Consider the following 54,584-nt stretch of genomic DNA (forward strand, 5'->3'; position numbering starts at 1 on the left):
GCGGTAGATGGCCTCCAGCAGGTCCCGCTGGCCGGTGAGCGACGGGAGGGAGATGCCGTTGGTTCGGCCGTCGGAATTCACGCCGATCGCGTGCAGCACGGCACGCGGGCCGGCGGCGCCGAAGCCCCCGCCAAGGCCGGACCCGGCGCGCGCCAGCACGAGCATGACCGCGCCCTCGGCGCGCACATAGCCATCGCCCTTGGCGGAGAAGGGCCGGCAGCGTCCGGTGGGGGAGAGCATGCCGGCGCGGGAGAAGCCGATGAAGGGCGCCGGCGAGGAAAGCATGTTCACGCCGCCGACCAGAGCGAGCTCGATCCGCCCCGCCTCCAGCGCCGCCGCCGCCTGGGCGAGCGCCACGATGGAGGAGGAGCAGGCGGTGTCGAGCGTGAGGCTCGGCCCCTTCAGGTCATAGGCGTAGGAAATCCGGTTGGAGACCAGGGCCAGGCTGTTGCCGGTCATGAAATGGGCGTCGAGCGCCGAGACGTCGAGCAGCGGCACATCGGCATAATCGGTGGCCGAGGCGCCGACGAAGACGCCCACCTGCCGCCCGGCGAGGCTCGCGGGCGCGATGCCGGCATCCTCCAGCGCCTCCCAGGTCACTTCCAGCAGGACGCGCTGCTGCGGGTCCATCTGCTCCGCCTCGCGGCGGGACATGCCGAAGGCCGCGGCGTCGAAGGAGAGCCCCTCCTCCAGATAGCCGCCCGCGAAGGTGTAGGCGGTGCCGCGCGCGGTGGTGTCGGTGCTGAGGAAGCGCTCGGGCCGCCAGCGATCCGCCGGCGAAATGTCCCGCACGGCCGATCCGCCCGCCTCCAGCAGCGCCCAGAGTGCGCGGAGGTCCGCCGCCCCCGGGAGCCGGGCGGCGAGGCCGAGGATGTCAAGCGGAGCAGGGAAGTTCAGGATCAACGCAGTGTCCAGGAGGGTTGGGGTGGCGAGGATCGGCGCCATGCGGGCGCCCATCCCGGGATGGTCTCGTGCGGCTGGTTCAGTCTGGGCGTATCATCCCCTGAACGTGCTGGGCTGGCGCACTGGCCGGCCCCCTCTGCTGCCCTCCTCACTCCGATGGCTTGGAACCTCTGGACACACCTTGGCAAGACGGATTGAACAAGAGTTTTCGGACCAGACTGCTCCTGGCAGGCGAATCCCGACAGGCAATAGGCAACAGGCGATTCTCAGCAGGCGCGGTGTCGCGTGCGCATTGTAACAGAGGGGCGTCGTCATTGCCTTCCCCTTACAATCGGATACGCTATTTTCATCTCTCGATTCAAGTTTCCCCAATCCCCGCTCCCGCCCATGGGGCCGCTCAGCCTGGAGGCCGGATGGTGAAGGAGGCGCGGCGCGCCCTGCCGGGAGGCACCCTCGATGACTGAGGCCGGGCCCGGCTGGGCGCTCGTCACCGGCGGTTCCAGCGGCATCGGCGAGGCCTTGGCGGCGGGGCTCCTGGCCCGGGGCCTGCGCCTGGTGCTGGTCGCGCGGGATGCCGGCCGGCTGGCGGCCGCCCAGGCGCGGCTGGCGGCGGGGCATGCGGGCGGCCCGCCGATCGAGACGCTGGCGCTGGATGTGGGGGAGGCGCCGGCGGTGGCCGCCGCCATGGACGGGCTGGTCGGGCGCCTCGGACCACCCGCCTGGGTTGTGACGAGCGCGGGCATTGCGTTGCCCGGCCGCTTCCTGGACCAGCCCCTGGCCGAGCACGAGGCCCAGTTCCGCGCCAACTACCTCGGCACCCTCAACATCCTGCATGCGCTGGCACCTTCCATGGCGCGGGCCGGGCGCGGGCAGGTGGTGCTGCTTTCCTCCGCCGCGGCGCTCGGCGGCTTCGCGGGCTATGCCGCCTATGCCCCCTCCAAATGGGCGATCCGGGGCCTGGGGGAGATCCTGGAGCTGGAGCTCGGCGCCCATGGGGTGCGGGTGCTGACCGCCTTCCCGCCCGACACCGACACGCCGCAACTGGCCGAGGAGCGCGCCCGTCGCCCGGCCTTCACGGCGCGCTTCGCGGGCGGCGGCACGGCCCTCAGCCCGGCCTTCGTGGCCGCGCGCATCCTGGGCGCGGCCGATCGCGGCGCCCGGCGGGTGGCGCCCGGCTTCGGCGCCAGCCTTCTGCTCTGGGCCGGGCGCCCCTGGGCGCGCTATCTGGAGGCGGCACAGCGCCGGCTGCTGCGCCGGCACCCCGAGGATTCCCGCTGACGTGAAGCGCCTCTCCCTCCAGCCGCCGATCATCGAGGAAGCCGGCCCGGGCTGGCTCATCCCCGCGCATCCTGAGCCCCTGGCCAAGGGTCCGGGCGGGCTGCGCCTCGCCATGATGGCGCGGCACAGCCTGATCGGCGTCTGGACCGCGGACAGCTACGCGGCGCGGGATTTCGCCTACCGCCTGCTCCGCCGCCAGGTCTGCGTCTTCAACGACCCCGCCTCCATCAAGGCGGTCTTCGTGGCGGGGGCGGACCGGTTCGAGCGCAAGGGGGCGATGATGCGCCGCGCCCTGGCGCCCCTGCTGGGCGACGGGCTCTTCATCTCCGACGGCGAGACCTGGCGCCGGCGCCGGCCGCTGGTGGCCGACATCGCGCACAAGACGCAGGTGCCCTTCTACGCGCCGATGATGACCGGCGCGGTGACCGACATGCTGGCCGGCTGGCACGAGGGCGAGGCGATCAGCCTGCTGCCCGCCATGGCGGAGCTGACGGCGCAGATCATCGCGCGATCCATCTTCGGGACGCGGCTGGGGGCGGAGGCGCTCTCCGGCATCGTGCACGGCTTCGGCCGCTACCAGGCGGGCATCGACAGCTTCAACCTGCCCTTCTTCCTGGGCGCCGCCGAGGGCTGGCCGGTCGGTCGCGGCCGCGCGCTCCGCGCCGCCATCGCCGAGGTGCATGGCGTGGTGGAGCATGTGATCACCGAGCACGTCGCCGGCCGGGGCGAGCATGGCTCCATGGTCGACATGCTGGTGCGCCGCATGCAGCGCAGCCCGGAACTCGGCCTCGACGTGCAGGCGCTGCGCAACGAGGCCGCGACCATCTTCATGGCCGGCCACGAGACCACGGCGGCGACGCTCACCTGGGCCTTCTACCTGCTCGCCAAGGCGCCCTGGGCCGAGGCGTCGCTGCATGCCGAGCTGGATGCCGTGCTGGGCGGGCGGGAGCCCACCGCCGACGACGTGGCGAACCTTCCCTATGCCCGCGCCGTGATCGAGGAGACGCTGCGCCTCTACCCGCCCGTGCCCATCCTGCCGCGCCAAGCGCGGGAGGCGACGCAGGTGGGCGACATCGCGGTGGAGAAGGATGCGCTGGTGCTGGTGGTGCCCTGGATCCTGCACCGCTCGCCCGACCTCTGGGAGCAGCCGATGCATTTCCGGCCCGAACGCTTCCTCGAAGGCCCGGCACCGGTGCCCTACAGCTACATCCCCTTCTCGGCCGGGCCGCGCATCTGCGCCGGGCTGAATTTCGGCCTGACCGAGGCGATCCTCTGCCTCGCCATGGTGGCCCGGGCCTTCCGCCTGCGCCTCGCGCCCGGCTTCACGGCCGATCCGGTCTGTCGTCTGTCGCTCAGGCCGCAACACCCGATCACGGTCCGGCTGGAGCGACGGGGTTGAACGAGACGCCGAACCAGCCCGTGCCCGACCGGCGCGCGCCCACCCTGCTGAACCGGCTGCTCGACCTGTGGGAAATCACGCTCTACCAGGTGTTCCGCCGGCTGCCGATCGACCTGGCCCCCACGCTCTCCCGCCGCAGCACCGTCCGCAACATCCGCGAGCAGCGGCCCTGGGTGGTGGAGCGCGCGCGCGCCAATCTGAAGCGCCACCGCCCGGAGGCGAGCGACGCCCAGATCGAGACCTGGGTGAACAACTTCCTGGACAATCTCGGCCGGCAAGTGGGCGAGGTGGCGACGGTGGGCCGGCAGCATGCTGCCGGGCGCATCGAATTCGTCCAGCCGGTCAGCGTTCGGGAGAGGTGGAACCGGAGGCCGATCCTCGCCATCGCCGTTCACACGGGCAATTGGGAGGTGATGGCCGAAGCCTTCACCCTGGCCGGCCTGAGCGTCGCCATCATCCCGATCGAGTGGGAAAGCCGCGGTCAGGACTGGATCCTGGCGGATCTGCGCCAGCGCAACAGCATGCGCCTCTTCCCGAAGGACCATCGCGGGCTGCGCGCCATGCTGCGGGAAATGCAGGAGGGCGGCATCTTCTCCATCTTCGTGGATGAGGTGCGCGACGGGAAACTCATGGGCCCGCTCTTCGGCCGCGCACCGCACATGGATGGTAATCTCGGCGTTGCCGCACGGCTCGCGCGCCGCTTCAACGCGCCGGTCGCCCTCTGCTACGTGACACGCACGCCGAACAACCATTTCCGCGTGTTCTTCGGGGACCCGATCGACCTGCCTCCCGACACGAAAAATCCACTGGACGATGTGCGCTTCCTGAACGACCTGATCGAGCCGGTAATCCTGGAGCGGCTTGATCAGTGGTTTTTCCTCGATGATGAATTCTGAGCCCGGAGACGTCGCCGTCGGCCCGCTGCCGCCCGGGCCGCTGGGCGATCACGTCCTGGACCTGGCGGCGACCGGCCGCGCGGGGCTGGCGGCCTTGCTGGGCGATGCGCCGCAGCGCCATGCCCTGTTCCGGCGGGGAATGCGGGCCGACCGCTTCCTGGTGGCGACGGTGAATGGCGAACTGGCCGGCTATCTCAGCCTGAAATACGCGGGCCAGGGGCCCTTCGCGCCCAGTCTCGGTGATTTCATCCGCTGCCAGGGCTGGCGCCGTGGCCCGCATGCCTGGGCGGTGTTCTCCTGGATCGAGGCGCGCACGCAACCGCGCCCGCGCGGCGCCTACGTCTACGGGATGGATGTGCTGAAGGCATGGCGCGGCCACAAGCATGGGCGGGATGTGGGCGGCGCGCTGATGGCCGCGGCGATCGAGGCGATGACGCGCCTCGGCTACACCAGCCTCGACATGGAGGTCCGCCGCCCGACCGCCCGCGCCCTGGCGCGGCGGGCGGGCGCGGTGCCTGCCGTGGCGCCGCGCCTCTCCCTCACCCGGCTGCTCATGGCCACGGCGGGAGAATACGAACGCCTGACCATCCCCCTCACGCCGGAGGCGCGCCATGGCCGGCCATGACCTGAACCTGGCCGCGCTGCATGATCCGCAGGCCTTCGCCGAGGAGCAGGCGCGGCTTGGCAGGGTGTGGACGCTGCTCGGCTTCACCACGGACCTGCCGCGGCAGAATGACTGGTTCCGCGCCGTGCTGGGCGGGCGCTCCGTCTTCATCCAGCGCTTCGCGGAGGGGCTGCGCGGCTTCGAGAACCGCTGCGCGCACCGCTCCTTCCCGCTGCGAACGACGGAGCGCGGCAACGGCCCCGTGCTCTGCGGCTTCCACCACTGGCGCTATGATTCCGAGGGCCGGGCCGCCGGCATTCCCAATTGCCAGGACGCCTTCGGCACGACGCCGCGCGAGCTCGATCGCCGCCTCGCGCCGCTCGATGTCGCCTGCTGCGGGCAGCTGATCTTCGCGCGCTTCCCGGGCGCCACCGAGACGCTGGAGGAGTTCCTCGGCCCGCTCTTCGAGGTGCTGGCCCTGCTCTGCGCCGACCTTGGGCAGCAGCGGCGCGCCACGCTGTCGGCGCGGATGAACTGGCGCATCAGCCAATGGATCAGCATTGACGACTACCACCTGGCGGCGGTGCATCCGAAGAGCCTGCCGACGGGCCGCCGCTACCTCCGCCGGACGGAGCTCGGCTATCACCGGATCGGCCGGCACAGCGCCTATTTTCACCGCCAGGATGCCGGCGACGTGGCGGACTGGCTGGACGAGCTGCGCGGCAAGCGGCCGGTGCGGACCGGCTATCGCGTGGTCCATCTCTTCCCCAATGCGGCGATCACCTACCTGCCGCGCCTCTTCGTGTTGCCGCGGGTTGCGCTGCCCTTCCCCTACCTGCTGATCCAGCGCCATGTGCCCGTCGCGGCGGATCGCACACATCTCGAGGCGACCACGGCGGCGGTGGCGGGGCTGCCGCGCCATGCTTCCTGGCTGATGCGGCTGATCGCGCCCTTCGAATGGGCCCGCCTGCCCTTCGTGCAGCGCCGCATGCTGCGCGTGCTGCGCGAGGACCAGGCGGTCTGCGAGGCGATGCAGACCGGCGCCGCGCAGATCGCGCCCGATCCGCTCTATGGCGCGGCCGAGGCCCGGATCGCCTGGTTCGACGAGGCCTATGCCGCGGCGATGCGGCCCGAGGCTTCACCGGGATGAACCAGCCCCTCGTCCTCGATGTCTCGCGCCTGCTCTGGCGCGCGGTGCGCGCCGCACCCGGCGGCATTGACCGGCTGGAGCTGGCCATGGCGCAGCATCTGCTGCGCGAGGAACCCTCGGCGCGCTTCGTCTTCACCGATGGCGGCGTGGTCCGCGTGCTCAAGCCTGCCATGGCCCGCCGCCTGGTCGAGGGCGCCTCGGCCCGCTGGTCGGGCCATCCGCGCGATGCCGCCTGCGGGCGTGTCACGGCCTATCTGGCCGGCGCGGAGGACGCCTTCCCCCCGGCCCGCGCCCGCCTGGCCGACCGGCAGGTGCCGCTGGTGGATCTGGGCCGCAACCTGCTGGCCGGGCTGCTCTACCGGCGCGGCGTGCCGCGCACGGCGGAGCCGGAGGCGCTGCAGGGCGCCACCTACCTGAACCTCTCGCACCGCAACCTGGATGACGCGAAGCTCTTCGCCGCGCTGTCCCGCGCGGGCCACCTGCTCTGCTACCTGCATGATGACATCCCGCTGCGCCGCCCGAACCTTGCCGCGCCGGGCAGCGACCAGCGCTTCCGCCGCATGCTCCGCCACCTGGGCGAGAGGCCGGTGCGGATCGTCACCAATTCCGCCGCCTCCCGCCGGCGGATCGTCGAGAGCGCGGCGGCGCATGGCCTGCGCCTCGCGCGCGTCGAGGTCATCGCGCCGCCGGTCGCGGAGCTCTTCACGCATCGCACGCCGCCTTCCGTCGCGGGGCGCCGCTTCTTCCTCGTTCCCGGGCTCGTCACCGCGCGCAAGAACCTGGCCCTGCTGGCCGAGGCCTGCCGCGCCATGGCCGGGCGGCGCGACTTCGACCTCATCCTGGCCGGCGCGCCGGGGCTGGATGCGGCGGAGGTGCTGGCCGGGCTCGGCGCCATGCCGCCCGGCATTCGGTTGCTGCGTGCCGAAGGATTGAGCGACCACGCCATGGCCCGGCTGGTGCGCGCGGCCATCGCCGTGCTGGCGCCCTCGCTCGAGGAAGGCTTCGACTACCCGGTGCATGAGGCGCTGGCCTCGGGCGTGCCCGTCATCGCCTCCGACATTCCCGCGCATCGCGAATATGTCGCGGGCTATGCGGAGTTGCTGGATGCGCGGGACGTGGCGGGCTGGGCCGCCGCGCTGGCGGATTTCGCCGCGGGCGGGCCGCGCCATGCGGCGGCCCGCGCGGCAGCCGGCCGCTTCGCGGCGCCGAGCCCCGCCCGGCTGCTGCGCGGGATGACGGAGCTGGCGCGCGCCACCTGACACGCTTGTCGCACGCCGCGAGACGCGCCATCCTGTTTTTTAAGATAGGCACAGCCTATCGAAGAATAAGAATGAGCGGATTGGTGCCGATCATGCGGCGCCGATAGGTTCCACAACACAGGACGGGATGGCCCCGAACCTGAGATCCTCACGGAGACTCGAAATGTCCAAGCGCTTCACCCTCGCCGCCCTCGCCGCCCTGCCCATCGCCTTCGCCTCGATGGGCGCCCAGGCGCAGATGGCGCAGTATTGCGAAGGCCGCATCGTGGCCAACGCCTTCTACGCCAATGTGCAGAGCAACGGCTCGCGTTCCACGGTGCCGTATTTCGTGCAGCTGCAGAACCGGTCGGGCGAGGCGATCCGCTACACCGTGCGCTTCACCGCGCCGCACATCATGGGCGCGCAGAACGGCAGCACCGTGGCGCATCTGGCGAGCTACCAGCAGGTGACGGTGCAGCTCGGCACGCAGAGCTTCAACAACCCCTCGGGCACGGGCCAGCTCAGCCAGGCGGACATGGCCCGCTATACCCAGGTGCAGTGCCCGCGCTAGGGCCTGACCGTCTTTGGTGGAAACACCCAAGACGCGACCCAGCCTCTCAGCGAATGGCCAGGCCGTGATCAACCCCTGTTGATCGCGGCCCAGGCGACTGGGAGGGCATCGCAGCAGCCCAGCCCGGATCCGGGGCTGGGTTGTTCGCGTCACGCCTTCTGCCAGCGCAGGAACAGCGCGCAGCCCATCACCAGCGCCGCGGCGAAGGTGAGCAGCGCCGCCGCCACCCCGCCCAGCGCCGCGGCCGCGCCGCTCAGCCCCTGCAGCACGGCGGCGCCGCCGAAGAAGAAGATGTTCTGCGCCGAGAGCGCGCGCCCCGCCTCCTCCGGCCGCACCAGGCTGCGGAGCAGCGCGAAGCAGAGGATCTGGAAGGAGATGGTGGCGCCGAAGCCCACCAGCAGCAGCCCATCCGCCCAGGCGGGAAAGCCCAGCGGCCCGCCCAGCACCAGCGCCACGACGCAGGCCGCCGCCGCCAGATGCCCGCCCAGCAGCAGGAGGCGCAGATGGCCGAGCCGCCCCACCAGCCAGCCCGCGAAGGCCGGGCCCGCGACGAGGGTGAAGGTGCAGAAGAGCAGCAGGTGCCCGGCCTCGATCCGGCCCATGCCCTTGATGTCCATCAGCCAGGGCCCGCCCCAGAGGCCGCGCACGCCCAGCACCGCGCCGAAGCTGACGAAGGCCAGCGCCATCAGCCCGCGCAGCCGGGGCGAGGTGGCGAATTGCATCACCTCCCGCGCATTCTGCCAGATGCTGGAGCGCGAAGCCTCGGCCGGGCGCTCATGCCGCACCGTGAGCGCGATGGCGAGCATGGCGATGAGCGCCAGCGCGCCGCAGGCCCAGAAGCCCGCGCGCCAGCCCGAGACCTCGACCAGCCAGGCGAGCGGCGAGGCGGAGAGGATCATCCCCGAATTGCCGAAGCCCTGGACCAGGCCCGCCCAGAGGCCGAACTGCGCCTGCGGCACGCCGCGCGCGGCATAGGTCATCGGGCACATCATCATGCCGGAACAGGCCACCCCGAGGACGATCTGCGCCAGCAGCAGCGTGGCGGCCGAGGGCGCCACCGCGGCCAGGGCCGAGCCCAGCACGGCGATGGCCATGAGGGTGAGGGCCACCGGCTTCACGCCATAACGGTCGAGCCCCACGCCGACCGGGATCATCGCGACCGCGAAGGCCGCGGGGAAGGCGCTGGTGATGGCGGCCAGCGTCTCCGCGCTGATCGCGAGGTCGCGCGTCAGCACATCGGTCGCGACGGCGGGCAGGGTGCGGACGGCGTTGGAAAACACATGGCCCAGCGTCAGGGCCAGCAGCGGAACGGCGATGGGATTCAATTGCGGAACATCTTGCCCGGATTGAGGATGCCCTTGGGGTCCAGCGTGGTCTTCAGGCTCCGCATCACGGCGATCGCCTCCATCCCGTGTTCCGTCTCCAGGAATTCCCGCTTGCCGAGGCCGATGCCGTGCTCGCCCGAGCAGGTGCCGCCCAGGTCGAGCGCGCGCTGCACGATCTTCCGGTCGAGCGCCCAGGCGCGCTCCATCTCATCGGCGTTGTTTTCCTCGACCAGGATGATGGTGTGGAAATTGCCGTCGCCGACATGGCCGACGATGGGCGCCTCGAAACCGCTCGCCTCGATATCGGCCTTCGCACCCAGCAGCGCCTCGGCGAGGCGGGAGATGGGGACGCAGACATCGGTGGTGATGCCGCGCTTGCCGGGGCGATAGGCGATGCCGGCCCAATAGGCGTCATGCCGCGCCTTCCAGAGCCGGTTGCGCGTCTCCGCCTCGCGCGCCCAGGCGAAGCCGGAACCGTTGTGGTCGGCGGTGATGGCCTCCACGGCGCTGGCCTGCTCGGTCACGCCCGCCTCGGTGCCGTGGAATTCGAGGAAGAGCGTGGGGACGGGCGCATAGCCCTCCAGCTTGGAATAGGCGATGCAGGCGGCCATCTGGACTTCGTCCAGCAGCTCGATCCGCGCCACGGGAATGCCGAGCTGCATGACGGTGATGACGCTGTTCACCGCGTCCGCCAGCGTCGGGAACTGGCAGACCGCCGCGCTGGTGGCTTCGGGAATGCCATGCAGGCGCAGGCGGATCCTGGTGATGACGCCGAGCGTGCCCTCGCTGCCGATGAAGAGGCGCGTCAGGTCGTAGCCATTGGCGCCCTTGCGCGTGCGCCCGCCGGTGTGGATCACGCGCCCATCGGCCAGCACGACCTCGAGGCCCAGCACGTTCTCGCGGATGGTGCCGTATCTCACGGCATTGGTGCCGCTCGCGCGCGTCGCGCACATGCCGCCGATGGTGCAGACCGAGCCCGGATCCACCGGGAAGAACAGCCCCTGGTCGCGCAGGAATTCATTGAGCTGCTGGCGCGTGACGCCCGGCTCGATGAGACAATCCATGTCCTCGGCGTTGACCTCGAGAATGCCGGTCATGTGGCTGAGGTCGAGGGTGATGCCGGCGCGCACCGGATTCACATGCCCCTCCAGCGAGGTGCCGGCGCCGAAGGGCGTCACCGGCACCTCATGCTGGTGGCAGAGCCTCAGGATCTCGCTCACCTCCGCCGTGGTCTTCGCGAAGGCGACGGCGTCGGGCAGCGTCGGCGTCGTCGTGTCCTCGCCGCGGCCATGCTGCTGACGGATGGCGTCGTTGGTGCTCAGGCGGTCGCCCAGCAGGGCGCGCAGGGCGGCGATGACGGCATCCACGGGTCCCAAGGACGAGGGGGGCGAGAACGAGTTCATGGCGTGTCCTTCCGGTAGCGCGCCATCATGCCCGCTTCGCGCCGCTTGGGCGATGGCTGCCTGGGAGGAGCAGGGTTGCATCATCGGCCGGGCCGATGGCGGTGATGGGGCGCGTGGCGTTGCCCCTGGCCGGCGCGGCGCCCATGCTCGGCCCGTTGAGAGGAGACCAGCATGTTCCGTCCCATCCTTCCGCTGCTCGCGCTCGGCCTGGCCGTCACGGCCGCGCCGGCCCAGGCGCAGCTCGCGCAGTTCTGCAACGGGCGGATCAGCCTGGTGAACATCACGCTCGATCCGCGCTCGGTCAGCGATGCGCGGCGGCCCTGGCTCTATTCCGGCAGTTTCTTGAACAGCACGGGGGCCGCGATCAACACGGTTCTGACCTTCACCGGCCCATCGGGCGTTTACAGCCTGGCCACGGCCCGCCCGCTGGCCATGCCGGGCAGCAGCCAGACCCAGGCGCCCCTGGTGCAATGGCCGAAGAGCATGTCGCAGCCCAGCCTCGGCACCATCGCCGCCGGCGTTCGGGTGGAATGCCCCTGAGGCGGCGCGAAGGTCTTACCAGCCAGCCGCTTCCGTCCTAGCCTTCCGTCCATCGCATGCAACGCAGGAGGAAAGCGATGGCGAACAAGGTCAAGGAAGCCTGGAAGGCCGGCAAGGCCGTGGTGAACGGGTGGCTCGCCATCCCCAACGCGTTCAGCGCCGAGATGTACAGCCAGTGCGGCTGGGATTCCGTCACGGTGGACATGCAGCACGGCGTGCAGGACTACCTCTCCTGCGTGTCCTGCTTCCAGGGCATCGCGGCCTCCGGCTCGGGCGCCACGCCGATGGTGCGCGTGCCGTGGAACGAGCCCGGGATCATCGGCAAGGTGCTGGATGCCGGCGCCTATGGCGTGATCTGCCCGATGGTGAACACGCCGCAGGAAGCGGCCAACCTGGTGCAGTACAGCAAGTATCCGCCGGGCGGCACGCGCTCCAACGGGCCGATCCGCGCGGGCGCCTACGGCTCCTCGGGCAACTACCAGGCGACGGCGAATGACGAGATCCTCGTCATCCCGATGATCGAGACCAAGCAGGCGATCGAGAACATCCAGGCCATCCTGGACGTGCCGGGCATCGACGGCATCTATATCGGCCCGTCGGACCTGTCCTTCAGCTACGGCCTGACGCCGAAGCTGGACGTGGAGGACCCCTTCATCCTCAACATCTACGAGATGCTGCTGAAGGAGACGTCCAAGCGCGGCATCGCGGCGGGCCTGCACAATGGCACGCCGGAATATGCGAACCGCATGATCAAGATGGGCTTCAAGCTGGTCACCATCGCGAACGAGGTCGGCCTCATGGTGGGCGCCGCCAAGGCCGCGGTGAAGGTCGCCAAGGGCTGAACGGCGCAAGGCACATCCTCTGCGTCCTGGGGACGCGGCCCGAGGCGGTGAAGATGGCCCCCGTCATCACCGCCTTGCGGCAGCGCCCCTGGGCACGGGTGAGCGTGCTCAGCACCGGCCAGCACCGCGACATGATCGCGCCCATGCTGGAAATCTTCGGCATCACGCCCGACCTTGCGCTGGACGTGATGCGGCCGGGGCAGAGCCTGGCCGAACTCACCGCGCGATTGCTCCAGGGGCTCGATCCGCTCCTGGCGCGCGAAGCGCCGGCGCTGCTGCTGGCGCAGGGCGACACCACCACCGTCCTCGCCACCGCCATGGCGGCCTTCTACCGCCGCATCCCCTTCGGCCATGTGGAAGCGGGTCTGCGCACCGGCGACATGGCCTATCCCTTCCCGGAGGAATTCAATCGCGTGACGGCGGCACGCATCGCCGCGCTGCATTTCGCGCCCAGCGCTGGGGCACGCGAGAACCTGCTGCGCGAGGGCATCCCGCCCGACCGCGTTCATGTGACGGGCAACCCGGTGATGGATGCGCTGCTGCAGGTGGCCGCGCGGCCCGACTTGCCGCCGGGCCATCCCGCGGCGCCGGGCGCGCGCATGATCCTGCTGACCATCCATCGGCGCGAGAACACGGGCGCCGCCCTGGAGGGGATCTGCCGCGCCGTGGCCGCGCTGCATGACCGCTTCGGCGATGTGGAGTTCGTCTATCCTATGCACCCGAACCCCGCGCTGCGCGCCGTGGTGCGGCCGTTGCTGGGGGCCCTGCCGCGCGTGCACCTGATCGAGGCGGTGGATTATCCGCGCATGGCGGCGCTGCTCAGGCAATGCAGCCTCGTCCTGACCGATAGCGGCGGACTGCAGGAGGAGGCGCCGGCACTCGGCAAACCGGTCTTCGTGCTGCGCGCCGAGACCGAGCGGCCCGAGCTGGTGGAAGCGGGTTTCGCGCGGCTGGTGGGGCATGCGACGCAGGCGATCCTGGACGGCGTCTCGGATTTCCTCACCGACCCGCGCCCGGGGGGCGGCTTCGCGCGTGGCGCCTCCCCCTATGGCGATGGCCAAGCCGCGACGCGCATCGCCGATCTCTGCGGGAGTTTCCTCGGCGTGGAAGCTTGCACCGCGGGCTGAGGCGGCCATGATCGGGCCCCGCAAGCTTGCCACGGTGCCCACATGACCATCTCGCCACTTTCCGCCCTCAAGGTCGTCGAATTCACCCACATGGTGATGGGCCCTACCACCGGCATGGTGCTGGCCGACCTCGGCGCCGATGTCGTGAAGGTGGAGCCAGCGCCGAAGGGGGATTCCACGCGCGCGCTGACCGGCTCGGGCACTGGCTTCTATGCCAGCTTCCAGCGCAATCGCCGCTCGCTCTGCGTGGACATGAAGGCGCCGGAAGGTCTGGCCCTGGTGAAGAAGCTGGTGGCGCAGAGCGACGTGCTGATCGAGAATTTCCGGCCGGGTGCGATGGAGAAGCTCGGCCTCGGCTATGCCGCGTTGAGCGCGGAGAATCCGCGGCTGATCTACTGCTCCTGCAAGGGCTTCCTCAACGGCCCCTACCAGCACCGAACCGCGCTGGACGAGGTGGTGCAGATGATGGGCGGCCTCGCCTACATGACCGGGCCGGAGGGGCAGCCGCTGCGCGCCGGCGCCTCGGTGATCGACATCATGGGGGGCTTGTCGGCCGCCATCGCCATCCTCTCCGTCGTCACCGAGCGGGCGCAGACCGGGCGCGGGCGCTATGTGGAGGCCGCGCTGTTCGAGACGGTGGCGCTGCTGATGGCGCAGCACATGGCGCAGACCGCCATCACCGGCACGGCGCCGCCGCCGATGAGCAAGCGCACGCCCGCCTGGCCGGTCTATGACGTGTTCGATACATCGGATGGGGGACAGGTGTTCGTCGGCGTCGTCACCGACACGGCCTGGCCGGCCTTCTGCGAGGCCTTCGGGCTGACGGAGCTGGCGGCCGACCCCTCGCTCGCCACCAAGCAGCAGCGCGTGGCGCAGCGGGCGCGGACCATTCCCGTGATCGCGGAGGCGCTGCGCCACTACACCAAGCCTGCGCTGATGGAGAAATGCGAGGCGCTGGGCCTGCCCTATGCGCCGATCGGCAAGCCGGCCGATCTGTTCGACGACCCGCATCTCACTGCCAATGGCGGGCTGGTCCCGCTGACGCTGCCCGATGGGCGTTCCGTGAAGCTGCCTGCGCTGCCCATCACGCTGGATGGCGAGCGGCCGGGGCTGCGGCATGATCTGGCGCCGCCCGGCGCGCAGAATGACGAGCTCTGCGCGGAGCTTGGGTATTCGCCTTTGGAGATCGGACGCCTGCGAGACGCGGGCGTGATTGTGTGAAGGGGTCTGGGGCCTGAGGCCCCAGCCGCCGGAGGCACTTATGCTTTGATGACCCCAGCATCGCGCAGATAGGCGAGCAGCGGCAGAAGCGGCAGCCCCAGGATGGCCGTGTGCTCGCCGCGGATGTCGCGCATGAGCTGGATGCCCATCCCTTCCAGCCGATAGGCGCCCACGCTCTGTGTCACGAAGCCACCCTCGCGTGCCAGATATTCATCCAGGAAGGCATCCGAGAAGTCGCGCATGGCGAGGCGCGGCGTGGCGAGATGGTGCCAGGCACGCTGGCCGTTGCGCCAGACCACCACGGCCGTCATCAGTTCATGCGCGCGGTTGCGGAGCTTCAACAGGTGGCCGCGCGCCGCCGCGAGGTCGGGCGGCTTGTCGAACCATTCCCCCTCGCAGACGAGGAGCTGGTCGGCGCCGATCACGACGGCCTCAGGGTGGCGGCGGGCGATGCGGGCGGCCTTGGCATCGGCCAGCAGGATGGCGGTGTCGGCGGCGCTCACGCCCTCGGCCTGGGCGCTCTCCTTGATGGCGGCCTCGTCCACGGCCGAGGGCATGGCCTCGAAATCGAGGCCCGCACCCTCGAGCAGCGCGCGGCGGGAAAGGCTTTGCGAGGCGAGGATCAGCCTCACGAATGCGGCCCCAGCACGGGGGCCGCGGGATCTTCGGGTGCGGGAGCGATCTGGCTGCCGCGCCGCTGGTGCCAGAGCTCCACCTGCTGCATCACCGTGGCCGCCGTCTCCTCGATACTGCGGCGGGTGACGTCGATCACCGGCCAGCCATGCGCGGCGCAGAGCCGGCGGGCGGCCAGGATTTCCTGCTTCACGGCGTCGGGGTCCACATATTCATTCTCGCCCACGCGGACGCCGCCCGCGCCGATCAGCTTCAGGCGGTGGCGGCGGATATCAATCAGCGAGATGGGATCGATGGTCAGCCCCACCACCGGGCAGGGGGGGTTCTCCAGCTCGGGCGGCAGCGGCGCGCCGGGAACGAGCGGGACATTCGCCGCCTTCACACCGCGATTGGCCAGGTAGAAGCAGGTGGGCGTCTTGGAGGAGCGCGAGACGCCGACAAGGACGACATCCGCATTCATGATGCCGGCCGTGCCCTGCCCGTCATCATGGCTCAGCACATAGTGCATGGCATCGATGCGGCGGAAATAGTCGGCATCCATCACATGCTGCGCGGCGCGCTTCTCGGTGGCGCGCAGGCCGATCTCGGCCTGGAGGAGGTCCATCACGGAATCCAGCACGGAGAGGCAGGGCACGCCGAGCCGGCCGCAGGTTTCCTCCAGCGCGTGGCGCAGGCTGCGGTCCACCAGGGTGAAGATGACGGGCCCGGGTTCCTGCTCGATGCCTTCCAGCACGCGGTCCAGGTTCATGCGGCTGCGCACCAGGAACCAGCGATGCTGGATGACGCCGGCATTGTCGAAACGGGCGATGGCGGCGCGGGCGATGCTGTTCAGCGTCTCGCCCGTGCTGTCGGAAACCAGGTGCAGGTTGGTGTTGCGGGAGGGCATGAGGGCTGTGGATCATTCCGCTGGAGGCTGGGGAAAACGGGGATGAATTGTCGCCCGTCACGATACGCCGGCTGGCATCGGGGACAAACCAGACATTTTCCTCACCCCGGGATGAAATCCGGCGCTGGCTGTGCCGGCGCGGGACAATGGGGCGCAAGGCCAGTCCAGGCTTGGCGTTCCGGTGGATGGCGTCCGCCGGACAAGCCTGTGGATGGTTCTGGGACAAACTGCGTCCCCATGATTCACAGGCCCTACTACCAACCACCACCTCTTCTTATTTTCCTTTTTTCCTGGGATGGTCTGGGTCATGACAGACAAGCCCATTCTCCGAGTGCTCTCAGGCGAGAGCGTCTGGCCCCCTCCGGTCTGGCTCATGCGCCAGGCAGGGCGGCACCTGCCCGAATACCGGGCGACGCGCGGCGTGGCCGGCAGCTTCATGGACCTCTGCCTCAACCCGGAACTCGCGGCCGAGGTCACGATCCAGCCGGTGCGGCGCTACGGCATGGATGCGGCGATCCTCTTCTCGGACATCCTGATCGTCCCCTGGGCCATGGGCCAGGGCCTGACCTTCGCGGAAGGCGAGGGGCCGCGCCTGCCGCCCATCACCGACCAGGCGGGCCTCGACAAGCTCGACGTGGCCGGCGCCGCCGCCCGGGCGGAGCCGATCATGGAGACAGTGCGCCGCGTGCGGGCCGGCCTGGCCAAGGACCATCCGAACACCACGCTGATCGGCTTCGCGGGCTCGCCCTGGACGGTTGCCTGCTACATGGTGGAGGGCAAGGGCGGCGGCGAGTTCAAGCACGCCCGTCGCATGATCCATGACAACCCGGCCCTGTTCGGCGCCCTGGTCGAAAAGCTGGAGGCGGCGACGCTGGCCTATCTCCTGGCCCAGGCCGATGCGGGGGCCGAGGCGCTGATGCTCTTCGATTCCTGGGCGGGCCAATTGGCGCCCAACGCCTTCCGCAAGTGGGTGATCGAGCCGAACAAGCGCCTCAGGGCTGCCATCAAGGCCGCCCGGCCCGACATGCCGGTGATCGGCTTCCCGCGCCTTGCCGGGCCCATGCTGGCGGAATACGCGGCCGAGACCGGGGTGCAGGCCGTCGGCATGGATACGGCGATGAACCCGGCCTGGGCCGCGGCCAATGTGCCGAAGAACGTCGCCCTGCAAGGCAATCTGGACCCCGAGGTGCTGATCGCCGGCGGCGCGGCCCTGCGACGGGAGGCGGAATCCATCCTCGCCGCCATGAAGGGCCGCCCCTTCATCTTCAATCTGGGGCATGGCGTGGAGATCACAACGCCTCCGGAACATGTCGTGGAATTGCTTCAAATCCTCCGCGCCGCTTGAAACCCTGCCCGGAGAGGGTATGTGCGGGTGTGAATCCGGGGGTTTGGCTTGATGGCGCGGCGCGTTGCGGTGGTTTTGTTCAATCTGGGTGGGCCTGACGCGCCGGAAAGCGTGCGGCCCTTCCTGGTCAACCTGTTCAGCGACCCCGCCATCCTGCGGGTGCCGGGCTTCGTCCGCCCCTGGCTGGCCAAGCTCATCGCCTGGCGGCGGACCAAGCCGGCGCAGGAGAACTACGCCGTGCTGGGCGGCAAATCCCCGCTGCGCGAATTGACCGAGGAACAGGGCCGCAACCTGGAAGCGGTGCTGCGCGAGCGCGAGCCAGGCACGGAATGGCGCTCCTTCGTCGCCATGCGCTACTGGCACCCGATGAGCGACGAGACGGTGAGCGCCGTGCAGTCCTGGGGCGCCGACGAGGTGCTGCTGGTGCCGCTCTATCCACAGTTTTCCACCACGACGACCGGCTCCTCCATCACCGCCTGGAATGATGCCTGCGCCAAGGCGGGGCTGCGCGTGCCCACCACGGCGCTGTGCTGCTTCCACGCGGATGAGGGCTATGCCCGCTCCACCGCCCGGATGGTGCAGGAGGCCTATGACAAAGCGCGGGCCGAGCTGCCGGCCGAGGTGCCGCTGCGTATCCTGTTCTCGGCGCATGGTCTGCCCGAGAGCATCGTGAAGGCGGGCGACCCCTATCAGTGGCAGGTGGAAAGCACGGTGGCTGCCGTGATCGAGCACCTGACCATCCCGAACCTGGATTCCTTGGTCTGCTACCAGTCGCGCGTCACGCCGCAGAAATGGATCGGCCCCTCGACCGAGGATGAGATCGAGCGCGCGGCGAAGGAGAAGGTCGCGATCCTGATCAGCCCCATCGCCTTCGTCTCCGAGCATTCGGAAACCCTGGTGGAGCTGGATGTGGAGTACCGCGAGGAGGCCGATCATCTCGGCATTCCCGGCTATTTCCGCGTGCCGGCGCAGAACAGCGACCAGGGCTTCATCCTGGCCCTGGCCGACCTGGTGCAGCGCACCCGGGGCTCGGGGCGGGCGCTGTGCAGCTTCGCCGGGGCCCGGCAATGCCCGAAGCAGCATGGCGATTGCCCGCATGCCCGCGCGAAGGTGGAGCAGGGTGCCGTGCAGGACGCGAAGCTCGCGAAGGCGGCGTGATCCGCGCCGTCCTGTTCGACTGCGATGGCGTGCTGGCCGACAGCGAGACCCTGTCCAACCGCATTGTGGCCGAGGAGATCACCGCCCTCGGCTGGGCGCTGGACGGGCATGCGGCGCAGCGGGAGTTCCTCGGGCTTTCGCTGCCCGACATGCTGCCCATCATCGAGGGCCGCGTCGGACCTGTGCCGGCGGGTTGGGGCCTGGCGCTGAGCCATCGCATCGCGCGGGAAATGGAGATCGGCGTGACGGCCATGCCCGGCGCCTTGGCGGCGCTGGAGGCGGTGGTGGCGGCAGGCTTGCCCATGGCGGTCTGCTCCAATTCCGCCCGTGCCGAGCTTGGCATGAAGATGCGCGTGCTGGGCTTCGAGGGCTTTTTCGCAGGCCGGATTCTCAGCTTCCAGGATGTGCCGCGCCCCAAGCCAGCGCCGGATCTCTACCTTGCGGCGGCGGAAGCGTGCGGCGTGGCGCCGGCGGACTGCCTGGTGGTGGAGGACAGCGCCACCGGCGTCGCGGCCGGCCTGGCGGCAGGCTGCCAGGTGGTGAGCCTGGTGCCCGGCCTCGGCGTGCCATACCTGCCCGACCTGGCTGGCCTGGGCGCGCTGCTGGGCTGAAGAGGGCCATGCTTGCCGCCGGACGCAGCGCGAAGCCAGGCGGCCGGCGCCTGATGGCAGAAGATACCAAGAAGGTCAGCATTGTCCTTTGAGGATGCACGCGCGAAGCGCGCGCCGCGCCCAGGCTGCCAGCGCCGCTGTCACATCCTGTCGAGGCGCGAAGCCAAGCGGCCGGAGGCCGCGCCCGGCGCCTGAGGGCGGAAGAATTCAGAACCGCCTGAGCAGCCGATCAATGTAATCAAGTTCCTCGGCCGGCCTTTCGCGCTCCGCCCCACGCCGGCGCAGCTCATCCTGCAGCCGCCGGGTGCGGAGCTGCTCGGCTTCGTCCGGCACGCGGGTGTCGCTGCCATTGTCGGCATTGCCGGTGTTCTCGCGGGCGCGGCGGCCAAGCGGGTCGCGGCCCTCGCCGAGCTGCTGCTCGCCATCCTGGCCCTCGCCGCCCATTTCCATCTCGCCCATGCCCTCCTCTTCGCCCTCGCCTTCGCCCTGGCCCTGGCCGAACTGGCGCTGCATCTGCTGGGCCATCTGGCGGCCGCCCTCCTGCAGGCGGCGCATGGCCTCCTGCTGGGCGGGGCGGGCGTCGCGGCCTTGCTGGAGGGCTTCCATCGCCTCGCGCATTGCCTGGTCGGCCTGGCCGAGGGCCTCGGGGATCTCGCCGGTCAGGTCGCCCTGCTGCTGCATGAGCTCACCCAGGGCGCGGCGGAGCGCCCGCTGGCGGCGGGCCTCGGCCTGGAGCTGGCGCTGGAGCTCCTGCTCGGCCTGCTGCTGTTGCTCCGGCGTGGTCTGGCCGGGCTGGCCGGGGCGCTGGTTCCAGGGCTGGGCCAGGCGGCGCTGCTGGGCGGCGCGTTGTTCCTGCTGCTCGGCACGGCGTGAGCCCTGGTCCACCATCTCGCCCTGGCGGCGCACCATGTCCTGCACGGCGCCCATCTGCTGCTGGCCGCGCTCGCGCTGGCGCTGGCGCTCAGGGGATTCGGAACGGGCAACGCGGCCTTCCTGCAGCGCGCGGAGCATTTCCTCCAGTTCGGCGAGTTCGCGCTGGGCGTCCTCCATGCGGTTCTGGCGGGTCGCTTCCTCCATGCGGCGGGTGCGGCGGTCCATGTCGCGCTGGTCGAGCATGCGCTGCTGCGGGTCATAGGGCAGAGCCTCGGCATTCTCGCGCTGCAGGCGCTCGGCCATGGCTTCGAGGTGACGGCGGATCGCCTCGCGCAACTGTTCGATGCGGCGCTCCACCTCGCTGCGCTGCTGCTCGTTCTCGGCGGGCGGCGTGCGCTCGGCCTCGTTCATCGCCTCGCGCAGCTGGCGCTGGGCCTCGGCGAGGGCGCGGGCGGTGCGGCTGTCGCGGCCTTCCTCCAGCGCCAGGGCGGCTTCCCAGAGCAGTTCCTGCACTTCGCCCACCGCCTCGGCCCGCCGGTCGCGCTGAAGCTGGCCGCGCGCGGTGCGGAGCGCCAGCAGGGTGCCGGCATCATGCTCGAAGGCCTCGGGCGCCTGGGTGATGCGGTCCATCTCGCGCATCGCCTCCATCCGCCCACCGGGGTTGAGCGAGAGGCCCTTGCGGATCTCGATGATGGCGCGCGCCACGGGGTGGTTGAAGCTGCGCTCGGGCAGGATGAGCGTCACCTCCTCCGAGCGGCCCTCCTGCTCGGCGCCGTCGCGGGCGATGAGGCGCAGCGTGACCGGCAGCCCTGCCCAGGGATGCGCCGAGAGGTCGGGCTGCGCCAGGCCGCGCGCCTGCTTCGGCGCGGCGGAGGGCAGCGTCATCTCCAGCGTGATGGGTGCGGCGTCGGGGCGGGCGGCCAGGTGGAACTCGGCCCGCAGCGTGGCGACGCCCCAGTCATCCTCGGTGCGCCAGGGCAGCCGGAGCGCCAGCCCGCGCGGCGAGCGGACGGGCACCTCGGTGAAGGCGGCGATGGGCGGCGCATCGGCCTGGACGGCGAGGTTCCAGGTGACGATCTCCGTCCCCTCGCGCCGGATGGTGATGCGCGCGCCGGCCTGCATCACGGCCTGGGCGGTGTGGCTGCCGCCGCCGCCCTGGCTGGTGATCGGCGCCTCGAAGGCCAGGCCGGGCAGGCCGATGATCTCGGGCAGGGCGGTGCCCGGGCCGCCGGAAAGCGCGACCTGGAGGCGGCTGCCGGCCGGGATGGTGGCGCTGCCGCCCTGGGCGGGCAGGAAGATGGGCGGAGCGCCGGTATAGGCGGGCGGCGTCACCCAGGCCTCGATGCGGAGCGCCGCCGCGGGTGGCGGGCTGCCGAAATGGGGTGTCAGGCCGCGGGCGAGCAGGGCGGGCGCATCGCCCCCGGCGGCGAAGAGCGCGGCGCAGAAGGCGACCAGCACGCCGGCCCGCAGCGCGCGCGGGTCCCGTGCGGCGAGGCCGGGGCGCGGCGTGCCGACGCGCAGCTTGCCGATCATCCGCCGCATGCGGGATTGATGCGCCTGCCACAGCGCCAGACCGTCCGGATCCTGTGTGGCGGGCTGGTCCTGCAGGGCGGCGAGGGGGCGGTGCTTCAGCCCGGTCTCACGCTCCAGCCGGCGGTCCACCGCGGCCGCATCAGGGCCGCGGAATCCCTTGAAGCCGTGCCGCAGGGCGAGGACCAGCGCGGCCGCGAAGCCCGCAAGGATCAGGACATGGGCCCAGCCGGGCAGCAGCGCGGGCAGGCCGGCCAGGGCGAAGATGCCGAAGAGGCCGAGCGTGCCAAGGGCCGGCCAGAGCGCCGGCCAGAGGGCCTCCCACCACAGCGCGGCCCGGGCGAGGGCGCGCTTGCGGGCGAGGCGCCCCGCCGTCACGTGGCCCAGCCGGCGTGGTCGGCCGGCGGCAGGCGCTGGCCTTCGATCAGGGCCGCGTGGGATTGCCGGTCACGGATCACCGTGAAGCGGTTTCCTTCCACCATCACCTCGGCCGCCAGCGGGCGGGCATTGTAGGTGCTGCTCATCGAGGCACCGTAGGCGCCGGCATCAAGAAAAGTCACCAGCGAATTGGGGGGCAGCGCGGGCAGGTCGCGCCCCTTGGTGAAGGTGTCGCTGCTTTCGCAGACAGGGCCGACCACATCTGCCGGCGAAAGCGGCGCGTGGAAGGCGGCGGCGGACACCGGCAGGATGCCGTGCCACGCCTCATACATGGCCGGGCGCAGCAGATCATTCATCGCGGCGTCCACGATGACGAAGCGGCGCGTCGTGGCCTGCTTCTCAACAATGACACGCGCGAGCAGCACACCGGCTGGCCCGCAGATCCAGCGCCCCGGCTCCAGCATGATCTTCACGCCGAGATCGCCGAGGCCGGCCTTGATGGCGCCGGCCAGGGCCGCGGGGGTGCCCGGCGTCTCGTCGCGATAGGGGATGCCGAGACCACCGCCACAATCCACCCGCAGCACCGGGTGGCCCGCCGCGCGCAGCTCCCGCACCAGCTGGCCCAGGCGCTGGTAGGCGGCGCGGTAGGAGGCCACGCCCTGCGCGATCTGGCTGCCGATATGCACGGTGAGGCCGACCGGATCGAGGCCGGGCAGCGCGCACATCTTCGCATAGAGGGCGGGCGCCATGGCGATGGGCACGCCGAACTTGTTCTCGGTCAGGCCGGTCGTGATCTTGGCGTGGGTCTTGGCGTCCACATCGGGGTTCACGCGCAGCGCGCAGCGGGCCCGCTTGCCCATCGAAGCGGCGACGGCGCTCAGCATCTCCGCTTCTTCCGCGGATTCGATGTTGAGCTGGAGGATGTCCTCCGCGAGCGCCAGGCGCATCTCGCGCTCGGTCTTGCCGACGCCGGAGAAGACGATGCCCGAGGCGGGAACGCCGGCAGCGCGGGCGGCGCGCAGCTCGCCCTCGCTCACCACATCGGCGCCCAGGCCCTCCTGGTGCAGCAGGTTCACCACGGCCAGCGCGGGGTTGGACTTGGTGGCGAAGTGGATGGAGGCGTCGAGCCCCGCCTCGGCCAGCGCATCGCGCAGGCTCCGGGCGCGGCGGCGCAGCGTGGTGGCGGAATAGACCCAGGTCGGCGTGCCGACGACATCGGCGATGCGGGCGAGCGAGACCTCCTCCACCATCAGCCCGGCGATGGGGTCCATCGCCAGCGCGGGGCGCGCGGCCAGGAGGTCGGCGAAGGAGGGGTCGGGGCTGTCGAAGACAGGAGCGGGAGCGGCCATCACGGTAGATAAGGGGCGGAGGGGGCGCCCGCCAAGGGTCCTAACCCTTCTCGCGGGGTGCCGAGAGCTCCCGGAAGGCGGGGGAATCCCGCTCCATATGCGCCAGCCAGAGTGCATCCGGGGCCGGTCCGGCCGGGTGGCGGAGGAAGACCTGCAGCAGGCAGGCCCGGTTGAAGGGATCCATCAGCGCCCGCTTGACCGCCCAGGCAAGGAACATCGCGAGGAACAGCCCGCCACCCGACCAGTCGCCCGGCATGGCGCGCGCAATCGCGACGGAAGGCGCCAGCAGCAGCGCGAAGCTCCCGACGACGAGCAGCACCGTGGGCGGCAGCAGGACCAGGCGGTTGCGCATCATCGCGCCGATGTTTTGCGCGTAGAGGATCAGCCCCTGCCGCGCCGCCGCCCAGGGCTCGCCGGTGGAAGGACGGAGCGCCTGGGCGATGATCACGAGGCTGGCCGGCCCGGCGAGGAAGCGCAGGGTGGCGCGCAGCAGGACGAGCAGCTGCGAGACCAGGGTCGTCTGGATCAGGCGGCGCGTCAGGCCGTGCAGCAGCTCGAGCGCCGCGTCCATCGCGCGGCGCAGCAGCCCCTCCAGCCGGAGCAGCGCGGCGGGGTCGGGGAAGCGAGCGGCCACCAGCGCCCGCGCCGCGCCGATCTGCGCCCGGCCGGCGGGCAGGGTGCCGCCTTCCAGCAGCGTGACCATGGCGGCCAGGTGTGCGGCCGTGAGTTCATGGAGAATGCGCGCCCGCCGTTGGTGGATGAGCAGGGCGGCCAGGCCCGCGCCGGCCGCCCCGCCCAGCATCATCGCCACGTCGAGGAACTGGGGGTCGAAGACGAGGCCCAGGATCTGCCCCAGCCCCGCGCCGGCCGTGATCAGCGCCAGATGCAGCGCCACGATGCCAGCATGGAGAAGCACCTGCAGCAGCAGGAAAGGCCAGGTCCGGGCCATGAGGCCGAGGGAGCGGAAGAAGGAGAAACGCCACATCCGCGTCACCGCCGGAACAGGATGACCGCCGAGATCGCCTGGAGCACCGCCGCCGCCGCCAGCACCGCCGCACCGGAGCCGGTGAAGTCCCGCAGCAGGCCGAAGGCCCCGGGTGTGAGCGCATAGGTCGCCTGGTTCACGGCCGTGACAAGGGCGACGACGCGGCCGACATCGGCGCGCGGGAATTCCACCTGCGCGATCATCGGTGGCAGCGAGAGCATGTTGCCCACGGTGAGGCCCACCACCATGCATCCGGCCAGCAGCCAGGGCGCCGACACATCGAGCGCTGCGAGCAGGACGAGCGTGCCCAGCGTCTGCACGGCGAAGTTCCAGGCGCCGGCGCGGCGGCGATCCGCGCCCACGGGCAGCGCCCAGCCCAGCAGCGTGCGGCCCGCTACGGCGCAGAGGGTGATGAGGCTGAGCGCGAGCCCGGCGCCGAAGGCGCCGAGCGTGGGTGAGATCAGCGAAAACAGGTGCGCCAGCAGGCCCACCAGCGCGGCGGCGCCCAGGCTGAACCCGGCGCAGAGCCGCAGGAAGCGGGGCTCGCGCCAGATCGCCCGGCCAGGCGGCAGGCGGGCCGCCTCCATGGCCCCGGCGGCGCGCGGCGCGGGCAGGTCGGGCGCGATGCCGCGGCTTTGCGGCGTGTGGCGCAGCACCAGCAGGGCGAGGGCGGCCATGACGGCAAAGGTGGCGGCGGCGACCGCCGCACCGGCGGCCGGAAAGCCCCATTGCGTGATGAGCAGCGCCCAGAGCGGTGCGAAGACCACGCCGCCCATGCTGGCGCCATTGAAGGCGAGCGCCAGCGCGGCCGGGCGCCTGCCATCGAACCAGGGGGTGATCATGGCATTGATGGAAGCGCCGCTGGTCAGCGCCCAGCCCGCGCCGCTGAAGATCGCGGCGGCGAAGATATGCCAGGGCTGCGTGGCGGAGGACCAGCCGAGCAGGCCGGCCGTGGTCAGCGCCGCCCCCAGCAGCACCACGCGGGTGATGCCGAGCCGTGCCTCGACGGCGGGGAAGCGCGCGACGAGCAGTGCGCCCAGCAGGAAATGCGTGGTGATGGCGGCGGAGACGAGGGAGACGGACCAGCCATGCCGGTCGTGCAGCGCCTCGAGGAAGATGCCGGGGCCATAGAAGCCGATGCCCCAGGCGAAGATGGCGATGGTGAAGGCGGCCCAGACGACGCGCCAGCCGAAATAGCGTGGTTCCGTTCTCACCATGGCCCCCATCCTCCGGGCTGGAGGATGGGGGAATGGTGCCGGATCAGGCGCTTTCGTAAAGCCGCGTCAGCGAGAATTCGCGATGGCCGAGCAGTTCGGCCGCCGTGAGCTCGCCATCGGCGGTGCGGATCATGCAGTCGAGCAGCGCCTCGCCCGCATCGTCCATGTTCATCCGCTTTTGCAGCAGGCCGGTCACGTCCACATCGATGTGTTCGCTCATGGTGCGCTGCGTGCGCGGATTGGCGGTCAGCTTGATCACCGGCAGGATCGGGTTGCCGATGACATTGCCCTGGCCGGTCGGGAAGAAGTGCACGGCATAGCCCGAGGCCGCGCAGAGCGTGACCATCTCGGCCGCGGCCGAGGAGCTGTCCATGAACCAGAGCCCGGGGCCGGTCGGCACCTCGGCCTTGTCCAGCACGCCATCGACCAGGCACTTCTTGCCGATCTTCTGGATGTTGCCGAGGGCCTTTTCCTCGATGGTGGTCAGGCCACCCTCGATGTTGCCCTTGGTGGGCTGGCTGTCCGAGAGGTCGCTCGTCTTGTTCGCCTCGATGACGGCCTGGTAGCGGTCGAACATCGCCATGAACTGCTGGCGGATCTCGGGCGTCTTGCAGCGCGCGGCCACCAGGTGCTCGCCACCCGTCAGCTCGGTCGTCTCACCGAAGACCAGCGTGTGGCCGGCTTCCCAGAGCTTGTCGAAGGCATTGCCGACGGTGGGGCAGGAGGCGAGGCCGGAGGTCGTGTCGCTCTCGCCGCACTTGGTCGAGACCCAGAGCTCCTGCAGCGGCGCCTTCACCTTCCTGAGCTTGGAGGCGTGCTTCACCATGCGATAGGCGGCGCGCGAGGCGTTCATGATGGTGTTGAGGTCGCCATTCTGCTCGATGGCGAAGCCTTCCACCGGCTTGCCGCTGGCGGCGATGCCCTCGACGATCTTGCCGGTCCAGCCGGGCTCGATGCCGATGACGATGACGGCGGCGACGTTCGGGTTGCAGCCGGTGCCGATCAGCGTGCGGAAATGCAGCTCGAGGTCGGCGCCGAATTGCAGGCGGCCATAGGCGTGCGGGATCGCCATCGCACCCTTGATGTTGTTGGCGACGGCCTCGGCGGCGGCGTTGGAGAGGTCATCCACCGGCAGGATGATGACGTGGTTGCGCACGCCCATGCGGCCGTTCTCGCGGCGCCAGCCCTCGAAGGAGGAGCCCTTCAGATTGATTGCCATGTGGCGTTCCCCCTTACCAGCGCTTCGTCTTGACGTTGTGGACGTGCAGGTGCTCGCCCGGCGCGATGTCGGCGATGGCCTTGCCGATGTCGATGCCGTACTTGATGATCGTGTCGCCCTTCTTGATGGGCTTGATCGCGAGCTTATGGCCGATCGGGATGTCCGACTTCGCGTCGAACTCGATCATCTTGTCCTGGTCCATGATCCAGCCGTTGATGCGGTTGCTGGCGCTCAGGCCCTCAACCACCACGACTCCCACGGAATCACCTTCGTCATGCACGACGAAATGAATCGTCATCGGGGTTCCCTCCTGTTCAACGGGGACGACGCTAGGCCGCCCTTGAAATGCAGTCAACTATATGACCTAGATGAGCTGCATGAATATCGAAACCCCCGTATGGCGCCAGGTGCGCGCCGCCATCGTGGCGCAGATCGCCGCCGGCGAATTCCCGCCCGGCACGCCACTCCCCGCCGAGCGCGCGCTGGCCGAGCGGTTTTCCTGCGCCATCGGAACGATCCGCCGCGCGACCGATGGCCTGGTGGCGGAGGGGGTGCTGAGCCGCCAGCAGGGCCGCGGCACCTTCGTGGCGCAACATACCCCCGAGCGGCTCTTCCGCTTCTTCCATCTCCGCCGCCCCGACGGCGCGGCCGAGCTGCCGCGCACCGAATTCCTCGACTTCGCCGAACGCCGGGCCGACCGCACCCAGGCCGCCGCCCTCGGGCTGGAGCTGGATGCGCCGCTGCTGCGCGCGCGGCACCTGCAGCATCTGGGCGGCCGCCCCGCGATGCTCGAGAAGCTCTGGCTGCCGGCGACGCTCTTCCCGGGGCTGGATGGCGCGCGCTTCGCCGGCCGGCCCGGCACCGTCTATGACCTCTACCAGCGCGAATTCGGCATCAGCGTGACCCGCATCGACGAGCAGCTGCGCGCCGCGATCCCGCCCGCCCGCGTCGCATCGCGCCTTGGGCTGCGCGTGGGGGAGCCCGCCCTGTTCATCCAGCGCGTCGCCCATGCGGTGGATGGAAAGCCAGTGGAATTGCGCCTGGCCTGGGCCGATACGCGGGACCTCGCCTACTTCAACAGCCGGGCCTGACGTGGCAAAACACCCGCCTCAGCATGGAGTGCGGAATATGGCCGGCGTGTACTGGTACAAGGGCGAATGGACGACCGAGGAGCCCAAGATCATCGGGCCCATGGACCATTGCTTCTGGCTGGGCTCGGTCATCTTCGACGGTGCGCGCTCCATCACCGGCTGGGCGCCCGACCTCGACCGTCATTGTGCCCGCGCGGTGCGTTCGGCCCAGGTGATGGGCATGAAGCCCACCATGACGGGCGCCGAGATCGAGGCGCTCTGCCAGGAGGGCATCCGCCGCATGGGGCCGGAGGCCACGCTCTACATCCGCCCGATGTTCTTCATCCGCCAGGGCCTGGGCGCGGCGCGGCCGGATCCGAACAGCACGGATTTCATCCTCTCGCTCTATGACACGCCGTTGCCCGCCTGGGCCGGCTTCTCGGCGATGCTGACGCCTTTCCGCAAGCCCGCGACCGACATGGCGCCGACCGACGCCAAGGCCGCCTGCCTCTATCCGAACGGCGCGCGCGCCACCGCCTGGGCGGTGGAGCATGGGCATGACATGGCGGTGATGAGCGACGTGGCCGGCAACATCGCCGAATTCGCCAGCTCCAACCTCTGGTTCGCCAAGGATGGCGTGGTGGTGACGCCGGCGGTGAACCACACCTTCCTGAACGGCATCACGCGCCAGCGCGTGCTGACGCTGTTCCGCGAGGCCGGCGTGCCCGTCGAGGAACGCGCGGTGCGCCCGGAGGAGCTGGAGACGGCGGATGAGATCTTCTCGACCGGCAACTACGCCAAGGTGCAGCCGGTGACGCGCTACAACGGCTGCGACCTGCAGATCGGCCCCTTCGCCGCCAAGGCGCGGGAGCTCTACTTCGCGTGGATGCGCGCCCAGCCGCGCATCGTGAGCGAGCCCGCCGCGGCCGAGTGAAACGCTTTGCCATGACCTCGAAGGTCATGGCGCCGCGCTTTGGCCCGCGCTACGCGGGGGCATGGACACTCGCCTGAAGCCCGTGGGGGAGCTGCTGCGCGCCTGGCGCGAGCGGCGGCGCCTCAGCCAATTGGCGCTCTCGCTCGATGCGGGCATCTCCACGCGCCATCTGAGCTATGTCGAGACCGGACGCGCGCAGCCGAGCCGCGAGACGCTGCTGCTGCTGGCCGGGGAGCTCGAGGTGCCGCTGCGCGAGCGCAACCTGTTGCTGCTCGCGGCCGGTTACGCGCCCATCTTCCGCGAGACGGCGATGCAGGCGGCGGATTTCGCGCCGATCCGCGCGGCGCTGGAGCGCATCCTGGCCGCGCATGCGCCCTGCCCCGCCGTCGCCATCGACCGGCACTGGAACCTGGTCGCCGCCAATGCGGGCGTGGCGCCGCTGCTCGAGGGCGTGTCCCCCGCGCTGCTCAGCCCGCCGGCGAACGTGCTGCGCCTCAGCCTGCACCCGGAGGGGCTGGCGCCGCGCATCGTGAACCTCGCCGAGTGGCGCGCGCATCTGATGGCGCGGCTGGACCGGCAGATCGCCGAGAGCGGCGACCCCGCGCTGCTCGGCCTGCGGCAGGAGCTAGCCGGGTATCCGCACCCGGCCGAAGCGCAGGGTGACGGTGCGCTGGGCGAACTCGCCGTGCCGCTGCGGCTCGCCACCCCCGGCGGCGTGCTGAACTTCATCAGCACCTCCATGGTCTTCGGCGCGCCGCGCGACATCACGCTGGAGGAACTCGCCATCGAGGCCTTCTTGCCGGCGGATGACGCGACGGCGCGCGCCATGCGTTCAGGCTGAGAGCGCGGCCAGCAAACCGGCGGCGCTGTGGCCCGGCGCCACGCCATCCACCAGGAAGGCGACGCCCGTCGCGTTGTTCAGCCGCAGCGGCAGGATGGCCTGGTAGGCCGGGCTCTCATACCAGCCGCGCGCCGCCGCGCGGTCGGGGAATTCGATCACGATGACATCGGCCGTCCATTCCCCCTCCATCGCCTCGGCGCGCGCGCCATGGATGAGGAAGCGGCCCTGGAAGGGCGCGAGGGTGGCGTCGATGCGCTCCAGATATTCGGCGATGTCCGGGCCCATCGTGACGCTGTGGAGATGGGCGATGGCGTAGCTCGGCATGGGGGTCCTCCGCGGGTTGGATGCGGCGAGGATGCCGGCCTTCGTGGCGCGGCGGCGATGACCTGCGAGGTCATCGCGCGGCGTGGCGCGGGGTGCTCTGAATGGCCTGGCCCGAAGCACCGGGCACATCAGGAAGGAGCATCGCCGTGAACGCCAACGCCATCGCCGAGAACTACCTGGCCCTGTGGAACGAGACCGATGCCGCGCGCCGCGGCGCGCTGCTGCGCGACCACTGGACGCCGGGCGCCACCTATGTGGACCCGCTCATGTGCGGCACGGGCGCCGAGCAGGTCGCGGGCCTGATCGCCGCCGTGCAGGAGCGCTTCCCGGACTTCCGCTTCCGCCTGCGCGGCACGCCGGACGGGCATGGCGCGCATTGCCGCTTCGCCTGGAGCTTCGGCCCCGCCGAGGGCGAGGCGCCGCTGGCCGGCTTCGACGTCGTCCGGCTGGAGGAGGGCCGCATCGCGGAGGTGGTGGGCTTCCTCGACCGCGTGCCGCCGGGCTGATCAGGGCTTCGGGAAGCGCGCCCCGGGGATCAGCTCGTAGGGCGCCTTCCAGCCCGGCATGGCGCGGAAGCGCGCGATCCAGCCGCTGATGTTGGGGAAGGCCGCCATGTCGAGCGGCCATTCCTCCTGCGGGAAATGCAGGTAGCCCTGCATCGAGATGTCGGCGATGCAGGGGGCATCGCCCAGCAGGAAGTTCCGCCCCTCCAGCTGCGCCTCCACCACGCGGAAGGCGTTTTCCGCCCGTGCGCGGAAGGCGGCCACCACGGCCGGGTCGGCGTTGGCGGTGAAGCTGTGCAGCCAGCGCCAGGTCGCGAGGTAGCTGGTGAATTTGTGGTTGTCGAAGAACAGCCAGCGCAGCTGCTCCTCCGCATCCGCCGCGGCGAAGCGGCCGAGTTCGCGCGAGAGATAGGTGAGGATCACGCCCGATTGCGTGCGGCTGCGCCCGGCATGCTCCAGCACCGGCACCTCGCCCATCACGCTGACGCGGGCGCGCCATTCGGGGGTGCGGGTCTCGCCGTGGTAGTAATCCACGGGGATGCCCTCCCACTCCGCACCGCAGAGCGCGAGCATGAGGGCGACCTTGTAGCAGCCACCGGACTCGGGGAAGCAGTGAAGCCGAAACGCCGCCATGCGGAACCTCCATCAACGCCCCTCGGGGCAGCGCCGCTCTCGGAGGAGATCCGAGCGCGTATCCTGCACCAGGATACGGAGGTGCTGATCCTCGACAAGCCGGCCGGGCTTGCCGTGCATCGCGGCCCGCGCGGCGGCGCCTCGCTGGAGGATTGGCTGCCGGCGCTGCGCCAGGGCAAGCGGCACCTGCCGCAACCGGCGCACCGGCTGGATGCGGATACGGCAGGCTGCCTGGCGCTGGGCCGCACCAAGCCCGCCATCGCCGCGCTGAACAGGCTCTTTGCCGAGGGCGCGGCGCGCAAGACCTATTGGGCGGTGCTCGTCGCCGCGCCGCCGGGCGACAGCGGCGTCTGCGAGGCGCCCTTGCTCAAGGTCAGCAGCGCGGCGGCGGGCTGGCGCATGATGGTGGATGCGGCGGGCCAGTCGGCGCGCACGGAATGGCGGGTGCTGGGGCGCGCGGGCGCGCTCACGGCGGTGGAACTCATGCCGCGCACCGGGCGCACGCACCAGCTGCGCGCGCACATGGCGCATCTGGGCTGCCCGATCCTGGGCGATGCGCGCTATGGCGGCGGCGCGGGGGCCATGCATCTGCTGGCGCGCGCATTGGTTCTGCCCGGCATCGCCGCGGTGCAGGCGCCGGTCCCGCCCCATATGCGGGAGGCGCTGGCGCGATGCGGAATCTCCTGATCCTGCTCGCCACCGCGCCGCTGCTGATGGCGCAAGGCCTGCCCCGCCCCTATTGCGGTTATGGCGAGGGGCTGGCCGCGCTGCGCGAGGCGGCGCGCGAGGCGTCGCTGCCCGTCCCCGGCATCATGGAGGGCCGCGCGCGCGGCGAGGCGGTGGTGACCACGCTGGCCAGCGCCACGGCGACCTTCGCCGCCTGCGGCTGCCCGCGCCTCGCGGAACTCACGGGCGAGGCGCTGCGCGTGGCGCAGAGCGCGCCCTCGGAGGCGAGCATCGCCCGCCTTTCCCAGGTCTTCAGCCAGGCGCGCTTCCGCATGCAGCTGGCGCGCGAGCATGCGGAGCGCGCGGGCTGCCGTTAGAGAAAGACGGGCCGGGCCGTGATCCGGCGCTGCGGTTCACGGTCCAGGCTTCAGCGCCAGCCGGACAGCTCCCGGCATTGGCGCGCGGCTTCGGGATTCGCCTGTTCCAGCGCGGCGAGCGTGGCCGCGCCGGCGTCATTGGCCTGGGCCACCATGCAGGTGCAGTACATCCCGCGCATCTCGGCCGAGGCGCCGCGGTTCGCGGTCGCGTCCAGGCATTGGCGGATCCAGCCCGCCGCATCCTGCAGCTGCGCGAAGCCGGGCGAGCCCCAGGCGAGCAGGGCGGTGAGCAGGGTGGCGATGAGGGGAAGGCGCATGCCGGATCTCCGAAGGGTGGGGCTCATGTCCAGCCGGCCTCGCGCCCGCATTCGCGGCGGGCGCGGGGGTTCGCCCGCTCCCATTGCGTGACGGAGCGCGTCTCATTGTTGCTCATCCGGTTCACCATGCAGGTGCAATAGGCGGTGACGACGCGGCGCGACTGGCCCTCATCGGCATTGTCGCGGATGCATTGTTGGATCCAGCGGCGATCATCGGCGCTGCTGCTGGTGGTCACGCAGCCGGCGGTGGCGAGCGCGACGAGAAGGAGGGGCAGGATGCGTGTCATGGCGTGCGGACCCAGCGGGGAATGAGGGCGAAGGCGAGATAGGCGAGCAGCGTAACCAGGCCTGGCGGCGTCGCGAAATCCGCGAGCCATTCGCGCAGGTTCCAGCCGCGAAGGGTGACGCCGGTGAAGAATTCCAGTGCCAGCAGGAACGAGAGCGCGGCGAAGCCCATTCGCAGCCGCGCGATACCGGGCGGCACGGCGCAGCGGCGCAGGATGCGCGGCGCGACCCAGGCGCAGAAGCCCAGCATCAGCGGCAATTCCACCAGCAGCGCCGCGACGCGGCCGATGCGCGGCACCAGCACGAATTCGCGCAGCGGGCCCAGGAGGAACCCCAGTCCGAAGGCGGCGAGGACATAGAGCAGCGCGGCTTTCAACTCCGCGCTCATCGCACGCGCAGCTCCGTCCGCGCCGCCGCGCCATCGGCGTCCAGCACGGTGATCCGGTAGAAGCCGGGGCCGGGCGGCACCCAGCTCGCCTCGCGCCGCGCGGGGTCGGTCGAGAGCGGCGCGCCATCCACCAGGAAGGTCAGCGGGCGCTGGCCGCCGGCGGCGCGCAGCACCACGCGCCCAGCCTCGGGCAGGGTCGCGCGCGGTGGCGGGAAGAGGAGGCGCAGCGCGTCGGTGCTGGGTGCGAGGCCGGCGTTGAGCGGGCGCGGCGCGAAGCCCTGGCGCGGCGCGGGGGGCAGGCGCTCGAAGACCTGGCCGAGCAAGGGCAGCGCGAGGCGCGCGCCTGTGGCGTTCGGCATGGGTGTGCCATCGGGCCGGCCGACCCAGATGCCCACCACATGGCGCTGGTCCATGCCGATGGCCCAGGCATCGCGCCCGCCCCAGCTCGTGCCCGTCTTCCAGGCGATGCCGGCGGGCCCGCCGCCCGGGATGGGCTGCACCAGGATGGCGCTGGCCAGGTTCGCGGCGCGCCGCTCGATCAGTCCGGCACCGCCATCGCCGAGCCGCGCATAGAGCCCCACCAATTCGCGCAGCGTGATGCCGACGCCGCCGAGCGCCAGCGGCAGCGAGGGCTCGGCGCCCGGCGGCAGGCGCGGGACGGCGCCGCCCGCCTTCATCACGCTGGCCAGGCGCAGCGGCCCCACCTCGTTCAGCAGCGCGACGGCGGGCTGGTTCAGGCTTTGGCGCAGCGCATCGGCGATGCGCAGGCGGCCCTGGAAGGCGCGGTCGAAATTCTCCGGCGCGTAATCGCCGAAGCGGCGCGGCAGGTCCTCCATCAGCGTCTCGGGCGTCACCACGCCCGTCTCGAAGGCGAGCGCATAGACCAGCGGCTTGAGGGTGGAGCCGGGCGAGCGCACGGCGCGCGTCAGGTCCAGCGCGCCGGCGCGGGTGGGGTTCATCCAGTCGCCGCCCACCAGCGCGCGGGTTTCGCGCGTGCGGAGATCGGTGACGAGGATGGCGAGTGAGACGCGCTCGGGCAGGCGGGCCAGCGCCTCGCGCGCGATGGCCTCGGTGGCGCGTTGCAGGTCGAGGTCCAGCGTCGTCGCGGTGACGCGCGCGGGTGATGTCGTCGCGGTGACGCGCGCGGGTGATGTCGTCGCGGTGACGCGCGCGGGTGAAGTGGTGGCGCCGTCACGCGCGAAGTGGGGCGCGTGGCGCGGCAGGGGCAGGCGGCGGGTGGGCACCTCGCCGGCCAGGCTGATCTCGGCCGCGCTTGCGATGTCGGGCGCGCGCGCCAGCAGCACGGCGTCGCGGGCGCGGCGGGCGGCCTCGGGGTGGCGGTCGGGGCGCAGCGCCTCGGGCCGGCGGGCCAGGGCGACGAGGAGCGCGGCCTCGCTCGCATCCAGCGCTTGGGCGGGGCGGCCGAACCAGGCCAGCGCGCCCGCGCGCATCCCCTCCAGATTGCCGCCCTGCGGAGCGAGGGTGAGCCAGATCTCCAGCACGCCGGCCTTGCCGTGGCGCCATTCGAGCTGCAGCGCGCGCGCGATCTCGATGACCTTGCTGCGGAGGTTGCGCGGGCGCGGCTCCAGCAGGCGGGCCGCCTGCATGGAGATGGTGGAGCCGCCAGAGACGACGCGCCCCGCCCGCACCCATTGGGCGGCGGCGCGGGCCAGCGCCAGCGGGTCCACCCCGGGATGCGCGTGGAAGCGCCGGTCCTCGGCGGCGATGAGCAGGGCCAGGAGATGCGGCGGCACATCGTCCGGCCGGGTGCGCAGCCGCCAGACGCCGCCGGCCGCCGGCCAGACGGAGAGGGTGCGGCCATCGCGGGCCGTCACCTCGCGCGCGGCATTCTCGAAGCGGGCCATGGGCGGCGGGAAGGCGCGGTCGAGCGCCCAGGCGAGGGCGGGCAGCAACAGAACAAGCAGGATCGGAAGGGCCAACCTTGGCATGCGCCGATGATGCCCCGGCGTGGGCCGCTTGTCGCGGCCGATCAGGCCGCGCCGAATGGCACGAGGGTTTCGCCCGGTTGTGCAGGGCGCAGGAGCGCTCCAGACTGCCGCGGTCGAGGGGAAACGATGCATGCGCCACGCCATCCGGGCCCTGATGCTCGTGCCGGGCCTCGCTCCGCAGCCCTCCTCGGCGCAGGAGATCCACTGTGCCGGCGGTGAGGCCGTTCTTGCCCGTGTTACGGATGGTGGTGGTCCGGGCCGATGGGTTCGTCATCGGCCATCCCTTCGGCCATGGTACGAACGCCCACGTCAACGAGCACACGGTCGCCTTCGTCTACGACCATCAGGCCGGCGCGGGGCCGACTGTGCGGCTGGCCAATTGCCGGCCGTTGTGATGGCGGGCGGCGAGGCCGCCCGCCAGGCCAGGACCTAGAACAACGCCGCGGGCGAGACGGTGCTGCCCGAGAAGCCCTGGGCGCGCAGCGGCTGCATCATGAAGCAGAACTCGTTCTTCCCCGAGGCGACGATCTCGGCGAGGTTCATGTTCTCCAGCAGGTGCACGCCATTCACCACCAGCGCGATCTGGTGCACGGGCAGGGAGGCGTTGGGCATGGTCTTGGACGGCGCCACCTCGACCGGCCAGTTGTCGGCGCCGAGCAGCATGGGGTTCTTCGCGATCAGCCATTCCGCCGCCGCCACGCCGATGCCCGGACAGCCGGCCACATAGCGCGCATTCTCGCGGCCCCAGAGATGGCCCCAGCCGGTGTTGATGATCATCGCGTCGCCCTCGCGCAGCTCCACGCGCTGGCGGTTCAGCGCCTGTTCGAGATCGGCGACGGTGATCTCATAGGTGTCGGGCAGGGTCTGCACGCCCTTGGCGCCGGCCACGTCGATCAGCACGCCGCGCGTCATGATGGTGCCGACCGTCTCGATGCCCATCTGGGTGAAGCCGGTGCGGGACATGATGGAGGGCAGGTCCACGCAGTTGTAGACCTCGTTGCCGATGGTCTGGTGCGGGAAGCCGTCGAACTGCGTGCCGACCTGGCCGATCTCGCTGATCACGACCTCCTCGTTGGAGCCGCGGCGATTGGCCTGCGGGTTCATGAAGACCTGCTTCTGGTGCACGTCGAAGCGGCGCGTGCCAAAGAAAGGCATGTTCTGCGCCAGCACATGGCCCATCTCGATCTTGCGCCCCTCGCGGATCATCGAGGCGGCGTTGCGGATGCGATCGGGCGTCAGCAGGTTCATCGAGCCGCGCCGGTCATTCGGCCCCCAGCGGGAGGGGCAGCGCTGCGCCGAGGCGGGGGGCGACCAGCCTGGCCCGGCCCCTTGCGCGCCGGCCGGCGTGGCCTGGAGGCCGAGATGGGCGGAACCGCAGGCGAAGCACGCGAAGAGCGCGCGGCGTGAGAAGGCCTTCATGGGCCGTTTCCTCCGTGATGTTATATCATCGCTATACGATTGAAATCGCACGCAAAATGGTAACACCACGAAGGTGGCCGGGGCCTAGATGAAACGCCCGAGATGAACAGGGTTTCATCCGGGCCGCGGGATCAGACCCCGGCGAAGAGGTAGTTCGGCATGGGCTGCGTCTCGTCCTTCACGCCCTTCACGCCGGGAATCGCCTCGGCCAGCACGCGCAGGCCGCGGCGCACCCCCTCGTCGCGCATGAAGCCGTGGAAGGTGACCACACCCTCCTGCACATCCACCAGCGTGTAGAAGCTGTCGGCCCAGGGCTGCTTGCGCATGGCGGCGATGACGGCGCTGCGCAGGCGGCCGTCGCTGAACTCGCCCTCCTCCGGCATGGGCGCCACCAGGGCGCGCAGCAGGTCGGCGCGGCTGACGATGCCGCGCAGGCGCCCATCGGTGACGACGAAGACGCGGCGGATGTTCCGCTCCTCCATCAGATGGGCGATGTGGGCGGCGGTATCGCCCTCGCTCACCGTGAGGACCGTTTCGGTCATGATGTCCTGGGCGCGGACGCCGTGGGTCTTGGCGAAGCGCTCGGCCTCGGCTGCCGGGTCCACGAAGAGGCTGGCGAACCAGCCGGGCTTCGCATCCTCCTGGCCGGCCAGGCGGCGGATCAGATCGGCTTCCGTCACCACGCCCAGCACCTCGCCCGCCGGGCCCAGCACGGGCACGGCGCTGATGCCGCGCTCGGAGAGCAGCCGCGCCACGGCGAGGACGGGCGTCTCGGGCGGCACGGAGACGACGTCGGGGGTCATCAGGTCTCGGGCGGTCAACTGGGTCATGGGGTGTCCTCCTGGCGATGCAGGATGGCAGCGCGAACCCGGCTTTTGCATTGAGGCAGCGCAACCCCTTTGCCTTTGGGCGCGGTTCCCCCTATTGGCGCGTCCAGAAAACAACGCCGGAGGACCATCTCATGATCCAGCTTTCCCGCCGCACCGCCCTGGGTGCCGGCCTTGGCCTTCTGGCCGCGCCGCAGCTGGCCCCCCACCAGGCCCAGGCCCAGGCCGCGCAGCAGATCGCCATCGCCACCGGCACCACCGGCGGCGTCTATTACCCGCTGGGCGGCGCGCTCGCGAACTACCTGACGCGCGGCATCCCGGGCGTCTCCGCCACGGCCGAGGTGACGGCCGGCTCCACCGCCAATTTCCAGCTGCTCGGCGCCTCGCGCGCGCAGCTCGTCTTCGGCCAGGTGGATGCGGCGGTGGACAGCGTGCGCGGCGCCGGCCCCTTCCGGGGCCGGGTGGTGCCCACGCGCGCCATCGCCGTGCTCTACACCAACCGCATGCAGGTGGTGACGACGGCCGACCGCAACATCCGCACCATGGCCGACCTGCGCGGCAAGCGCATCTCGACCGGTGCACCCGCCTCGGCCACCGAGCTCTTCGCGCTGCGCCTGATCGCCGCCGCCGGCCTCGACATCAACCGCGACTTCCGCGGCCGTGAGCGCCTCTCCCCGGCCGAGAGCACCAACGCCATCCGCGACGGCAAGATCGACGCCTATTTCTTCGTCTCGGGCGTGCCGACCTCGGCCATCACCGACCTCGCGGCCACGCCGGGCACGCAGCTGGTCCTGATCGACCATGCCGATGCGCTGGAGCCGATCGTGCGTGAGCATGGCCCGGTCTATTTCGCCGAGACCATCGCGGCCGGCACCTATCCCGGCCAGAACACGCCGAACCACCAGCTCTCCGTCGCCAATATCCTGGCGGTGCGCGAGGACACGGCGCCGGCGCTGGTCACGCAGATGCTGACCATCCTCTGGCAGAACCGCGAGGACTGGGCGCGGGTGCATTCCGCGGCGCGCGATTTCACGCTCGCGCAGCAGAAGACGGCGGCGGCGGGCGTGCCCTGGCACCCGGCGGCCGAGGCCTTCTGGCGCGCGGCCGGCGCCACGCTGGGCTGAGCCCGGAATTCTGTTCCGCATCGCGGCCGGGTGGCACCACCCGGCCGTTTCTCTTTCCACCTGAGTATCCGCCATGTCCCACAGCTCCCTCCCGCCCGAGATCAACCCCGCCACGATGGACGCGGCCACCGCCGCCCGCGTGGAGAAGCTGATCGAGTCCGAAGAGGGGGTGATGAACCGCTTCACCGGCGCGCTGGGCGTGGTGGCGGTGGGCCTGGCGCTCGCCATGTCGCTGTTCCACCTCTATGCGGCCTGGAGCATCGTCCCCACCACCACGCTGCGCTTCGCGCATGTGGGCTTCACCATGGTGCTGGGCTTCTTCCTGTTCCCCGTGGCGCGCCGCTTCCGTGACCGCTTCCTGCCCTGGGACTGGGCGCTGATCGCGGCCGCCCTCTACGTCACCTGGTATCTCATCTCCGGCGGCGATGACCTGCAGGACCGGATCATCTTCCCCGAGCCGATGGACATCGTGGTGGGCTGGCTGCTCATCGCGCTCGTGCTCGAGGTCACCCGGCGCTGCACGGGCTGGATCATGCCCGTCGTCGCCATCGCCTTCCTGCTCTACGCCTTCTTCGGCAACCACCTGCCCGCGCCCTGGACGCATCGCGGCTACGACGCCGAGCGCCTGATCCCGCACATCTCCATCACGCTGGAGGGCATCTTCGGCACGGCGGTGGATGTGAGTGCGACGCTCATCATCCTGTTCACCATCTATGGCGCGATCCTGGGTGCGACGGGCGCGGGCAAGTATTTCGTGGATTTCTCCTTCGCGGCGACGGGGGGCAAGCCCTCCAGCGCGGGGCGCACCGTGGTGCTGTCGGCCTTCCTGCTGGGCGGGCCTTCCGGCTCGGGCGTCGCCACCACCGTCACCATCGGCACGGTGGCCTGGCCGATGATGAAGCGCGTGGGATACACGCCACATGATGCGGGCGGGCTGCTGGCGGCGGGTGGCCTCGGCGCCATCATCTCGCCGCCCATCATGGGCGCGGCGGCCTTCCTGATCGCCGAATACCTGAAGATCTCCTACCTCGACGTGCTGCTGATGGCGGCGATCCCGACGGTGCTCTACTACGCCTCGCTGCTCTTCATGGTGGAGCTGGACCAGCGCCGCATCCGCGCGGCCGGCGGCGGCAAGGATGATGCGCCGATCCCGGTGGAGAAGGTGGGCGCGATGTTCAAGCGCGGCTGGTATCACTTCACCAGCCTCATCGCGATCATCGTCTTCATGGGCATGGGCTATTCGGCGACGCTCTCGGTGCTCTACGCCATGGGCCTTGCCATCGCGCTCTCCTTCCTCTCGCGCGAGCATGCGCTCTGGCCGATGAAGCTGATCCGCACGCTGGCGGCAGGCTCCGAGCAGGCGATCGGCATCGCCGCCACCTGCGCTTGCGCCGGCATCATCGTGGGCTGCATCACGCTGACCGGCCTCGGGCTGAAATTCTCCGACATCGCGATCCAGGCGGCGGGTGGTTCGCTCATCATCACGGCGATCTACACGGCGCTGATCGTCTGGGTCGTCGGCCTCGCGGTGCCGGTCACCGCCAGCTACATCATCTGCGCGGTGGTGGCCGCACCCGCGCTCATGAAGCTCGGCGTGCCCGACTACGCCGCGCACATGTTCGTCTTCTACTACGCGGTGCTGAGCGAGGTCTCGCCGCCCACCGCGCTCTCGCCCTTCGCCGCCGCGGCGATCACCGGCGCCGGGCCCTACCGCACCACGCTGATGGCCTGGAAATACACCCTGCCGGCCTTCGTGCTGCCCTTCGTCTTCGTGACCGACCCGCAGGGCGTCGGCCTGCTGCTGAACATGCTGCCCGGCATGGACTGGATGGATGTGGTGGAGCAGGTCTTCTTCGCGACGCTGGGCCTCGCCGCCCTCTCCGCCGCCTGCCAGGGCTACGCCATCACGGTGATGAACGCGGTGGAGCGCTGGGTGATGGCGCTCGGCGGCCTGCTCATGGTGTTCCCCGCCATCATTGAGGTGATCGTGGCCGATGCCATACCGGCTCCGCATTGGGTCGGCCTCGGGATCGGCATGGTGCTGCTGGGCGTGCAATGGGCGCGCCGGGGGCGCTTGCAGACGGCTGGGTAGGGCGCTTTCCTGGGTGGATGGAGCCAGATGAGACGCCCGCCGCCGAGACGCGCCCGCCCGGGTTGATCCGGCGCGGGTGGGAGCGGGCGAAGGCCGGCTGGGAGATCGGCCAGCGCCTGCTGCTCGGCACGCTGCCCCTGGTGCTGGCGGTGCTGGCCGTGGTGATGGTGGTGCGCGAGGCGGCGCGCCAGCCCATCGAGATCGCGGAAATGTCCGTGCCCACCAGCCTGTCGGACAGCGGGCTCTCCGGCACGGTCGCGGCGCGCCGGCTGCTGGACGCGATCAACGCCACCGCCCATGCCGTCCGCACCGAGACCCTGCACCGCCCGAGCGCCGAGCTGGAGGGCTCGGAACCGGACCTGAACATCCCCGCCGCCGGGCTTTCGCTGCGCGGGCTGGCGGCCCTGCTGCGCAACCTGCTGGGCTGGCCCGAACGCAAGCTCTCGGGCGAGATCATCGTGACCGGCGACCGGATGCGCCTGCGCTTGCGCCTCGCAGGCCACGGCGTCATCGCCGATGTGGACGGGCCCGTGGCGGAGGGCGCGGACCCGCTGCTGCTGCGCGCCGCGCCCGAGGTCTGGCGCGTCGTCGCCCCGCGCCTCTACGCCTGGTACATCGCCGAGATGGATGCCGAGGAGGAGGAGATCCGTGACCGGCTCCTGCTGCTGCGCCGCCGGGTGGAGGAGGCCGACGCGACCGCGACCATCGACTTCCTCTTCGCGCGCTCGCTCGTCCGGTCCGGCCATGCGGCGCGGGCGCTGGAATTGCTGGACCTGGTGATGGAGGAGGGGCCGCCGCGCGCCTCGGCGCATTACGGTCGCGCCCTGGCGCTGCGCGCGCTGGGTGACCGCGAGGGCGCGCTGCAGGCCCAGGCGCGGGGCCTGGCACTCGATCCGCTCTCGCCCTGGGCGCATCTCTCCTCGGCCGTGCTGCTGCGCGAGCTGGGGCGCTACGAGGAGGCGCTGGCGGCGGCGCGCACGGCGCAGCGCCTGGATGATGACGACCGCGACGGGCTGATCGAGGAGGCGCGCATCCTGCGCTTCATGGGGCGGCTGGCGGAGGCCGCATCGGTCGCGCGGCGGGCGGTGGCGCTCGATCCGACCTATGCGCCGGCCCATGCGGGCATGGGGCATACGCTGCTGCGGCAGAACGAGCACGCGGCGGCGCTGGTCGCCTTCGAGACGGCGCTGCGGCTCGCGCCGCATCTGGCCGATGGCCATACCGGGCGCGGCCAGGCGCTCGCCGGGCTGGGCCGCACGCCGGATGCGCTGGAATCCCTGGCGCGCGCCATCGCGCTGGATGCCACCGACCACCGGCCGCATCACGTGAAGGGGAGCGTGCATGCGCGGCTCGGCGAGTGGGAGGAGGCGCTGGCGGCCTATGACACCGCGATCCGGCTCACCGCCGGCGTGCCCGAGCTGTATCTCGGCCGTGGCGTGGCGCTGGCGGAACTCGGCCGCCGTGCCGAGGCGGTGGCGGCGCTGCGCCAGGCCTTCGCGCTGGGCCTGGACGATGCCGCCGGACGGCGGCTGCTGATGGAGCTGGAAGCGGGGCGGTAGCTACCGGCCGGCCAGAACCGCCCTGTCCTCGGCGTCGAGCTCGACCGGCGTGCCGTTGCGGATGAGGGCCGCGAAATCCTCATCCGGGACCATCAGCGTGAGGCAATAGAGCTTTCCCGGGCCAGTGTTCTCCACCACATGCTCGACGCCGGGCGGCAGCAGCAGCGTGTCGCCCGGGCCGATCTCCTGCCAGGTCTCGCCGGCCCGCGCGCGGCCGGTGCCGCGCAGGATGAAGAAGGCCTCCTGCGCGGTGCGATGCGTGTTGGGCGGCGTGGCGCCGCCGGGGGCGAAGATCTCCACCACCAGGGTGAAGCCCGCGCCATCGGCGATGGGGTCGAGCAGGCAGGCGAAGTAATTGCTATCGCCCGGCGCGATGCGGAAGCCGCGCAGCTCCGCGGCGCGCTTGACCAGCCCGGCCATCAATCCACCTTGATCTCGCGCACCTGGAACTGGTTGTCGGCGCGGTGCTGCATATGGACGCCCTGGCGATGCGCCCAGGGGATCATCATGTGGTAGAGCGGTACATGGCCGAGATCGGCGTTGTGCAGCTTGTGTGCCTCGATCATGAGCGCGCGGCGGGCGGCCGGGTCGCCCTCATTGTCGATGCGCGGCAGCAGCGCGTCGAAGGCCGGGTTGGAATAGCCGCCCATGTTCCAGGTGGCCGCGCCGCCGATCGAGCGCGAGGCCATGATGGCGCGCAGCGTGTAGCTGGCATCGAAGGTCGGCACGCCCCAGGAGAGCGCGTAGAAGGCCGTCTCCTGCCGGCGGATGCGCTGGCTGAACACCGCGTTCGGGTGCAGCGCCAGCGTCACGCGGATGCCCACCTGGTTCAGCATGGCGGCGATGGCCTGGCAGGCCTCGTCATAGGTGCCGACGGGGCAGTCGAGCGGCACGGAGAAGCCCTGCGGATAGCCGGCCTCGGCCAGCAGGCGGCGCGAACGCTCGCGGTCCAGCGGCAGGCGCGCATCGGTGCTGGCGTCCCAGCCATTCACGAATTGCGTCCACATGGAGCCGGTGGGCACCGCCTGGCCGCGCAGCGTCGCGCGGCGCAATGCCTCGACGTCGATGGCATGCGCCACGGCCTGGCGGACGCGAAGGTCCTTGAAGGGGTTGCGGCCGCGGATGTCGCTGCCCGGCAGCTCATCCACATCCTGGCGGAACCCGAGCCAGACGGTGCGGTTCTCCTGCCCCTCCAGCACGCGCAGGCGCGGGTTGGAGCGGATGCGCGCCACATCCTGCACCGGCACCACATGCACCATGTCCACCTCGCCCGAGAGGAGCGCGGCGACGCGCGTCGCATCCGAGCCGAGCGTGATGTGGTGGTATTCCGTCACGTTGCCGGCGGGTGCCACGCCGGCCGCGATGCCCCACCAGTTCGGGTTGCGGACCATGACGGTGCGCTGGTCCACCTCGCGCGAGCGGATGATGAAGGGGCCGGTGCCGTTGGCCATGCGCACCGCCGGGATTTCCTCGCGCTGCGCGAAATTCTGCGGGACGGTGCTGCGGTTCGCCTCGGCCCAGCCGCGATCCATGATGAGGATGCGCGTCATCTTGTCCGGGATCACGGCGTCGGGCACGCGGGTGACGATATCCACCGTCGTGTCGTCCACCGCCTCGGCGCGCAGCACCGTGTCCACGAAGATGCCGTAGTTGCTGGTGGGGGCGAGGGCGCGGGTGATGCTGAAGACCACGTCATCGGCCGTGAAATCCTCGCCGCCCGCGAATTTCACGCCCGGGCGCAGCGTGAAGCGCCAGCGCGTGGGCTCCACCTGGCGCCAGGCGGTGGCGAGGCCGGGATGCACCCGCAGGTCATCGCCGCGATGGGTCAGGCTCTCATAGACCTGCGCGACGACGAGGAAGGTGAAGAGCGCGTTGGTCGCGTGCGGGTCGAGCGTGGCGGCGTCCACGCTCGTTGCCATGCGGAAGATGCGCGGCGCCGGGGTCTGCGCGACCGCCGGCCATGTGATCGTTGCGGCCAGGGCCGCCCCCGCCAGGATTTTCCGCCAGCGCATCATCGCCTCCATTCTCTGATGCGTTGCAGCATGGGGTGATGCGAAGAACCTCGCAATCCGGCTTCCTTGCGCCTATATTGCCGGAAAGACAGATTTGCCCTCGGGGAGTTGCCACCACCATGCGTCGCACTGCACGCTTTTTGACCGCCCTCGCCGCCGCCGCCTTCGTGCTGGCGCCAGCCCTGGCCGAGGCCGCGCCGGGCGGCCGTTCCTCCTCCGGCAGCCGGGGTGCGCGCACCTACCAGGCGCCGCCTCCGACCAACACCGCGCCGCAACCCGCGCGCCCGATGGAGCGCAGCGCGACCCAGCCCTCCGCCCCCGCCACGGCGGGCGCTCCGGGTGCCGCCGCGCGTCCGGCCGCGGCCCCGGGCGGCTTCTTCGCCCGCAACCCGATGATGGCCGGCCTGATGGGCGGCCTGCTCGGCGCCGGCATCTTCGGCCTGCTGGCCGGTGGCGGCTTCTTCTCCGGCCTCGGCAGCCTGGCCGGGATCATGGGCTTCCTGCTGCAGCTCGCGCTGATCGCGGGGCTGGTCTTCCTGGCGATGGCGATCTTCCGCCGCTTCCGCCAGCAGCCGGCGCCCGCGGGCATGCCGAACGCCATGATGCGCGAGCAGCAGGATGCGCCGCGCGGCATGATGGGCGGGATGGGTGGCGGCATGGCCCGCGGCCCCTCGCAGCCGGTGGACGAGGTCGGCATCCAGGCCGCCGACTACCAGGCCTTCGAGCGCAACCTTGTCGAGATCAACGCCGCCTGGTCGCGCGAGGATGTCGCCGCCCTGTCGCGCCTCGCCACGCCGGAGATGGTGCAGTTCTTCCGCGACGATTACGCGGCGCTGGCCGCGCGCGGCTGGAAGAACGAGACGCGTGACGTGAAGCTGGAGCAGGGCGACCTCGCCGAGGCCTGGAGCGAAGGCCCGCGCGACTACGCCACCGTCGCCATGCGCATGAGCCTGGTGGACTGGACGCGCGACCTGAAGACCGGCGCCATCACCGAGGGCGACCCGAACGCGCGGACCGAGCAGACCGAGCTCTGGACCTTCGTCCGCGTCCAGGGCGGCCCCTGGGTGCTCAGCGCGATCCAGCAGACGGGTTGATTTTTGCCCTCAGACGCCGGGCGCGCGCATCCGCGCGCTTGGCTTCGGAACGCTGACCCGTTCCGGCTCGCCTATTCGGCTCGCATCCTCGGAGGGTGCGGGCCATTCTTTTTCGTGGGCTCGATTTGGGGCGCTTCTCCTCGCCCGCGCTGACCTCTAGCCTGCGCGGATGTTCACCCTCCCCGCGCTCGAAGCCGCTGAAACCCTGATCCGGCGGCATTTTCCCGCCACGCCGCAATATGCCTGGCCGCTGCTCGCTGAGCGCGCCGGCTGCGAGGTCTGGGTCAAGCATGAGAACCACACGCCCACCGGCGCCTTCAAGGTGCGCGGCGGGCTCGTCTATTTCGAGAAGCTCCGCTCGAAGGGCGTGGTCAGCGCCACGCGCGGCAATCACGGGCAATCCCTCGCCTATGCCGGCGCCAAGGCGGGCATTCCCGTCACCATCGTCGTCCCCGTCGGCAATTCCACCGAGAAGAACGCCGCCATGCGCGCGCAGGGCGCGACCCTGATCGAGCATGGCGCGGATTTCGACGTGGCGCGGCAATTCGCGCGCGATCACGCGGCCGAGCACGGCCTGGACTTTGCCCCCTCCTTCGCGCCCGACCTGGTGCGCGGTGTGGCGACCTATGCGCTGGAGCTGTTCCGCGCAGCGCCCCCGCTGGATGCGCTCTATGTGCCCATCGGCCTCGGCTCCGGCATCTGCGGCTGCATCATGGCGCGCGACCTTCTGGGCCTCTCCACCGAGATCATCGGCGTGCAATCCACCGGCGCCGATGCCTATGCCCGCAGCTTCGCGGCGGGCCATGTGGTCGAGACGCCGAGCGCCATCACCAACGCCGACGGCATGGCGACGCGCATCCCCGACCCCGCCGCGCTGGAGATGATCCTCAAGGGCGCCGCGCGCGTGGTCACCGTCACGGATGACGAGGTGCGCGACGCCATCCGCGCCTATTGGACCGACACGCACAACCTGGCCGAGGGCGCGGGTGCCGCACCCTTCGCGGCGCTGATGCAGGAGCGTGACAAGATGCGCGGCAAGCGCGTCGCCACCATCCTCTGTGGTGGCAATATCGATCTGCAGCTGTTTCGCGACTGGGTGCTCGCATGATCCTGGAACATGTCAGCCCGCTCGGCGGGCCCGCGGTGGATCTGCATGTGGCGGCGGGCCGCATCGCCGCACTCAAGCCCAGCAGGCGCCACGACACGCCGCGCCTGCTGCTGCCCGGCCTGGTCGAGGGCCATTGCCACCTGGACAAGACGCTCTGGGGCCAGCCCTGGTGGCGCAACGAGGTCGGTCCCTCGCTGATGGATCGCATCAACAACGAGAAGGCGACGCGCCGCGCGATCGGCATGGATGCGATGCGCGAGGGCCGCGCGCTCTGCGAGGCGCATCTCGCCGCGGGCACCACGCGGCTGCGGAGCCATGTGGATGTGGATGAGGAAAGCCGCCTCACCCACGTCGAGAAGCTGCTGGCGCTGCGCGCGGAGATGCGCGGCCGCCTCGAGATCCAGCTCGTCGCCTTCCCGCAATCCGGCATCCTGCGCATGCCGGGCGTGGAAGATTGGCTGGACACGGCGCTGCGCCTGGGCTGCGACGCGGTGGGCGGGCTCGATCCCTCGCTGATCGACCGCGACCCGGTGCGCCATCTCGACATCGTCTTCAAGCTGGCCGAGCGCCACGGCAAGCCGGTGGACATCCACCTGCACGAGCCGGGTGAACTCGGCGCCTTCAGCATGGAGCTGATCGCCGAACGCGCGCGGGCGCTCGGCATGCAGGGGCGCGTCGTCATCAGCCACGGCTTCGCGCTCGGTGATGTGGCGGCCGCGCGGGCGGATGCGCTGCTGGCGCAGCTGGCGGAGGCGGGGGTCGCGCTCTGCACCTCCGTGCCGCCCTCGCGCGCCGTGCCGCCGCTCAAGCGGGCGCGCGAGCTGGGCGTGGTGCTCTTCGCCGGAAATGACAACATCCGCGACACCTGGAGCCCGCACAACGCGCCCGACATGCTGGCCCGTGCGGGCATGGTCGCGCTGAAATACGAGCTGCGGCGCGATGAGGATGTGGCGCTGGCGCTCGACGCCGTGACGTTCCGTGGCGCCGAGGCCTGCGGCTTCGCGGATTACGGGCTCGCGGTAGGCAACCGCGCCGATCTGGTGCTGGTTGGGGCCAGCTGCGTGGCGGAGGCGGTGGTGACCCGCGCCGCGCCGCTGGCGGTGTATTCCGGCGGCAAGCTGGTTGCCGGAGGTGCAGGAACCTGAGGTTCCTGCCAGGGTCGAGGGGCAGCGCCCCTCGCTTCAGGTATTCCCGCCCGTGAGCGTCTGGTTGGCCATCCGCTCCGAGAGCTTCGCCACCGCCGTGTGATCCTCGCCTGGCCCCAGATGCGTCGCCGCCGCCGCCCAGAGTTCGCGCGTCAGCGCCGAGAGCGGCGTCGGCACGCCGGCTTCCTTGCCCACCTCGATGGCGATGGAGAGATCCTTCACCATCAGGTCCAGCCCGAAGCCGGAATCGAAGCGCCGCGACAGCACGAACTGCCGGAACTTCTTCTGGGTGGAGTTGTTCATGCCGGTCGAGGCGTTGAGCACATCCACCATCAGCCCGGGTTCGAGGCCGAGCTTCTGGCCGATCAGCAGCGCCTCGATGCCGATGAGGAAGCCGCCGGCGCTGACCAGGTTGTTCAGCGCCTTCATCGCCTGGCCCGCGCCCGTCTCGCCGCAGCGGTGGATGGAGGTGCCCATCGCGCGCAGCAGCGGCTCGGCCGCGTCCAGATCGGCCTTGGCCCCGCCCGCCATGATCGCGAGCTCGCCCGTCTTCGCGCGCGGCACGCCGCCCGAGACCGGGCAATCCACCATGCGGATGCCGCGGGCAGCCAGCCGCGCCGCGATCTCGCGCGTGCGCGTCGGGTTGCCCGAGGTCATGTCGATGAAGAGCGCGCCCTCCGGCAGGGCCGGCAGCACGGCGTCGGCGACGATCGCCACTTCCTTGCTGGTGGGCAGGATGCAGAGGAAGGCCTCCACGCCCTTCGCCGCCTCGGCGGGCGAGGCGGCGGCCGAGGGAGCGATGGGGCCGCCCACCTCGCTGACGAAGCGCGCCACCCGCTCGGGCGAGATGTCGGTGACGGTGACGTCATGGCCGGCCTTGATGAGGTTGGCCGCCATGGGCCAGCCCATATTGCCGATGCCGGCGAAGGCGAGGCGCGCCATGGGTTACTTCTTCGCCTTGGCGGCCGGCTTCTTCGCGGGGGCGGCGGCCTTCGCCTTCTTCGCGGGCTTCTCCGCCTTGGGCTGGATCGCGCCCTCGGCCAGCAGCACCTCATGCGTCGCCTTGAAGGCGTCGAGGCCGGCGGGGATGCCGCAATAGGCGGTGGCGTGCAGCAGCGTCGCCTTGATCTCCTCGACCGTCACGCCGTTGGCCAGCGCGCCCTTCACATGCAGCTTCACCTCGGGGATCTTTCCGAGGGCGGTGAGCATGGCGAGGTTGATGATGGAGCGCGTCTTGCGGTCCAGCGTCGGGTCGCCCCAGGCCCAGCCCCAGGCCCAGGCGGTGGTGGCGCGCTGGAAGGACATCATGAATTCGTCGGCCTTGGCCATGCTGCCATCGACGTATTCGGCGCCGAGCACGGCGCGGCGGATGGGCAGGCCCTTCTTGAACAGCTTGTCGTCGTCGAGCGCCATGGAAGTTCCCCTCGGCTTGCTGGGTCGTTGAAAGATGCCGCAGGCTAAGCCGCGCGAAGCAAGGGTCAATGGGAGGTCGGGATGTTCTTTGAAGGGTTCACGCTGGAGACGCGGCAGGTGGACGGCATGGCGGTGCGCTTCCGCCGCGGCGGCAAGGGCCCGCCGCTCCTGCTGCTGCACGGCAATCCGCAGACGCATGCGATGTGGCACCGCGTGGCGCCCGACCTGGCCGAGCGCTTCACCGTCATCGCCGCCGATATTCGCGGCTATGGCTTCTCGGCAAAGCCGGGACCGACGCCCGATCACGCGCCCTATTCCAAGCGTGAGATGGCGAAGGATGTGGTGGGGCTGATGCGCGGCCTCGGCTTCGATCGCTTCAGCATCGTCAGCCATGATCGCGGCGCGCGGCTCGCGCATCGCGTCGCGCTGGACCACGCGGCCTGCGTGGAGAAGCTCTGCGTGATGGACATCGTCCCCACGCTGCATCACTTCGAGCATGCCGACATGAAGTTCGGCCTCGGCTACTATCATTGGTTCTGGTTCGCGCAGCCGCATCCGGGGCCGGAGACGCTGATCAGCGCGGATGTGGAGGCGTGGTTCGACATCCACACCTCGCGCGAGCCGAAGGATCGCAGCTTCTTCCACCCGGAGGCGCGGGCCGATTACCTGGCCGCGCTGCGCCTGCCGGGCACCGTCACCGCGATCTGCGAGGATTACCGCGCGGCGGCGAGCATTGATCTGGAGCATGACCGCGCGAGCCGCGCGGCCGGCGAGCGCGTGCAATGCCCGGTGCTGGCGTTGTGGGGTTCGAAGGGCAAGATCGGGCAGTGGTATGACGCGCTCGCGGTATGGCGCGCCTATGCGGACGGGCCGGTGAGCGGCCATGCGGTGAACAGCGGGCATTACCTGGCCGAGGAAGCGCCCGGCGAGGTGCTGGCGGCGCTGCGCGGCTTCCTTGGCTGAGGCGATCAGCCTTCGCGTCGCGACGCCGGAGGATGCGGCGCGCGTCTCGGCGGTGCTCGCGGCCTCCTATGGCACGCTGTGGCAGGGTGCCTATGCCGCGGAGGCGCTGGCCGCCGTTTTGCCGCTGGTGAGCCGGGCGCGGCCGGAGCTGCTGGCCTCCGGGCGCTACTTCCTCGCCCTGAACGGTGAGGTTCTGGTGGCGGTGGGCGGCTGGAGCCTGGAGGACCCGGCGACGGGACGGGCCATGCCCGGGCAGGGCCATGTGCGGCACTTCGCGACGCATCCCGGGCATCTCCGCCGGGGCGCCGCCGGGCTGATCCTGCGGCGCTGCCTGGCGGAGGCCGAGGCGGCGGGCGTGACGGAGATGCTCTGCCTCGCCAGCCTGCCGTCGGAGGCCTTCTACGCCGCGCAGGGCTTCAGGACGCTGCGGCGGGAGGAAACGCGGATCGGCGGCCGGATCGTGCTGCCCTCGCTGCTCATGCGCCGCGGCGGCTAGGCGCTTACTCCCGCACCACGGCGGGGAGCAGCGCGGTGGGGCGGTGGGCGGGGGTGCAATGGTCATTGTCGCGGCGGCGCACGCCGAAGCGCAGGCCCGTGGCGTCCAGCGCCAGCAGGTCATGATCCTCGCGGCATTGCGCGACCGGCTTCCAGTTCGCGCAGCCGGTCACGGAGATGTCCACCTCCTGCTGCGGGATGAGGCCGCAGCCCTCGAAGCCGAAGGCGCGGATCAGCGCGGGGTCCTCGGTCAGCAAGGTCACGAATTTCGCATCCTCGAAGAAGACGGCCTCGAAGGCGCCGGGCAGGGCGGAGGATTCGGCGCCGATGCGGTAGGGGCCCAGGGTGCGGAAGCGGAAGGTCGGGCGCTGCATCCCGCCGTCGAGCGCATGGGTGAAGACCAGGCTCCAATGGCCGTTCTCGAAGGTGAAGCGGCGCGTGCCATGGCCGCCATACCAGGGCTCGGGCGCGGGGCTGGCATAGGTGCCGGACAGGCTCTCCAGCGCGCCGCGCGGCGCCTGGGCCGCGAGCGGCGGCGCGAGGAGCAGGGCGGCGAGGAGGGGGAGGATGCGGGTCATGGGCGGTCTCCGGTTCGGTCCGGCGGCATGCCGGCGCCTGACCTGATGAGCCGTGAGGGGTGCGGGTTTCGACAGGTGGCCGCGAAAACGCTTGAAGGAAAAGGTATTTAGTCCTAGAAACGGGCAGCCACCGCCCGGATTCCGGGCCGGTGTTCCGCCCCCCCCTGTGGCGCATGATCTGGCCCGCCGCCGTGCCGGGCCGCAGGCCGCGCCACGCCTGGGATCAGGCGCGTTTCGCGGGGCCGGGCATTTGTCCGAAAGCCTGTGAATCGCGGAATCCCGCGCTCAATCGCCGAGCGCCGCGCCATCCCGCCTCGGGTCGGCCGCGCCTTCCAGCCCGCCGGGGATGCGGCGGATCACCTGAAGCCCGGTGTTGATCGGCACCACGCGGGGTGCATGGCCCATGGCGGTCAGCGCGGGCGCGAGGGCAGCGGCGGGCGTGCCCTGTTCCAGCTCCACCGCGCCTGATTGCGCGCCCAGGCGCGGGCGGGCGGCCGCGGTCCAGGCATCATGGTTCCAGGCCAGGATCTCGGCCAGGCCGCCGGCCACGGCATCGGGAATCCAGGAGCCGCCGCCGGCGCCGATCACGATCTCGGGCGCGCCGGTCGCGTCGAAGATGATGCTGGGCGCCATGGTCGTCGCCGGGCGCTTGCCGCCCTGCATCCGGTTGGGCGAGTTGGATTGCGGGTTCACGGCGAAGTTCGTGTTCCCGTTGTTGAGTGCCACGCCCATGGCCAGCAGGTCGGCGCCGAAATTGAGGTTATTGGTGGTGGTGAAGGCGACGGCGCCGCCCATCGCGTCCATCACCGAGATGTGGCTGGTCATCGGCGCGTTCTCGGGCGTGCCGGGCGTCACCTCCGGGCGCGCCTGGCTGGGGCTGATCAGTTCGGCGCGTGCATCGAGGTAGCGGCGAGCGACCATCGCATCCTCCGGCACGGTGACGAAGCGCGGGTCGCCCACCCAGCGCAGCCGGTCGGCGCGGGCGAGGCGGCCGGCCTCGATCAGCAGGTGGGCGGCGTCGGCGCTGCCGGGCGTGGCCTGGGCGAAGCCCGCGCGCTCCAGCAGGCCCAGTTGCTGGAGCACCGCGACGCCGCCGGAGGACGGCGCCGCGGCGGTGCAGATGCGCCGCGCGAAGGCCTGGCCGCACAGCGCCTCCCGCTCGATGGCGCGGTAGCCGCGCAGGTCCTCGGGCGTGAGCAGGCCGGGGATGGCGCCGGTGCGGGTGGCGGCAAGGAAGGCCTCGGCGAGCGGCCCTTCGCGCAGGGCGGCGGCGCCATGCGTGGCGACGTGGCGCAGCGCCCCGGCCTGGGCCGGGTTGCGGAGGATGTGGCCGGCGGGGTGGGGCGTGCCGTCCTCGGCGTAGAACAGGGCGCGGAAATCGGGATTTGCGCGCAGCGCGGGCGCGCGGGCGGTGAGCACGGCATGCAGGTAGGGCGGGATGGGGAAACCCTGCTCGGCCAGGCGGATGGCCGGTGCGAAGAGGCTGGGCCAGGGCAGGCGGCCCAGCGCCGCATGGCCGGCCTCCAGGGCTGCGATGCTGCCGGGAATGGCGACGGCGCGGCCGCTGCGGGCCACGCTGGCGGGCAGGCGTGTGCCGTCCGGCTCGAGCGTCAGCGAGGGCGTGGCGGCGGCGGGCGCCTCGGCCACGCCGTCCCAGTGGCGCGTGCGGCGCGCGGCGGGGTCCCAGGCGAGCAGGAGGCCGCCGGAGAAGAGGCCGGAGGCGTGCGGCTCCACCAGGCTCAGCACGGCCTGGGCGGCAATGGCGGCGTCCATGGCGCTGCCGCCGGCGCGCAGCATCTCGAGCCCGGCGGCCGAGGCCATGGGGTTGGCGGTGGCGACCATGTGGCGCGTGGCGCGCATGGCCTCGGCCTGGGCGGCGAGGGGCGCGAGGAGGAGCAGAAGGAGCAGGGCGCGTCGCATCGGGCTTCCGGTGGCCTGGGTTCTTCGCCACGATGGCGGAACTTCCGGGAGACCACCATGCGCCGCCGCTCCGCCCTCGCCCTGCCCTTCCTCGCCACGGCCGCCCTGGCCACGCCCGCCTTGGCCCAGCCGCAGGCGCCGCGCGGCATCCGCGTCATCGTGCCCTTCGGGGCGGGCGGGATCATTGACGTTGCGGCGCGGCTGCTGGCCGAGCCGATGGGCGCGGAGCTGGGCCAGGTGGTGCTGATCGAGAACCAGCCGGGCGCGGGCGCCACCATCGGCGCGCGCAACGTGGCCCGCGCGGCGCCGGATGGGCAGACGCTGCTGGTGAGCGGGGCGGCGCATGCGGTGATGCCCGCGCTCTACAATGACGCGCCCGACCCGGCGCGGGACTTCACGCCCATCACGCTGCTCTCGCAGCAGCCCTTCCTGCTGGCGGTGCATCCCTCCAACCCCGCGCGGAGCCTGCCCGCCTTCCTGGCCTGGCTGCGCGAGAAGCGGGATACGGCCACCTTCGGCACCACGGGGGTGGGCGCGGCCTCGCACCTCGCGGGGGAATTGCTGAAGAAGCTGGCCGGCGTGGATTTCACCGTGGTGCCCTATCGTGGCACGCCCCAGGCGGTGACGGACCTGACGGCCGGGCGGCTCGACTTCATGATCGACAGCCAGACGCTGCTGGCGCCCCTGGCCCGCGCCGGGCAGGTGGTGGGGCTGGCGGTGACGACGGCGGGCCGCTCGCAGCTGCTGCCGGATCTGCCGAGCATCGCGGAGGTGGTGCCGGGCTTCGAAAGTTCCTCCTGGCAGGGGATGTATGCGCCAGCGGGGCTGCCCGCGCCCATGGCGACGCGTCTGGCGGCGGCGGCACAGGCGGCGCTGGCGCGGCCCGAATTGCAGGCGCGCTTCGCCGATGCGGGGCTGCAGATGATGCCGACGGGGCCGGAGGCGCTGCGGAGCTTCCTCGCGGCGGAGACGGCGCGCTGGGTGCCGATCCTGCAGGCGACGGGTGCGCGTGGGGGTTGAGAAGGGGCGCGGCCGCGGAAACGCTTGATCAGAATCGATTCTTTGTCATTGTATGAGTTGCTGCGACTCGGTCGTTTGGCCGCAGTCAGGCCGCTTCTACCCCTCCCGGTGCCAGCCGAGAGGGGTAGGGGTCCATAGAGGTCTTGCGGGATCCCTCTAGGGAGCACCGGCACGGTCGGACCGATACGCGGATGAGAATCCGTTTGTTACCGCTGCGTCAAGTGCTCGTTTTTGCCTCTCGCAGAGTGAGGAGGTGCCGACCGTGGGCAAACCACGTCAGCAACTCCTTCCCGGGTTTGGCCTGATTTTCCGGGCCACTCGTCGCACGCGCAGCGGCCGCGTGCTGGTCGCGAAAGACTATGGATATCGTGGCTGGCCTTTGGTCGTCTGGGTGGGTGAGGACACTCCCGGGTAGGGAAGGCCCGTCGCTCCAAAAGGGGCGGCGGGCTGCCTCCTTCAGTTAGACGCATATGAATGGTTCTCGGCTTTGGCTGGGCTGCGGCGCGCGGGGCTTGAGTGCGGCCCGACGCAAGGCTAAGTCTGCTCTGGAGCGCGGGCGTAGTTCAGAGGTAGAACGTCAGCTTCCCAAGCTGAATGTCGGGGGTTCGATTCCCCCCGCCCGCTCCATCACCTCTCGCCAATGAGACCTTGGTCGATAGCTGCGCTCACGCTGTTGCATCCGATCTGCGCCGATGCCCGAACGCGCTTAGCGCTTCTGCCACTTTCGGGCCGTCCGCCGCGTGAACGCAACCAAGGCGCCCTTTGTTATAGAAAATCATGAAAATTTTAGTATATCTGGTTTCGTCTCACAGGGTCGCTGTGGGAGGGAAATCGGGAACGGACCTTT

General features: G+C 70.9%; 55 protein-coding genes and 1 tRNA gene (1 of these 56 running past the window's edge). 31 read left to right on the forward strand and 25 right to left on the reverse strand.

Going from position 1 to position 54,584, the window contains the following annotated elements; genetic code table 11:
• Positions 1–945, reverse strand: partial view of an SDR family NAD(P)-dependent oxidoreductase gene (locus R9Z33_RS01000; protein WP_318649435.1) — the start only. The gene continues 6,360 nt to the left of window position 1, outside the view; the window shows 945 of its 7,305 coding nt (coding positions 1–945); its start codon is at positions 943–945; the stop codon falls past the left edge of the window.
• 414 nt (positions 946–1,359) lie between these two features.
• On the opposite strand from R9Z33_RS01000, the gene R9Z33_RS01005 reads away from it, so the two are divergent.
• The 7 genes from R9Z33_RS01005 (at position 1,360) to R9Z33_RS01035 (ending at position 8,039) form a co-directional block, all read left to right on the forward strand.
• Entirely contained in the window at positions 1,360–2,181 is an 822-nt protein-coding gene (locus tag R9Z33_RS01005) for an SDR family NAD(P)-dependent oxidoreductase (RefSeq protein ID WP_318649436.1), read from the forward strand.
• Between the two features lies 1 nt (position 2,182).
• Complete coding sequence (locus R9Z33_RS01010) at positions 2,183–3,580, forward strand: cytochrome P450 (RefSeq protein ID WP_318649437.1); 1,398 nt, start codon at positions 2,183–2,185, stop codon at positions 3,578–3,580.
• Entirely contained in the window at positions 3,577–4,476 is a 900-nt protein-coding gene (locus tag R9Z33_RS01015) for a lysophospholipid acyltransferase family protein (protein ID WP_318649438.1), read from the forward strand. Before R9Z33_RS01010 ends, R9Z33_RS01015 begins: the two co-directional genes overlap by 4 nt.
• The gene (locus R9Z33_RS01020) at positions 4,466–5,101 is read left to right on the forward strand and encodes a GNAT family N-acetyltransferase (RefSeq protein ID WP_318649439.1); all 636 of its coding nucleotides are present in this window, start codon (positions 4,466–4,468) and stop codon (positions 5,099–5,101) included. Before R9Z33_RS01015 ends, R9Z33_RS01020 begins: the two co-directional genes overlap by 11 nt.
• Positions 5,088–6,230, forward strand: a complete 1,143-nt coding sequence (locus R9Z33_RS01025; RefSeq protein ID WP_318649440.1) for an aromatic ring-hydroxylating oxygenase subunit alpha — start codon at positions 5,088–5,090, stop codon at positions 6,228–6,230. The genes R9Z33_RS01020 and R9Z33_RS01025 overlap by 14 nt, the downstream gene beginning before the upstream one ends.
• On the forward strand, positions 6,227–7,489 hold the full coding sequence (locus tag R9Z33_RS01030) for a glycosyltransferase (protein WP_318649441.1): 1,263 nt from the start codon (positions 6,227–6,229) through the stop codon (positions 7,487–7,489). Before R9Z33_RS01025 ends, R9Z33_RS01030 begins: the two co-directional genes overlap by 4 nt.
• Positions 7,490–7,652: 163 nt before the next feature.
• Entirely contained in the window at positions 7,653–8,039 is a 387-nt protein-coding gene (locus tag R9Z33_RS01035; protein ID WP_318649442.1) for a hypothetical protein, read from the forward strand.
• Positions 8,040–8,188: 149 nt separating this feature from the next.
• Here R9Z33_RS01035 and R9Z33_RS01040 read toward each other — a convergent pair whose 3' ends face one another.
• Together R9Z33_RS01040 and R9Z33_RS01045 are read right to left on the reverse strand one after the other, a co-directional pair.
• Complete coding sequence (locus tag R9Z33_RS01040) at positions 8,189–9,364, reverse strand: MFS transporter (protein WP_318649443.1); 1,176 nt, start codon at positions 9,362–9,364, stop codon at positions 8,189–8,191.
• Positions 9,361–10,767 (reverse strand): FAD-binding oxidoreductase, encoded by a 1,407-nt coding sequence (locus tag R9Z33_RS01045; protein ID WP_318649445.1) that lies wholly within the window; start codon positions 10,765–10,767, stop codon positions 9,361–9,363. Before R9Z33_RS01045 ends, R9Z33_RS01040 begins: the two co-directional genes overlap by 4 nt.
• A 171-nt stretch (positions 10,768–10,938) precedes the next feature.
• Between R9Z33_RS01045 and R9Z33_RS01050 the strand changes: the two genes are divergently transcribed.
• From R9Z33_RS01050 to R9Z33_RS01065, 4 genes are all read left to right on the forward strand, one after another.
• On the forward strand, positions 10,939–11,307 hold the full coding sequence (locus R9Z33_RS01050; RefSeq protein ID WP_318649446.1) for a hypothetical protein: 369 nt from the start codon (positions 10,939–10,941) through the stop codon (positions 11,305–11,307).
• A gap of 77 nt (positions 11,308–11,384) precedes the next feature.
• Complete coding sequence (locus R9Z33_RS01055) at positions 11,385–12,149, forward strand: HpcH/HpaI aldolase family protein (RefSeq protein ID WP_318649447.1); 765 nt, start codon at positions 11,385–11,387, stop codon at positions 12,147–12,149.
• A 26-nt stretch (positions 12,150–12,175) separates the two neighbouring features.
• Positions 12,176–13,276 (forward strand): non-hydrolyzing UDP-N-acetylglucosamine 2-epimerase, encoded by a 1,101-nt coding sequence (gene wecB, locus R9Z33_RS01060; RefSeq protein ID WP_318651595.1) that lies wholly within the window; start codon positions 12,176–12,178, stop codon positions 13,274–13,276.
• 42 nt (positions 13,277–13,318) lie between these two features.
• On the forward strand, positions 13,319–14,497 hold the full coding sequence (locus R9Z33_RS01065; protein ID WP_318649448.1) for a CaiB/BaiF CoA transferase family protein: 1,179 nt from the start codon (positions 13,319–13,321) through the stop codon (positions 14,495–14,497).
• Positions 14,498–14,535: 38 nt separating this feature from the next.
• Here the strand turns inward: R9Z33_RS01065 and R9Z33_RS01070 are convergent, their stop codons facing one another.
• Both R9Z33_RS01070 and R9Z33_RS01075 read right to left on the reverse strand, forming a co-directional pair.
• Entirely contained in the window at positions 14,536–15,129 is a 594-nt protein-coding gene (locus R9Z33_RS01070) for a Maf family protein (RefSeq protein ID WP_318649449.1), read from the reverse strand.
• Positions 15,126–16,016, reverse strand: a complete 891-nt coding sequence (locus R9Z33_RS01075) for a pyruvate, water dikinase regulatory protein (RefSeq protein ID WP_318649450.1) — start codon at positions 16,014–16,016, stop codon at positions 15,126–15,128. The genes R9Z33_RS01070 and R9Z33_RS01075 overlap by 4 nt, the downstream gene beginning before the upstream one ends.
• 307 nt (positions 16,017–16,323) lie before the next feature.
• Between R9Z33_RS01075 and hemE the strand changes: the two genes are divergently transcribed.
• The 3 genes from hemE to R9Z33_RS01090 all read left to right on the forward strand — a co-directional run bounded on the left by hemE (position 16,324) and on the right by R9Z33_RS01090 (position 19,130).
• Positions 16,324–17,361, forward strand: coding sequence for a uroporphyrinogen decarboxylase (gene hemE, locus R9Z33_RS01080; protein WP_318649451.1), 1,038 nt, complete (start codon positions 16,324–16,326; stop codon positions 17,359–17,361).
• Between the two features lie 69 nt (positions 17,362–17,430).
• The gene (gene hemH, locus R9Z33_RS01085) at positions 17,431–18,519 is read left to right on the forward strand and encodes a ferrochelatase (protein WP_318649452.1); all 1,089 of its coding nucleotides are present in this window, start codon (positions 17,431–17,433) and stop codon (positions 18,517–18,519) included.
• Positions 18,516–19,130, forward strand: coding sequence for an HAD family hydrolase (locus R9Z33_RS01090; protein WP_318649453.1), 615 nt, complete (start codon positions 18,516–18,518; stop codon positions 19,128–19,130). The genes hemH and R9Z33_RS01090 overlap by 4 nt, the downstream gene beginning before the upstream one ends.
• Positions 19,131–19,337: 207 nt before the next feature.
• Here the strand turns inward: R9Z33_RS01090 and R9Z33_RS01095 are convergent, their stop codons facing one another.
• Genes R9Z33_RS01095 through R9Z33_RS01120 form a run of 6 tightly spaced genes read right to left on the reverse strand, consistent with a single transcriptional unit; the run spans position 19,338 to position 26,979 of the window.
• On the reverse strand, positions 19,338–21,911 hold the full coding sequence (locus R9Z33_RS01095; RefSeq protein WP_318649454.1) for a TIGR02302 family protein: 2,574 nt from the start codon (positions 21,909–21,911) through the stop codon (positions 19,338–19,340).
• Positions 21,908–23,260: a diaminopimelate decarboxylase gene (gene lysA, locus R9Z33_RS01100; protein WP_318649455.1), complete on the reverse strand. Its 1,353-nt coding sequence runs from the start codon at positions 23,258–23,260 to the stop codon at positions 21,908–21,910. The genes R9Z33_RS01095 and lysA overlap by 4 nt, the downstream gene beginning before the upstream one ends.
• Before the next feature lie 40 nt (positions 23,261–23,300).
• Complete coding sequence (locus R9Z33_RS01105; RefSeq protein ID WP_318649456.1) at positions 23,301–24,245, reverse strand: hypothetical protein; 945 nt, start codon at positions 24,243–24,245, stop codon at positions 23,301–23,303.
• Positions 24,246–24,250: 5 nt separating this feature from the next.
• Complete coding sequence (locus R9Z33_RS01110; protein ID WP_318649457.1) at positions 24,251–25,462, reverse strand: MFS transporter; 1,212 nt, start codon at positions 25,460–25,462, stop codon at positions 24,251–24,253.
• 43 nt (positions 25,463–25,505) lie between these two features.
• Positions 25,506–26,681, reverse strand: coding sequence for a UxaA family hydrolase (locus R9Z33_RS01115; protein ID WP_318649458.1), 1,176 nt, complete (start codon positions 26,679–26,681; stop codon positions 25,506–25,508).
• A 13-nt stretch (positions 26,682–26,694) separates the two neighbouring features.
• Positions 26,695–26,979, reverse strand: a complete 285-nt coding sequence (locus tag R9Z33_RS01120) for a UxaA family hydrolase (protein WP_318649459.1) — start codon at positions 26,977–26,979, stop codon at positions 26,695–26,697.
• 79 nt (positions 26,980–27,058) lie between these two features.
• Between R9Z33_RS01120 and R9Z33_RS01125 the strand changes: the two genes are divergently transcribed.
• The 3 genes from R9Z33_RS01125 to R9Z33_RS01135 all read left to right on the forward strand — a co-directional run bounded on the left by R9Z33_RS01125 (position 27,059) and on the right by R9Z33_RS01135 (position 29,526).
• Positions 27,059–27,772: a GntR family transcriptional regulator gene (locus R9Z33_RS01125; RefSeq protein ID WP_318649460.1), complete on the forward strand. Its 714-nt coding sequence runs from the start codon at positions 27,059–27,061 to the stop codon at positions 27,770–27,772.
• Positions 27,773–27,809: 37 nt separating this feature from the next.
• Entirely contained in the window at positions 27,810–28,685 is an 876-nt protein-coding gene (locus R9Z33_RS01130) for a branched-chain amino acid aminotransferase (protein WP_318649461.1), read from the forward strand.
• A gap of 61 nt (positions 28,686–28,746) precedes the next feature.
• Positions 28,747–29,526: a helix-turn-helix domain-containing protein gene (locus tag R9Z33_RS01135; protein ID WP_318649462.1), complete on the forward strand. Its 780-nt coding sequence runs from the start codon at positions 28,747–28,749 to the stop codon at positions 29,524–29,526.
• Here R9Z33_RS01135 and R9Z33_RS01140 read toward each other — a convergent pair.
• Entirely contained in the window at positions 29,518–29,850 is a 333-nt protein-coding gene (locus R9Z33_RS01140; protein ID WP_318649463.1) for a DUF1330 domain-containing protein, read from the reverse strand. The two genes, R9Z33_RS01135 and R9Z33_RS01140, sit on opposite strands and share 9 nt — an antisense overlap.
• Before the next feature lie 146 nt (positions 29,851–29,996).
• On the opposite strand from R9Z33_RS01140, the gene R9Z33_RS01145 reads away from it, so the two are divergent.
• Positions 29,997–30,356: a nuclear transport factor 2 family protein gene (locus tag R9Z33_RS01145; protein WP_318649464.1), complete on the forward strand. Its 360-nt coding sequence runs from the start codon at positions 29,997–29,999 to the stop codon at positions 30,354–30,356.
• On the opposite strand, the gene R9Z33_RS01150 is transcribed toward R9Z33_RS01145, so the two are convergent.
• Positions 30,357–30,986 carry a glutathione S-transferase family protein gene (locus tag R9Z33_RS01150; protein ID WP_318649465.1) on the reverse strand — a complete coding sequence of 210 codons (630 nt, stop codon included), beginning with the start codon at positions 30,984–30,986 and terminating at the stop codon, positions 30,357–30,359.
• Positions 30,987–31,067: 81 nt separating this feature from the next.
• Between R9Z33_RS01150 and R9Z33_RS01155 the strand changes: the two genes are divergently transcribed.
• Both R9Z33_RS01155 and R9Z33_RS01160 read left to right on the forward strand, forming a co-directional pair.
• Positions 31,068–31,673 (forward strand): RluA family pseudouridine synthase, encoded by a 606-nt coding sequence (locus tag R9Z33_RS01155; RefSeq protein WP_318649466.1) that lies wholly within the window; start codon positions 31,068–31,070, stop codon positions 31,671–31,673.
• A complete protein-coding gene (locus tag R9Z33_RS01160; RefSeq protein WP_318649467.1) occupies positions 31,658–32,029 on the forward strand; it encodes a hypothetical protein in 372 nt (123 codons plus the stop codon). The genes R9Z33_RS01155 and R9Z33_RS01160 overlap by 16 nt, the downstream gene beginning before the upstream one ends.
• A 50-nt stretch (positions 32,030–32,079) precedes the next feature.
• Here R9Z33_RS01160 and R9Z33_RS01165 read toward each other — a convergent pair whose 3' ends face one another.
• Genes R9Z33_RS01165 through R9Z33_RS01180 form a run of 4 tightly spaced genes read right to left on the reverse strand, consistent with a single transcriptional unit; the run spans position 32,080 to position 34,932 of the window.
• Complete coding sequence (locus R9Z33_RS01165; RefSeq protein WP_318649468.1) at positions 32,080–32,346, reverse strand: hypothetical protein; 267 nt, start codon at positions 32,344–32,346, stop codon at positions 32,080–32,082.
• A gap of 23 nt (positions 32,347–32,369) precedes the next feature.
• Positions 32,370–32,633, reverse strand: coding sequence for a hypothetical protein (locus R9Z33_RS01170; protein WP_318649469.1), 264 nt, complete (start codon positions 32,631–32,633; stop codon positions 32,370–32,372).
• Positions 32,630–33,019: a hypothetical protein gene (locus R9Z33_RS01175; protein WP_318649470.1), complete on the reverse strand. Its 390-nt coding sequence runs from the start codon at positions 33,017–33,019 to the stop codon at positions 32,630–32,632. Before R9Z33_RS01175 ends, R9Z33_RS01170 begins: the two co-directional genes overlap by 4 nt.
• Positions 33,016–34,932 carry a penicillin-binding protein 1C gene (locus R9Z33_RS01180; protein ID WP_318649471.1) on the reverse strand — a complete coding sequence of 639 codons (1,917 nt, stop codon included), beginning with the start codon at positions 34,930–34,932 and terminating at the stop codon, positions 33,016–33,018. The genes R9Z33_RS01175 and R9Z33_RS01180 overlap by 4 nt, the downstream gene beginning before the upstream one ends.
• Positions 34,933–35,195: 263 nt before the next feature.
• On the opposite strand from R9Z33_RS01180, the gene R9Z33_RS01185 reads away from it, so the two are divergent.
• The gene (locus R9Z33_RS01185) at positions 35,196–35,363 is read left to right on the forward strand and encodes a hypothetical protein (protein WP_318649472.1); all 168 of its coding nucleotides are present in this window, start codon (positions 35,196–35,198) and stop codon (positions 35,361–35,363) included.
• Positions 35,364–35,397: 34 nt separating this feature from the next.
• On the opposite strand, the gene R9Z33_RS01190 is transcribed toward R9Z33_RS01185, so the two are convergent.
• Positions 35,398–36,387: a cyclase family protein gene (locus R9Z33_RS01190; RefSeq protein ID WP_318649473.1), complete on the reverse strand. Its 990-nt coding sequence runs from the start codon at positions 36,385–36,387 to the stop codon at positions 35,398–35,400.
• A gap of 131 nt (positions 36,388–36,518) precedes the next feature.
• Positions 36,519–37,217, reverse strand: coding sequence for a CBS domain-containing protein (locus R9Z33_RS01195; protein WP_318649474.1), 699 nt, complete (start codon positions 37,215–37,217; stop codon positions 36,519–36,521).
• 131 nt (positions 37,218–37,348) lie between these two features.
• Here R9Z33_RS01195 and R9Z33_RS01200 point away from each other — a divergent pair, with 131 nt between their 5' ends.
• The 3 genes from R9Z33_RS01200 to R9Z33_RS01210 all read left to right on the forward strand — a co-directional run bounded on the left by R9Z33_RS01200 (position 37,349) and on the right by R9Z33_RS01210 (position 41,989).
• On the forward strand, positions 37,349–38,338 hold the full coding sequence (locus R9Z33_RS01200) for a TAXI family TRAP transporter solute-binding subunit (protein ID WP_318649475.1): 990 nt from the start codon (positions 37,349–37,351) through the stop codon (positions 38,336–38,338).
• A gap of 73 nt (positions 38,339–38,411) precedes the next feature.
• Positions 38,412–40,430: a TRAP transporter permease gene (locus R9Z33_RS01205; protein ID WP_318649476.1), complete on the forward strand. Its 2,019-nt coding sequence runs from the start codon at positions 38,412–38,414 to the stop codon at positions 40,428–40,430.
• 17 nt (positions 40,431–40,447) lie between these two features.
• Positions 40,448–41,989, forward strand: a complete 1,542-nt coding sequence (locus tag R9Z33_RS01210) for a tetratricopeptide repeat protein (RefSeq protein ID WP_318649477.1) — start codon at positions 40,448–40,450, stop codon at positions 41,987–41,989.
• Here R9Z33_RS01210 and R9Z33_RS01215 read toward each other — a convergent pair whose 3' ends face one another.
• On the reverse strand, positions 41,990–42,409 hold the full coding sequence (locus R9Z33_RS01215; protein WP_318649478.1) for a cupin domain-containing protein: 420 nt from the start codon (positions 42,407–42,409) through the stop codon (positions 41,990–41,992).
• Positions 42,409–44,001 (reverse strand): ABC transporter substrate-binding protein, encoded by a 1,593-nt coding sequence (locus tag R9Z33_RS01220; RefSeq protein ID WP_318649479.1) that lies wholly within the window; start codon positions 43,999–44,001, stop codon positions 42,409–42,411. The genes R9Z33_RS01215 and R9Z33_RS01220 overlap by 1 nt, the downstream gene beginning before the upstream one ends.
• Positions 44,002–44,120: 119 nt before the next feature.
• Between R9Z33_RS01220 and R9Z33_RS01225 the strand changes: the two genes are divergently transcribed.
• From R9Z33_RS01225 to R9Z33_RS01235, 3 genes are all read left to right on the forward strand, one after another.
• Positions 44,121–45,095: a TIM44-like domain-containing protein gene (locus tag R9Z33_RS01225; RefSeq protein ID WP_318649480.1), complete on the forward strand. Its 975-nt coding sequence runs from the start codon at positions 44,121–44,123 to the stop codon at positions 45,093–45,095.
• Between the two features lie 169 nt (positions 45,096–45,264).
• Positions 45,265–46,203 (forward strand): threonine dehydratase, encoded by a 939-nt coding sequence (locus tag R9Z33_RS01230; protein ID WP_318649481.1) that lies wholly within the window; start codon positions 45,265–45,267, stop codon positions 46,201–46,203.
• Positions 46,200–47,348, forward strand: coding sequence for an amidohydrolase (locus R9Z33_RS01235; RefSeq protein WP_318649482.1), 1,149 nt, complete (start codon positions 46,200–46,202; stop codon positions 47,346–47,348). The genes R9Z33_RS01230 and R9Z33_RS01235 overlap by 4 nt, the downstream gene beginning before the upstream one ends.
• Before the next feature lie 36 nt (positions 47,349–47,384).
• Here the strand turns inward: R9Z33_RS01235 and R9Z33_RS01240 are convergent, their stop codons facing one another.
• Together R9Z33_RS01240 and R9Z33_RS01245 are read right to left on the reverse strand one after the other, a co-directional pair.
• Positions 47,385–48,290 (reverse strand): NAD(P)-dependent oxidoreductase, encoded by a 906-nt coding sequence (locus tag R9Z33_RS01240; RefSeq protein ID WP_318649483.1) that lies wholly within the window; start codon positions 48,288–48,290, stop codon positions 47,385–47,387.
• Between the two features lie 3 nt (positions 48,291–48,293).
• Positions 48,294–48,761 carry a carboxymuconolactone decarboxylase family protein gene (locus R9Z33_RS01245; RefSeq protein ID WP_318649484.1) on the reverse strand — a complete coding sequence of 156 codons (468 nt, stop codon included), beginning with the start codon at positions 48,759–48,761 and terminating at the stop codon, positions 48,294–48,296.
• A gap of 81 nt (positions 48,762–48,842) precedes the next feature.
• Here R9Z33_RS01245 and R9Z33_RS01250 point away from each other — a divergent pair, with 81 nt between their 5' ends.
• Entirely contained in the window at positions 48,843–49,724 is an 882-nt protein-coding gene (locus R9Z33_RS01250) for an alpha/beta fold hydrolase (RefSeq protein ID WP_318649485.1), read from the forward strand.
• Positions 49,717–50,220, forward strand: a complete 504-nt coding sequence (locus tag R9Z33_RS01255) for a GNAT family N-acetyltransferase (protein ID WP_318649486.1) — start codon at positions 49,717–49,719, stop codon at positions 50,218–50,220. Before R9Z33_RS01250 ends, R9Z33_RS01255 begins: the two co-directional genes overlap by 8 nt.
• A gap of 4 nt (positions 50,221–50,224) precedes the next feature.
• On the opposite strand, the gene R9Z33_RS01260 is transcribed toward R9Z33_RS01255, so the two are convergent.
• Together R9Z33_RS01260 and R9Z33_RS01265 are read right to left on the reverse strand one after the other, a co-directional pair.
• Complete coding sequence (locus R9Z33_RS01260) at positions 50,225–50,797, reverse strand: hypothetical protein (RefSeq protein WP_318649487.1); 573 nt, start codon at positions 50,795–50,797, stop codon at positions 50,225–50,227.
• Positions 50,798–51,082: 285 nt separating this feature from the next.
• Complete coding sequence (locus tag R9Z33_RS01265) at positions 51,083–52,717, reverse strand: gamma-glutamyltransferase family protein (RefSeq protein WP_318649488.1); 1,635 nt, start codon at positions 52,715–52,717, stop codon at positions 51,083–51,085.
• A 57-nt stretch (positions 52,718–52,774) separates the two neighbouring features.
• On the opposite strand from R9Z33_RS01265, the gene R9Z33_RS01270 reads away from it, so the two are divergent.
• Positions 52,775–53,737, forward strand: coding sequence for a Bug family tripartite tricarboxylate transporter substrate binding protein (locus R9Z33_RS01270; protein ID WP_318649489.1), 963 nt, complete (start codon positions 52,775–52,777; stop codon positions 53,735–53,737).
• A 552-nt stretch (positions 53,738–54,289) separates the two neighbouring features.
• Positions 54,290–54,364: transfer RNA gene (locus R9Z33_RS01275), tRNA-Gly, on the forward strand.
• Positions 54,365–54,584: the final 220 nt, after the last annotated feature.

This window comes from Sediminicoccus rosea (genome assembly GCF_033547095.1).
Classification (GTDB): domain Bacteria; phylum Pseudomonadota; class Alphaproteobacteria; order Acetobacterales; family Acetobacteraceae; genus Roseococcus; species Roseococcus rosea.

Bases quoted from the DNA above. Each gene is read 5' to 3' on its own strand.
- R9Z33_RS01005 (WP_318649436.1), top strand. From the start codon at position 1,360: ATGACTGAGGCCGGGCCCGGCTGGGCGCTCGTCACCGGCGGTTCCAGC.
- R9Z33_RS01020 (WP_318649439.1), top strand. From the start codon at position 4,466: ATGAATTCTGAGCCCGGAGACGTCGCCGTCGGCCCGCTGCCGCCCGGG.
- R9Z33_RS01025 (WP_318649440.1), top strand. From the start codon at position 5,088: ATGGCCGGCCATGACCTGAACCTGGCCGCGCTGCATGATCCGCAGGCC.
- R9Z33_RS01030 (WP_318649441.1), top strand. From the start codon at position 6,227: ATGAACCAGCCCCTCGTCCTCGATGTCTCGCGCCTGCTCTGGCGCGCG.
- R9Z33_RS01035 (WP_318649442.1), top strand. From the start codon at position 7,653: ATGTCCAAGCGCTTCACCCTCGCCGCCCTCGCCGCCCTGCCCATCGCC.
- R9Z33_RS01045 (WP_318649445.1), bottom strand. From the start codon at position 10,767: ATGAACTCGTTCTCGCCCCCCTCGTCCTTGGGACCCGTGGATGCCGTC.
- R9Z33_RS01050 (WP_318649446.1), top strand. From the start codon at position 10,939: ATGTTCCGTCCCATCCTTCCGCTGCTCGCGCTCGGCCTGGCCGTCACG.
- R9Z33_RS01055 (WP_318649447.1), top strand. From the start codon at position 11,385: ATGGCGAACAAGGTCAAGGAAGCCTGGAAGGCCGGCAAGGCCGTGGTG.
- R9Z33_RS01065 (WP_318649448.1), top strand. From the start codon at position 13,319: ATGACCATCTCGCCACTTTCCGCCCTCAAGGTCGTCGAATTCACCCAC.
- R9Z33_RS01075 (WP_318649450.1), bottom strand. From the start codon at position 16,016: ATGCCCTCCCGCAACACCAACCTGCACCTGGTTTCCGACAGCACGGGC.
- hemE (WP_318649451.1), top strand. From the start codon at position 16,324: ATGACAGACAAGCCCATTCTCCGAGTGCTCTCAGGCGAGAGCGTCTGG.
- lysA (WP_318649455.1), bottom strand. From the start codon at position 23,260: ATGGCCGCTCCCGCTCCTGTCTTCGACAGCCCCGACCCCTCCTTCGCC.
- R9Z33_RS01105 (WP_318649456.1), bottom strand. From the start codon at position 24,245: ATGTGGCGTTTCTCCTTCTTCCGCTCCCTCGGCCTCATGGCCCGGACC.
- R9Z33_RS01110 (WP_318649457.1), bottom strand. From the start codon at position 25,462: ATGGTGAGAACGGAACCACGCTATTTCGGCTGGCGCGTCGTCTGGGCC.
- R9Z33_RS01115 (WP_318649458.1), bottom strand. From the start codon at position 26,681: ATGGCAATCAATCTGAAGGGCTCCTCCTTCGAGGGCTGGCGCCGCGAG.
- R9Z33_RS01120 (WP_318649459.1), bottom strand. From the start codon at position 26,979: ATGACGATTCATTTCGTCGTGCATGACGAAGGTGATTCCGTGGGAGTC.
- R9Z33_RS01125 (WP_318649460.1), top strand. From the start codon at position 27,059: ATGAATATCGAAACCCCCGTATGGCGCCAGGTGCGCGCCGCCATCGTG.
- R9Z33_RS01130 (WP_318649461.1), top strand. From the start codon at position 27,810: ATGGCCGGCGTGTACTGGTACAAGGGCGAATGGACGACCGAGGAGCCC.
- R9Z33_RS01135 (WP_318649462.1), top strand. From the start codon at position 28,747: ATGGACACTCGCCTGAAGCCCGTGGGGGAGCTGCTGCGCGCCTGGCGC.
- R9Z33_RS01140 (WP_318649463.1), bottom strand. From the start codon at position 29,850: ATGCCGAGCTACGCCATCGCCCATCTCCACAGCGTCACGATGGGCCCG.
- R9Z33_RS01150 (WP_318649465.1), bottom strand. From the start codon at position 30,986: ATGGCGGCGTTTCGGCTTCACTGCTTCCCCGAGTCCGGTGGCTGCTAC.
- R9Z33_RS01160 (WP_318649467.1), top strand. From the start codon at position 31,658: ATGCGGAATCTCCTGATCCTGCTCGCCACCGCGCCGCTGCTGATGGCG.
- R9Z33_RS01165 (WP_318649468.1), bottom strand. From the start codon at position 32,346: ATGCGCCTTCCCCTCATCGCCACCCTGCTCACCGCCCTGCTCGCCTGG.
- R9Z33_RS01170 (WP_318649469.1), bottom strand. From the start codon at position 32,633: ATGACACGCATCCTGCCCCTCCTTCTCGTCGCGCTCGCCACCGCCGGC.
- R9Z33_RS01175 (WP_318649470.1), bottom strand. From the start codon at position 33,019: ATGAGCGCGGAGTTGAAAGCCGCGCTGCTCTATGTCCTCGCCGCCTTC.
- R9Z33_RS01190 (WP_318649473.1), bottom strand. From the start codon at position 36,387: ATGAAGGCCTTCTCACGCCGCGCGCTCTTCGCGTGCTTCGCCTGCGGT.
- R9Z33_RS01195 (WP_318649474.1), bottom strand. From the start codon at position 37,217: ATGACCCAGTTGACCGCCCGAGACCTGATGACCCCCGACGTCGTCTCC.
- R9Z33_RS01200 (WP_318649475.1), top strand. From the start codon at position 37,349: ATGATCCAGCTTTCCCGCCGCACCGCCCTGGGTGCCGGCCTTGGCCTT.
- R9Z33_RS01205 (WP_318649476.1), top strand. From the start codon at position 38,412: ATGTCCCACAGCTCCCTCCCGCCCGAGATCAACCCCGCCACGATGGAC.
- R9Z33_RS01210 (WP_318649477.1), top strand. From the start codon at position 40,448: ATGGAGCCAGATGAGACGCCCGCCGCCGAGACGCGCCCGCCCGGGTTG.
- R9Z33_RS01215 (WP_318649478.1), bottom strand. From the start codon at position 42,409: ATGGCCGGGCTGGTCAAGCGCGCCGCGGAGCTGCGCGGCTTCCGCATC.
- R9Z33_RS01220 (WP_318649479.1), bottom strand. From the start codon at position 44,001: ATGCGCTGGCGGAAAATCCTGGCGGGGGCGGCCCTGGCCGCAACGATC.
- R9Z33_RS01225 (WP_318649480.1), top strand. From the start codon at position 44,121: ATGCGTCGCACTGCACGCTTTTTGACCGCCCTCGCCGCCGCCGCCTTC.
- R9Z33_RS01230 (WP_318649481.1), top strand. From the start codon at position 45,265: ATGTTCACCCTCCCCGCGCTCGAAGCCGCTGAAACCCTGATCCGGCGG.
- R9Z33_RS01235 (WP_318649482.1), top strand. From the start codon at position 46,200: ATGATCCTGGAACATGTCAGCCCGCTCGGCGGGCCCGCGGTGGATCTG.
- R9Z33_RS01240 (WP_318649483.1), bottom strand. From the start codon at position 48,290: ATGGCGCGCCTCGCCTTCGCCGGCATCGGCAATATGGGCTGGCCCATG.
- R9Z33_RS01245 (WP_318649484.1), bottom strand. From the start codon at position 48,761: ATGGCGCTCGACGACGACAAGCTGTTCAAGAAGGGCCTGCCCATCCGC.
- R9Z33_RS01250 (WP_318649485.1), top strand. From the start codon at position 48,843: ATGTTCTTTGAAGGGTTCACGCTGGAGACGCGGCAGGTGGACGGCATG.
- R9Z33_RS01260 (WP_318649487.1), bottom strand. From the start codon at position 50,797: ATGACCCGCATCCTCCCCCTCCTCGCCGCCCTGCTCCTCGCGCCGCCG.
- R9Z33_RS01265 (WP_318649488.1), bottom strand. From the start codon at position 52,717: ATGCGACGCGCCCTGCTCCTTCTGCTCCTCCTCGCGCCCCTCGCCGCC.
- R9Z33_RS01270 (WP_318649489.1), top strand. From the start codon at position 52,775: ATGCGCCGCCGCTCCGCCCTCGCCCTGCCCTTCCTCGCCACGGCCGCC.